This is a genomic window from Streptomyces sp. NPDC005784 (genome assembly GCF_042871525.1).
Taxonomy (GTDB): domain Bacteria; phylum Actinomycetota; class Actinomycetes; order Streptomycetales; family Streptomycetaceae; genus Streptomyces.
The window spans coordinates 304,246-360,677 of record NZ_JBIAIQ010000002.1; the positions used below are offsets into that span (position 1 = coordinate 304,246).

A 56,432-nucleotide genomic window follows, 5' to 3' on the forward strand; every position below is an offset into this window, starting at 1 on the left:
GCCGAGCGTCGGCGGCCGGGCCACCACGGTCGGCTTCGCCCCGGCCACCGCCAGGTCGCCGGTGTACTTCGCCCTGCCGGTGACGATGTCCCGCGCGTCGATGCGGGAGGTCGGCCGCCCGATCACCCGGTGCCGGGAGGCCGGCTTGGGGTCGGTGGACACGGCGGGCCGGTGGATCCGGGCGGCTGCCGCGGTCAGCGATCCGAACGTGGCGGTACGGCCGTCGGGCGCGACGACCATGGTGTCCCGCGTGCGCAGCGTCTTGGGGGGCAGGTGCCAGCGCCGGGAGGCGGCGGTCACCAGCTTGGCGCGCGCGGTGGCGGCCAGCGCGCGGGCGGGCCCGTACAGCGAACCGACCGAGTTCGAGCCGCCGGTGAACTGGTTGCCGCTCCTCCGGGCCTCGGCGAGCGGGATCTCGACGTCGGCGAGCCGGGCGTCCAGCTCCTCGGCGATCATCATGGCGACCGCGGTGGTGATGCCCTGGCCGACCTCAACCCTCGGCAGCCGGACGACGACCTTGTTGGCCGCGGTGACCTCCAGGACCAGCATCTCGTCGTCGGTGCCGGTCACCAGCACGTCGGAGGGTCCCGCGGCGGGCTCGGCACCCTCCGCGGGGGAGGCGTCGCAGCCGAGCGGCGCGGCGACGGTCAAGGTGGACGCCGCCAGCGTGGTGACGATGAATCTGCGGCGGGACAGCTGACGGGCCAACGAAGGCTCCTCTCCGAGCCACCCGGGGGCTTACGACTGATAGGAGGGGCGGACCGGCCGTGCGGTTCCCGCTGAACGGATGCGGCGTCTGCGGCGTCCCCGTACCGACCGGATGGCGGACGGGGAGCACCACATGAACAAGCGAAACAGGATCAGGGCAAGCGGCGGCGTCGTGGCGGCAACTGCCGTGGCACTCGTCACGGTTCAGGGGTCGAGCGCCGACGCGGGAAGCGATCGGACACCCGTCGCGGAGCACACGACCGGGTGCGTCGGCACCCGGCCGGCGCACAGCCTGCCCGGCAGGGAGTCCTTCCCGCTCCGGGTGACGATCTACGCCGACAAGAGGGGCACGACACGCTACAAGAGCGTCTTCACCGGCGTGTCGGTCGACGAGCGCGGGAACGCCGTGAACGTGTACCGCATCCCGTCCAAGGCGTCCAAGGCGTCCAAGGCATTCGACGCGGACATCTGCGGCCACGCGATCAAGGGGGTGAAGGTGCGGATCCACGACACGGACGTCACCCGGCGGCAGACCTACGCCCTGGTCGACCGGGTCGGCCACGACATGGACCGCTGGGACGGCCGGTTCAAGCTGTACACGGTGGGCCCCGACGTCAACGGCTGTGTGATCTTCGGCGTCGACCGCCCGGCGAAGGCCGAGCCCGTCATCAAGAAGGCCTTCGGGAAGTTCTGGGCGAGGCACATCAAGGTGGAGCACTCGGGAGTGCCGAGGCTCGACTGACGGCAGCGACGTGCCGGGCAGGGCCCTTCGCCCTGTCCGGAACGGCTGCCGCCCTGTCCGGAACGGCTGCCGCCCTGTTCAGAACAGCTCGCGCCCCTCCCGGGGTTCGGCTTGCAGCTGCGAGGACCGCCTGCCTATCGTCGCGCGTATGCAGTCCTACACGATCGGCCAGGCCGCCCGGCTCCTCGGGGTGAGCCCCGACACCGCCCGGCGCTGGGCGGACGCCGGGCGGGTGACCACGCATCGGGACGAGAGCGGACGGCGCCTCATCGAGGGGCGCGATCTCGCCGCGTTCTCGGTGGAGCTGGCCGGCACCGGTGGTGAGGAGGGCGTCACCTCCTACACGTCCGTCCGCAACGCCTTCCCCGGCATCGTCACCGCCGTCAAACTCGGCGATGTCGCGGCCCAGGTGGAGATCCAGGCGGGACCGCACCGGCTGGTCTCCCTGCTGACCCGGGAGGCCGTCGAGGAACTGGGCCTGGAGGTCGGCGTGGAGGCCACCGCCCGGGTCAAGTCGACCAACGTGCACATCGACCGCGCCTGAGCGGCCGCCGGTTCGGAAGACCGTCGTCGAGTACGGGCGACCACCGGTTCAGGACACCGTGGCCGATCACGACGGACCGCCGCCGTGTTCAGGACACCGTCGTCGAGTACGAGTGGGCTCCCGTCCCGGCCAGCGCGCCCCCGTCGACGATCAGGTACTCGTCGCGGATCGGGGTGCCGTCCAGGAAGCACTCCAGGATCTCCCGGGTGCCCGCCGCGTAGCGGGCCTGCGCGGAGAGCGAGGAACCCGAGATGTGCGGGGTCATCCCGTGGTGCGGCATGGTGCGCCAGGGGTGGTCGGCGGGCGCCGGCTGCGGATACCAGACATCGCCCGCGTACCCGGCCAACTGCCCGCTGACCAGCGCTCGTTCGATCGCGTCCCGGTCCACGATCCGAGCCCGTGCCGTGTTGATGAGATACGCCCCGCGCTTCATCGTGGCCAGCAGCCCGTCGCCGAACATTCCCTCGGTCTCCGGGTGCAGCGGCGCGTTGATGGTGACGACGTCGCAGTGCGGGGCCATGTCGGCCGTGGTCGGATGGAAGGTGAGCCCGAGCTCCCGCTCGACGGCCTCGGGCAGCCGGTGGCGGTCCGTGTAGTGGAGCTTCACGTCGAAGGGCGCGAGCCGCCGCAGCACCGCGAGCCCGATCCGTCCGGCGGCGACCGTACCGACGTGCATGCCCTCCAGGTCGTACGAACGGGCCACGCAGTCCGCGATGTCCCAGCCGCCGTCGAGCACCACCTGGTGCGCGGGCAGGTAGTTGCGGACGAGCGAGAGCGTCATCATCACCACGTGTTCGGCGACGCTGATGCTGTTGCAGTACGTCACCTCGGCGACCGTCACCCCGTGCGCGATGGCCGCGTCGAGGTCGACGTGGTCGGAGCCGATACCGGCCGTGACCGCCAGCTTCAGGTTCTTGGCGGCCGCGATGCGCTCAGGGGTGAGGTACGCGGGCCAGAACGGCTGCGAGATGACGACGTCCGCGTCGGTCAGCTCCCGGTCGAAGACCGATCCGGTGCCGTCCTTGTCGGAGGTGACGACCAGGGTGTGACCGCGCTCCTCCAGGAAGCGGCGCAGCCCGAGTTCCCCGGTCACGCTGCCGAGCAGCCGCCCGGGGGTGAAGTCCGTTCCCTTGGGGGTGGGCGCGGTCTGGCCGCCGGGGTAGTGGTCGATGACGGGGAGGTCGTCCCTGGCGTACGTCGTCGGGTATCCGTCGGCCGGATCGTCGTACAACACGCAGAGCACCTTGGCCATGTCGCGGCTCTCCTCAACTCCGTTGTCCGTAAGGTGCTTTCACCATCCTCGGAGCCAAATGCGCTGGTCAAAGCGAACGTTGCTATGCGCTGATAGCCGCGGGCTATGAACCCGCCTCAACCCGCCTCCCCCAGATGCGCCTTCAGCAGCGAGTCCAGCGCGTCGCGCACCCCCGCCTCCCGGGCCACCTTCAACAGCGCCTGCGCCAGCACCGATTCGGGCTCGTGCCGCGCGACCACGATGCCGACCCGCGGCCCGTGCGCGGGACCCTCCAGTGGCACCACCCGCATCCCCTGCGGCACCCCGAACATGTGCAGCCAGGCGTGCGAGATCACGCTCGACCAACGGCCTCCGGGGAGCTGCGCGTACAGCCCGGCGACGGTGTCCGACTCGATCGCCGGAGCCGCCCGCGCGCCGTCCGCGGCGAAGTACTCGTCGATGATCCGGCGGTTGCGCATCCGCGGGCTCAGCAGGCACAGGGGGAGACCGGCCGCCTGCGACCAGCGGGCGGTCGCCGCGGTGGCCAGCGGACCGTCCACCGGGGTGAGCAGCACATATCGCTCCTCGTACAGCGGGAAGCGGCGTACGTGACGCAGGTCGTCGTCGTCGAGATACGTCATCGCCGCGTCCAGCTCGAACTCGGCGAGCCCGTGCGTGATCTGCGCCGACGACAGCGACTCCAGGCTGACCCGGGCCCGCGTGTGGCGCTCGCAGAACGGGGTGGTGAGCAGGGACGCGGCGGGCAGCGCGGTGGGCACGATGCCGAGGCGCAGGGTGCCGGTCAGGCCGCCGCGCAGCGCCGACAGCTCCTGGCGCAGGGCGTCCCGCTCGGCGAGGATCCGGTGCGCCCAGGCCAGTACGACCTCGCCCTCCGGGGTCAGCCCCTCGTACCGTCGGCCGCGGCGCACGATCGGCACGTCCAGCTCGTGTTCGAGCCGGCGGATCGCGGCGGACAGCGACGGCTGCGACACGAAGCAGGCCGCCGCCGCCCGCGCGAAGTGCCGCTCCCGGGCGAGCGCGACCAGATACTCCAGCTGACGCAGCAGCACGCGCCACCTCCCGTAGGCGGGCCAGGCTCCCAGACACGGGACGACCTGTCACGCCCCAGGCGAACGGACTCCCGACCGCGCCTCACGACCACGACGGGCGACGCGCGACCCCGACCGGCGGCTCACTCCCCGCGCCGCCAGGCTCGCGCTCCCGACCACCCGGTCACGGGCCCCGATCCACCCCGCCCCGCCCCGCGCCGGGCGCCGGACCCCGGCGGCCGGACTCCCGCCCCCGACCGCGCCTCACGACCACGACGGGCGACGCACGACCCCGACCGGCGGCTCACTCCCCGCGCCGCCAGGCTCGCGCTCCCGACCACCCGGTCACGGGCCCCGATCCACCCCGCCCCGCACCGGGCGCACGACCCCGGCGAACGGACTCCCGCCCCCGGCCGCCGGACTCCCGGCCCAGACCGCCCGGCCACGGGCCCGGACCCCCCGCGTCGGGCGGGCGAACTCGGACGGGACCGGACCGGCACAGGCGGTCAGCCGAAGGTCTCGTCGGACCAGGGCGGGTAACGGCCGTCCACCCGGATGGCGTTGATGCCGCTGATGTGCCGGGCCCCGCACCGGTCCTGCGGCAGGACCAGCTGCGGGCCCGCCCGGTCCAGCGGGGTGCCGTCGATGCCGACCGCGAGCAGCACCGGAGCGTGCGCGAAGTCGGGGTCGATCTCGGCCCAGGTGAGCAGTGCGTGGTGGCCGTCCGCACCCGCCACCGCGATGAGGAAGCGCAGCCGGTCCTTGCGGCGGGCCGGATCGAAGCGGGGACCGGCGTCCCGCAGCACGTCGTGCAGCAGCGGACCCTCGAAACCGTGGTGCCGCACTCCGCTGGTGGAGCACTCGAAGCTGACCCGGACCCGGTGCTGGGGCCACGCGAACAGGTCGGGCACGGTCAGCCGGGCGGGCCGGGCGAGGTCGCCGGTCAGAGCGAGTTCCGCGAGCGAGGGAGCCGGCGGCGTCGGCTGGGTCAGGGACTGGCTCACAGGGCAGCACCTCCCGGAGGACCGTACCCAGCGCGCGGTCCCGTACAAACGCACATGCGTACATCCGAAGCCCGTACGCACAGCTCATGCGATGCGACAGGAGACTTACAGCTCGCATATGCGGAAGTATGATCAGCGCATAACAGAACGTGAGCCCATGACTGAAGATCACGACGGAGGCTTCAGCGAGCCTCAGAGTTTCCGAGGGAGTAGATCCGTGATGACCCGATCCGCGCGCCGGACCCGCCGCACCACCCGGACCCTGCAGGTGGCCGGCGTCGGTGCCGCCGCGCTGCTGGCCCTGAGCGCCTGCTCCTCCTCCGACAGCAAGTCCGACTCCTCGGGCACGCCGAATTCGTCGGCCTCGGCGTCCTCCGCGCCGAAGCTCTCCGGCACCGTGACCGTGTTCGCCGCCGCGTCCCTGAAGGAGAGCTTCACGGCCCTCGGCCAGCAGTTCGAGAAGGCCCACCCGGGCACCAAGGTCACCTTCAGCTTCGGCGGCAGCGACTCCCTCGCCGCGAGCATCACGGGCGGTGCCCCGGCGGACGTCTTCGCCGCTGCCAGCCCGAAGACGATGGCGATCGTGAGCGACAAGAACGACACGGCGACCGCCCCCGCCACCTTCGTGCGCAACCAGCTGGAGATCGCCACCCTGCCCGGCAACCCGGACAAGATCGCCTCCCTGAAGGACCTCACCAAGTCCGGCCTCAAGGTTGTCCTGTGCGACAAGACGGTGCCGTGCGGTGCCGCCGCGCAGAAGGCGCTGGACGCGAGCAAGCTGAAGCTCACCCCCGCCTCCTACGAGCAGGACGTCAAGAGTGCCCTGACCAAGGTGGAGCTGAAGGAGGCCGACGCGGCGGTCGTGTACAAGACCGACGTGAAGGCCGCGGGTGACAAGGTGGAGGGCGTGGAGTTCCCCGAGTCGGCCAACGCCATCAACGACTACCCGATCGCCCTGCTCAAGGACGCGCCCAACGCGACCGCCGCCAAGGCGTTCATCGAGCTGGTGAGGTCCGCGGAAGGCCAGAAGGTGCTGACGGCGGCCGGCTTCCTCCAGCCCACGTCCTGACATCCGCCCCTGTCGACCGCGTCCGGCACCCGCCGGCGGGCAGCCACGTCCGGGCAGACAGTCCGAGCACCCGCTTCCCGCCGGCCGTGTCCGGACAGCCGCCTTCCGGCGGCATCCTGGTGCGGCGTCCCGGCGCGGCGTCCCGGCGCGGCGTCCCGGCAGCGGTCTGCGAGCGTCCGCCTGGCGACGCGGGCAGGCGCCCGCTGACATCCGCCCTTGCCTCCGACACCCGAACCCCGTCTCCTGAAGCCATGAGTGATCCCGTGACCTCGCTCGACAAGTCCGACGCCCCGGCCGACACCCTCACGGGTGGGCCGCGGCGCGGACGCGGCCGGACGCGGGGCCGGACGGGTGGCCGGGTGCGGGGCGGGGCGCCGCTTCCCCTCCTGCTGCCGGCCCTCGTCGGGCTCGCCTTCCTGCTCCTCCCGCTTCTCGCGCTGCTCGTCCGGGCGCCCTGGCGCAGCCTGCCGGAACAGCTGACCAAGCCCGAGGTCTGGCAGGCCCTCCAGCTGTCCCTGTTCTCGGCCACGGCGGCCACCGCGGTGTGCCTGGTGCTCGGGGTGCCGCTCGCCTGGCTGCTGGCGCGTACGGAGTTCCCCGGGCGCGGCCTCGTCCGGGCACTGGTCACGCTGCCGCTCGTACTGCCCCCGGTGGTGGGCGGTGTCGCGCTGCTGCTGGCCCTCGGCCGCAACGGAGTCGTCGGGAAGCTGCTCGACTCGTGGTTCGGGATCACGCTGCCCTTCACGACGGCCGGGGTGGTCGTGGCCGAGGCCTTCGTGGCGATGCCCTTCCTGGTGATCAGCGTGGAAGGCACTCTGCGGGCGGCCGACCCGCGCTACGAGGAGGCCGCCATGACGCTCGGCGCCTCGCGCTTCACCGCGTTCCGCCGGGTCACCCTGCCCCTCATCGCGCCGGGCATCGCCGCCGGTTCCGTCCTGGCCTGGGCCCGCGCACTGGGCGAGTTCGGCGCGACGATCACCTTCGCGGGCAACTTCCCGGGCCGTACCCAGACCATGCCGCTGGCCGTCTATCTGGCCCTGCAGAGCGACCCCGACGCCGCGATCGCGCTGAGCCTCGTCCTGCTCGTGGTGTCGATCGCGGTTCTCGCCGGGCTGCGGGACCGCTGGATGACGGCGGCGCCATGACGGGCATCCCTACGAGGTTCAAGCAGGACGCCGGAAGTCCGAGGGCGAGCGTCACACCGGACGTCCCTACGAAGGCGAGCGTCACACCCAACGTCCCTACGAAGGCGAGCGTCACACCCAACGTCCCTACGAAGGCGAGCGTCACACCCAACGTCCCTACGAAGGCGAGCGTCACACCGGACGTCCGTCGCTACGAGGGTGAGGTGATCGGGTCATGACCGACGCGACCCCGGCGGCCACGGCCGCGCCGTCCGACCAGGGCCTCGACGCCCGTCTCGTCGTCCAGCGCGACTCGTTCCGCCTCGACATCGAACTCACCGTCGCTCCCGGCGACGTCGTCGCGCTGCTCGGGCCCAACGGCGCGGGCAAGACCACCGCGCTGCGCGCGCTGGCCGGGCTCACCCCGCTGTCCGAGGGCGGCCGACTGCGGCTGGACGGCGCCTCCCTGGACCGTACGCCGCCCGAGTCCCGCCCCATCGGTGTCGTCTTCCAGGACTATCTGCTCTTCCCGCACCTGTCCGCGCTCGACAACGTCGCGTTCGGGCCGCGCTGTCAGGGCGTGGCCAAGGCGGAGGCGCGGGCACAGGCCGCCGTGTGGCTGGAGCGCATGGGCCTCGCCGACCACGCCGGGGCCAAGCCGCGCCGGCTCTCCGGCGGGCAGGCGCAACGGGTCGCCGTCGCGCGCGCCCTGGCCACCCGTCCCCGGCTGCTGCTGCTCGACGAACCGCTCGCCGCGCTGGACGCCCGTACGCGCCTGGACGTACGGGCCCAACTCCGGCACCACCTGGCTGACTTCGAGGCCGTCGCCGTCCTCGTGACGCACGACCCGCTGGACGCGATGGTGCTGGCCGACCGGCTCGTGGTCGTCGAGGACGGCCGGGTCGTCCAGGAGGGCAGCCCGTCGGACATCGCCCGCAGGCCACGCACCGACTACATCGCCCAGCTGGTCGGCCTCAACCTCTACCGGGGCGAGGCCGAGGGCCACACGGTACGGCTGGAGGCGGGCCCGGCGATCACCACGACCGAGAAGCTCGACGGACCCGTCTTCGTGGCCTTCCCGCCGAGCGCCGTCACGCTCCACCGCGACCGCCCCACCGGCTCCAGCGCCCGCAACCTGTGGCAGTGCCGCGTGGGTGGTCTGGAGACGCACGGCGATCAGATCCGCGCGGACCTCACCGGTGAACTCCCGCTCGCCGCCGACCTGACGACGGTCGCCGCGGCGGAGCTCGACCTGCATCCGGGTGCCGCTGTCTGGGCCACGGTGAAAGCGGCCCAGACGCACGCCTATCCGGCCTAGGTTCTGTCCGGCCTGGGTCCTGTCCGGACAGGGGCCCGTCTGCCACCAGGAGCCGACCCCCATCCGGGGCGGCCGCGGGCAGTGCTCCACGTCCGCGCGGGCCCGGCACCGTCCGCCCGGACGAGGGAACGAGACAGCCGCCGGTGCTGCTCCGCGGCAGGCAGGGCCCCGGTCCGACATGCGTGCGTCCACCGGGAGTTGGTTGAACCCCTTTCCGCCGCGTGATAGAGGCAGGGGGTGACCTCTCCTGAGACCGGGATTCCGGAACTGGCCGCCGCCCTGAACATGCAACCGCACCCGGAGGGCGGCTGGTTCGTCGAGACCTGGACCGCGCCGCAGGCCTTCCGGCCCGACGGCTACCCCGGCCCCCGCGCCGCCGCCTCCGCCATCTACTTCCTCCTCGCGCCCGGCGACACCTCCGCCTGGCACACCGTCCGCTCCGACGAACTCTGGCTGTGGCATCGCGGCGGCCCCCTCGACGTGCTGCTCGGCGGCGACGGAACAACTCCCCAGTCCACCCCGCAGGTTGTCCGCCTCGGCCCCCGCGTCGAGGCCGGGGAGCGCCCCCAGGTCCTCGTCCCCGGCGGCGTCTGGCAGTCCGCCCGCCCGGCCGGCGACGAGGAGGTTCTGGTCAGCTGCGTGGTGGCGCCCGGCTTCGACTACGAGGACTTCCACCTGCTCGACTCGGGGCGCTGAACCGCGAGTTCGGGGCCTGTGGCGGCTTTGTGACGTAGGTCGTTGGTTGCCGATCGCCCGGGTGGGGCATCACCCGAAGGCAGGGCCGACCGCGCACCGTTTCGCGCGGGTCCCGGTCGACGGGGACGGAGCCGTCGGCCGGTGCTGGTTGTCCTGGGAGGGGAAAGTGAGGTGTCAGTCATGCGTGCGCACCAGCGCACCGTCCGGCCGACCGCCCGCGTGGAGTACACACTGCCGCGTACGGCCGTCTCGGCGGGCAGGGCCCGCAAGCTGACCACGGCGTTTCTGACCCGGCCACGGCCACGGCTCGCGTCGCCGACCGCGGACCAGGTGGACGACGCCACGCTGATCGCCTCCGAGCTCGTCGCCAACGCCGTACGGTACGGCCGCAGCGGCTGCAGGCTGCGGCTGCAACTGGGGCACGGGCGGGTGACGGTCGAGGTCCACGACGACAGCCCCGGACGGCCGCAGGTCGGCGTGCTGGACGCGGATTCCGAAAGCGGCCGGGGCCTGGCCATGGTCCAGCAGCTCGCCCACAGCCTGGAGGTCGTCAGTACGGGCTTGGGCGGCAAGACCGTCCGAGCGGTCCTGGCGGTGTAGCAACCGGGCTTACGCCATCGGTGCCATCGCCATCGGACCCGCCGTCGCCATCACCATCGGGCCCGCCATCGACGTCGAGGTCGCTGCCGGCGTCCGCACCAGGTCGCCGCTCGCATCCGCATCGAGAGCGGAGAGCATCGCCCGATTCGTTCGGCGCGTTCGAACCGATGAGCCGAGTTTGGCGCCGCCGAAAGTGGGCAGGAGGCGCCGAAAAATCATCTCAATTTCAATGACCGCAAAAGACGGATGGCCGGAGCCCACACCTTGCGGTGCGGACGCCGGCCATCCGGTGTCCCAGACTAGGCGGGGACGATGTTCTCCGCCTGCGGGCCCTTCTGGCCCTGCGTGACGTCGAAGGTCACCTTCTGGCCTTCCTGGAGCTCACGGAAGCCAGAGGTGGCGATGTTCGAGTAGTGAGCGAAGACGTCGGCGCCGCCGCCATCCTGCTCGATGAAGCCGAAGCCCTTTTCCGCGTTGAACCACTTCACGGTGCCAGTAGCCATGTTCAAATTCTCCTTCGGGGCAAAGCTCGAAGGTCCACACCGTGTGGACCTGCGTCGCCGCAATGATTGCCCCAACCGGAATGCACCGGAAAAACTTTGGGAACCACAACTGCAACTGATATCGACAGTAGCACGCTAGGAGCCTCGAAGGGGGCGCACTATCTCACCCCGGCGCGGGGAATATCAAAACCTCGTGGGCCCGTGCACCAAATTCTGTATCGGCCGAAGCAGATATCCCGCAACCGGCCGAGAAACGGCCTGAGAGGGCCTCTGACGTCCCGCTCACGCATCCTGCGGTGTCGAGCCGCGCAGCTCCGCGTTGATCCGCAGAGCCTCGTCGAGACAGTCCTCCAGCGTGACGATCCGGCAGGCCGCCTCGACGGGCGTGCCCTGGTCGACGAGATCCCGGGCACGGGCCGCGACCCGCAGCTGGTTGCGGGAGTAACGACGGTGGCCGCCCTCGGAGCGCAGCGGCGTGATCAGCCCAGCCTCTCCGACGGCCCGCAGGAACGCGGGGGTGGCGCCGATCAGCTCGGCGGCGCGGCCCATCGTGTAGGCGGGGTAGTCGTCGTCGTCGAACCGGTCGGTGGGGGTCATGGTGCTTCCCTGGGGCGCGTGCATCACCTTCCACTTTGGCAGATCCCGTCCGGTACCGGCCGGGGGCACCCGGCATCGGTCCGGTGACATGGGGCATCGGCCCGGTGACATCGGCGCGCCGCACTCACCCGGACGGCCCCGTGCGCTGGTGGGAGGCCCTGGCCGGTGATGGCGTGAGGGGACACAGCCCGTCCTCGGGACCGTCCTCGGGAGGCCTTCGTATGAACCGTCCGTCCTGTCTCCTCGCGTCCGCCCTGACCGCGGGGATGCTGCTCTCGACGGCCGCCTGCTCGAACGGAGGTGACGGCGGCGGCTCCGGCCGTACGGACTCGCCCGCGTCCCCCGCCGCCTCGTCCACCGTCCCGGCCTCGCCCGTCGCCGAGGAGCCGGGCGCCGCGTCACCCTCACCCTCCGCCTCCGTCCGTACGCTCACCAAGGCCGAGGCCCAGGCGGCGCTGATCACCAACTCCGACCTGGGGTCGCAGTGGGACGAGTCGAAGGGCGTGGCGGCCTGGCACGACGCGCTGCTCAAGAGCAAGGTCGACGAGGCGGACTTCGTCACCGACAAGGCGAACGCCAAGCAGTGCCAGAAACTGCTGGACGGTCTGTACTCCGAGAACCTGCTGGGCAAGCCGCAGGGGGCGAGTGCCGTCACCGGCTTCGACGACAGCGACAACGACGCCCAGATGCGCTACGAGGTCGCCTCGTACGGGAAGAGCTCGCTGGACACGCAGCTGAAGTGGCTGAACACGCTGCCGGACATCTGCGACCAGTTCACGGCCGTCAACGGCAAGGGCGACAAACAGACCGTCCAGGTCGTCTCGACGCATCTGCCCGACGTGGGGGACGCCCGCCAGGGCCTCCAGGTGACGATGAGCGGTGAGCTGGAGGGCGACCCCGAGACCCTGAAGCTCGACTTCGCCGCCGTGCGGGTCGGCGACAGCGCCCTCTCCCTCACCAGCGGCGGCCTCTCCGGCACCGAACACCAATCCACCGAACAGGCGGTCGAAGCGGGCACGAACCGCTTGGAGGACGTCCTGGCGGGAAAGTCGCCCGCCCCGACACAGGGCTGAACACAGGGCTTGGGCCCGCGGCGGAGAGCATGTGGCGTGCGTCACACATGACAACGGGAAGGCGCCGCTGCGGGCTGCCCGCGCGGCTGCGACTTCATCCGCAGCGTCGACGACTCCGTCGACCGTTTCCACAACCGGGTTGTGGCCATCTCGACCCACGCGCACCGCGGCCCCGGCAACCTGTGGTGGGGCTGCCGCGGGCTGAGGTGGCGGGCCGGGGTGTTACGTCAGTGCGTGCGAGTCAGAGCCGGTCCATCCGGGTGTAGGGGCTCAGGACGCGGACCTGGCGGGCGCCGAAGTCGACGAGCATCGCGATGCCCTCTTCGACGCCGACGATCGTGCCCAGGCCGTACTGGTCGTGGGAGACACGGTCTCCGAGGCTGAACTCCTTGGCCACGGGGACGACGGGTGCGGCGAAGGGGCTGGTGGGCAGGTGGCGCCGGGGCGCGGAGGATTTACTCATCGTGATTCCAGTATGGGCCCTATTCCGGCGGACGGTAGGGCTTGATGGTCTCGATCCCGCTCCGACTCGACGTCCCGGACCGCTCCGGAACGCGGTGGGCGGGGACCCCGGTGTGCGGTCCCTGCCCGGTCGGCCGCGCGTTCCCTGAGGTCAGCCGACGGGGCGGCGGTTCCACGATCTTTCCGGTGCGCGAAGCCGTCCACCGGGCGAGCCTGTTGTGCACCGGACAGGCCGCGACGGCGGGTCCTCGGCCTCCCGGACCCGCCGTCGCGGGGCGCCGATACGACGGCCTCCTCGGGGGGCGTACGCCGGCACGCTCCCGGTCGGCCCGCCCTGCGTGAAACGCAGGATGCCGCGACTCGGGCCGCTCTGCCGACACCTGGATGTCGGCCGTCGGACCGGCCGTCGGACCGCCCGTCGGATCCGTTCTGACGGATTCCGTCCGACGGATTCCGTCCGCCGGATTCGGTCCGCCGGGAGTTCGCGCTTCCGGTCGCGCAGTTCCCCGGCGGCGCGCAGACCGCCCGGCGCAGACCGTCCGGCGCACCCCGGAGCCTCTCATCGGCCCCCGGATGTCAGCCTGGGGCCCTGGACCGGCCACGGGGCTACGGGATCCATCCGGTTCATGACGCCCGCCACGACATTGGCGGCCACATTCGCCGCCGTGGCAGGGAGTTGGGCGATGAGGGCCGGGTGTCCGCCGCGGGCGGGGTGCTGGGCGAAGAGAGCGACCGTGGTGGACAGCTTCGCGTCGTACATGGTCTGCCACAGGGTGCGGGTTCCGGCACCGCCGGTGAACACGCCCCAGCGCCCGCCGGCGGAGTACAGGAGTTTGGCGACGAGCTGCGCGGAGGACGGGTCCATCGCGGTACGGGTGTGCGGGCGGGCTGTGTAGAGGGTGCGGCCGTCCCGGGTGATCCTCTGGACGGTGTACGGCTCGGCGTACGTGCCGCCGGCCGCCGCCGCGGCGTACGCGGCCGACAGCGAGAGCGGAGTGGGCGCGGCCCGCTTCGCGAGCGCGGTCAGCGGCGGGCGGAGCTTCACCCGGGTGAAGGGCTCCAGCGCCGTGCCCGCCTCCACCGCTCCGGCCAGTGCGTCGTTGAACGGCTGCCGGGCGTAGTTCGCGCCCCCGTACAGCACACGGACCGCGCCGTCGCCCGGCACCAGCGCGACGATCGCGGCGTGGAGGCTGATGCCCTTGGCGCCCGCCGGGTCGGCGACCGGTTCCGCCGCCGCGGCCTGGGCGGCGAGGTCGAAGGTGGTGCGGACGGTGTAGCCGCCGCGGGCCAGTTCGTCCTGGGTGATGCCGAGGCGGTCCGCGGCCTCCGCGGAGGCCGCGTCGATCAGGTACTGACGCTGGCCGTCCGTGGCCCCGGGCGGATAGAACCGGAACGCGGGGAGGCGGGCCGCGGCGCGCTGGGCGGGTGTGATCGCCCCGCTGTCGGCCATCGCGTCCAGAACCCACTCCCAGCGGCGCGTCAGTTTCGCCGTCACCTCGGCGTCCGAGCCCGCCTTCTCGTAGTACGAGGGGATGTTGATGACCGCGGCGAGGGCGGCACCCTGGCTGACCGACAGAGCGGCCGCGTCGACGCCGAAGTAGTTGCGCGCGGCGGCCTGGATGCCCGCGGCGCCGCGGCCGAAGTAGACCGTGTTGAGGTAGCCCTCCATGATCTCGTCCTTCGACCGGGTGCGGTCCAGCTTGATCGCGATCAGCGCCTCGCGCGCCTTGCGGGACAGCGACTGCTGGGGGCTGAGCAGGGCGTTCTTCACGTACTGCTGGGTGATCGTGGAGCCGCCCTGCCGGCCGCCGCCGCTCACCGTCGACCAGGCCGCCCGGAGAATCGCGGTCGGCGAGATCCCGGTGTCCGTACGGAAGGAACGATTCTCCGCGGCGATCACCGCCTCCTGGACATGCCGCGGCACCCGAGCGAGCGAGACCTCCTGCCGGTCCACCGGGCCACGCCGCCCCAGATAGTCGCCCCGGGTGTCGACGAAGACCGTGCTCTGTATCGCGGTCTCCGGGTGCGGCTCGGGAATCCCGGTGAGCCGGTACGCCACCACCGCCGCGCCGACGAGCGTGAGCACGAGGACGAGCAGGGCGATCAGCGCACGGCGCAGACGGCGGCCGCGGGTGCGGCGGGCCTTCACCCGCCGGTTGCGGAGGACGCGGCCGAGACCGGCCCGGACACGGGCCCCCGCGCCCGCGCTCTTCGCGGGGGCGGTGCTCCCGGCACGCGTCCCCCTCCAGGACGGCGCCCCCGGCACCGCTCGCGGGCCCGTCACGCCTTGTGAACCCCGCACACCTCGCAGGCCCGTCACACCTCGCAAGCCCCGCACGCCTCGTGGGCCCCGCACGCCTCGCGCGCCGCTCACGGCCGGTACCCCTGGCTCACCAGGACCGCGCCCGAGCTGTCGTACACCGTGACTCTCAGGGGATCCACGGACGGGGCGTTGTCCGGCGCCGGGGTGGGCGGCGCCGGGGTCACCGCGTACCAGGCGCCCCAGCCGGGCCTGCCCGCGAGGGTCAGGGCGGTGGCGTGGACGACTCCCGCGGCGGTCGTGACCTCGACGCGGGCCACTTCGCCCGAGCCGCGGAAGACCCCGGAGAGGAGCGTGCGGCCGTCGTTCCAGTAGGACGCCTGGAGCGAGACACGGGGGCCGCTCGGATCGGGGTTGGCGTTCATGATGCCGTGCGACTGGACGGGCATGCCCGGTTCCGTCCAGTGCGAGCCTTCCTTCGTCAGCCAGATCTCGGCGCCGGAGGCCACCCGCACCCGCTCGCCGGATGCCACGACCCGCACCCGCCCGGCGGTCTCCGCAGGGGAGGGGGTCGCGCTGTGGCCGTGGGCGGCGGGCGAGTTCGCCGACTCGCCGAACCCGAGGCCGGCGCCGTCGTGGACTCCCACCACGGCGAGCGGCACGAGCAGCGCACCGCAGGCGGCCCCCAGCACGGTGGTCCTGCGTCGGCGCCGGCGCCGACGGCCCTCGCGTTCGATCGCGACCAGTGGCACGGCGGAGGGTGTGACGTCGTACGCGGCGTCGGCGAGCAGCTCGCGCAGCTCCTCGGCCTCGGCCGACATGCGCTCGGAACGGGACGAGAGGCTCATGAGCGTGCTCCGGAGACGGGGTGGCGGCTGGCGAACACCGGGTGGTTACGCAGCGCCTGCAGGCCGCGCCGGGCATGGGTCTTGACGGTGCCTACGGAGCAACCGAGGAGCTGGGCCGTCTCGGCCTCGCCCAGGTCCTCCCAGTAACGCAGCACCAGGACGGCGCGCTGCCGTGCCGACAGCGCGGCCAACGCGGTGTCCAGCGCGGCCCGTTGGGTGACGGCCTCAGCGTGTCCGGGATCGCGCTGGTGCGCCCGCTCGGGCACGAAGGGCATCAGCAGCTGCGCGACGCGTCTCTTGCGCGTCCGGCTGAGGTTGTTGTTGACCAGCGAGCGGCGGACGTAGAAGTCGACGTCGTCGCTCGGGATGCGCCACCAGCGGGCGTACACCTTGGCCAGCGTCGTCTGGACGAGGTCCTCGGCGTCGTGGAAGTCGCCCGTGAGCAGGTGCGCGGTGCGCACCAGGCGGGGCCAGGCAGCGCCTGCGTACGCGGCGAAGTCGCCACTTTCGGCGTGGACTTGGGAGGTGGCGGTGAGGTTGTGCGGCACGACCTGCGGTCCCTCGGGTCGGGTGCGTGGGGGGTGGTTCGGGGCCAGGGAGCGATCAACTCCGCATCCCCGCCAAAAACGGACAACTCCTCGTGATGTAGCCGACGTTCGGACGGCGGGAGGATGCCCCTCCCCTCCTACAAACTCCCGGCGCCCGCCGGCCGGATGACACCGGCCGGAGATTTTCCGCACGGATGTGCGTCAGTCGAGCGCGCTCGCCGCCTGCCACTGGTCCCAGCTCAGGTTCCAGTCGCCGTAGCCGTTACCGACGGCGACCGTGTCCCGGGAGCCGACGACCTTGACGACGTCGCCGGGGATGACCTCGTCGTAGAACCGCTGCGCGGGGCCGCCGGTGGCGAGTCCGACACAGCCGTGCGTGACGTTCTGGCGCCCGCCGTAGGTGTTCGCCTTCGGGTTCTGGTGGAGGTAGGTGCCCGAGGTCGTGAGATGGACGGCGTAGTAGTAATAGCCCGCGTACGCGTCGCCGTACCCGACGCTCTGCGAGTTCATGAAGACCTTGGTGGCCTTGTCGGAGACGACCATCGTGCCGTTCCAGGTGTCCATGCCCGGTGCGCCCGCGGTGATCGGGACGCGGCGCGACGAACCCGCCTTCTCAACCGTCATGAAGTGTGTACGGACATCCACCGTGGCGACGAGGGAGCGGCCCACCGTGAAATGCCTGGTGATTCCGGCTCCGGCCCGGACGGTGACCGCCGTGCCGGGCTTCCAGTACGCGTGGGGCCGGAAGTCGACGCGCCCGCCGTCGGCGAGGTTGCGGTCCCTGACCCAGCCCCAGGACCCCTCGACATCGGAGGTCACCTTCAACTGCCGTTCCATATCGGCCCGTTCGGCGACCGGTATCGGGTGGTCGAAGGTCACCGAGATCGGCATGCCGACGCCCACGGTCTGGCCGTCGGTGACGTTGATGTGCGCGCCCGTCAGGGACTTGAGCGGTGTGCCGGAGGGCTTCGGCCGGGCCTTGCCCGTGGGGCCGGCGGTCCCGATGGCGGCCGCTTTCCCGCCCGGACCGACTCCCGTACCCCCGCTGCCGTCGGCCACCGCCTGCGCCGAACACCCGGTGAGCGCGAGCGCGCACACGGCCGCCGCGCTCCAGGCACGGGCGAACCGGCCCCGGCCGCCTCTCAGTTCCGTCGTCATGGTGATCCCCCTGTGGTGTGTTTCGATGTGCGACGTACGGGACCTGTACGCACGACAGGGACGGCCGGGTTGCACATGGCCGACGAAACTGCGGAATTTCCGGCGGGGGCCATGACCGAGGAAGAGTTCGACGCGTTCTACGCGACCGCGTTTCCCCGGCTGACCGGCCAGCTCTACGCGTTCACGGGGGACCACGGCGAGGCGCAGGACGTCGTCCAGGAGGCGTTCGTCCGCGCCTGGGACCGGCGGCGGGAGTTCCTCGCCGACGGGGCGCCCGAGGCATGGATACGGACCGTGGCGACGCGGCTCGCGGTGAGCCGCTGGCGCCGGGCGCGCCGCTGGCTGGAGCTGGTGCGGCGCACCCCGGTGTCCGACCACACTCCGGGCCCGGGCCCCGAGCGCACCACACTCATAGCCGCGCTGCGTACGCTGCCCGAGGCACAGCGGATGGCGATCGTTCTGCACCATCTGTGCGACTTGAGTGTCGAGCAGGTAGCCTCCGAAACCGGTGCCCCCGTCGGCACGGTCAAGGCCCGGCTCTCCCGGGGCCGGGCGGCGCTGGCACGGGTGCTCTCGGAGGATTCGGCGGACTCGGCCGGCTCCGCGCGTCCCATGGACTCCGCGGGCGCGCCCGGCAAGGGGGAGAGGGAGGACGACCGTGTCCGATGAACTCACCTCCGACCTGCTGGAGCTGGCGGCCGAGGGCGAACGGCCGCCGACGCTGACCGGTGCGCAGATCCGCGGCCGGGCGGTACGCCGCCGACACCGCCGCCGTACGGCACTGGCCGCGGCCGGCACCTCCGTCGCGGCAGCGCTAGCCCTGGTCGTGGCGGTGAACCTGGGCGACGACACGCACCGGAATCCGCCCCCGGCCGCGAGCCCCACCGCCACCCCGAGCCTGCCGCCCGCCGCGCCGGACGCCACGATCGACCTGGGCAGGCGCGTGGTCTCGGTCGCCGGCCGCGAACTGACGCTCACCTCCGACAGCCTGACGGGTTATGTGCCGACCCTCCGGTCGACGGTCACCGTGAAGGAGGCCTCCATGAGGGTCTCCGGCAAGACCGTCGGCCTCGGCGACGCGTACAGCTTCAAGGCCTCCTGGGCGATCGAACTCACCGCCCCCGACGGCACGACGGACTACGTCGGCGCCATGGCGGGCAACGAGAACGGCGTCCACACCTCGTCCCTCGGCTGGATCGGCCTGCGCCAGGCCGACGCCAAATGGCTGTACGAGCAGCTCGCACCGGGCTCGGTGGTCGAGATCAAGCCTTCCAGCGGCGGACCTTCCTCGCCGAACCCGACAGCGGGGGACGGGGGCGCGGTGACGGCGGGCGCGGGCCTGGTCACCGGCACGGGTGCCCCGGGTTCGGGAACCTCGGGCGGCTAACGCCGCTGGGCGGGGGCACTCCCGGCACCGGCGTGCGCGTCGGCGTGCTCGTCGATGTGCCCGTCGTTGTGCGCCTCGATGTGCGCGTCTAGCGCGGCGAACGTCGCCTCGGGCCGCTCGAATTGCGGCAGATGACCGGCCTCGGCGATCGACTCGAACCGCCCTCGCGCGAACGCCTGCGCGTAGGCCCGCCCGTACGCGGGCGTGACGATCCGGTCGCTCTCGCCCCACAGCACCAGGGCCGGGATCCGCACCCGGCCGAGCCGGTTCAGGAGCTTCGGGTCGTGCATGTACGGATTACCGGCCAGCACCCGCATAGTGGCCATGTTGGCCCGCTGGGCCGCGATCCGCTCCTCGGTGAGGGTGGCGGGGTCCACGGTGAACCGGGCCGGGTCGTGGAACGAGTAGGTGGCGATCTCGTCGGGCCGGAGCCCGAAGATGTCGCGGACCGGCTCTCCCGGGACGGCCACGCCCGCCGCGTTGACCAGCACCAGAGAACTGATCAACGCGCCGTCGTCGCGGAAGGCCATCTCGGCCCCGGTCCAGCCGCCGAGCGAGGAGCCGACGACGAGGACGTCACGGTGGCCCTCGTCCCTGAGCCAGTGCAGATAGGCGATCGCCAGGTCGTCGACGCCGGTGAACCAGTCGGGACGCTCGGTCCCGTTCCAGCCGGGGTGTGTGGGAACGACGGCGCGCATGCCGTGCCGGCCGGCCAGGTGCGCGGCGATGCCCTGGACGGTGACGGGTCCGCCGCCGCCGTGCAGGACGAGCGCGAGGCGGCCGTCGGCGGGGCCGGTCTCGGTGAGGGTGAGGGGGAGGTCGGGGCGTGAGTGGAAGGTACGGGTACGCATCTCGGTGTCGGTCATGCGCCCCACCGTATCTACGCATACGTATATACGCAACCTTAGATTCTGGATTAGGATGCGGACATGACCGAGAACCATGAGAACCCCGGGGCCCGCGCCGCAGCCGATCCGGCCCGGACCGGGACTGCTGCCGAGACCGGGACTGCTGCCGGGACAGGCACAGGGACTGCTGTCGGCAGCGGGACCGGCACCGGGACTACTGCCGATGGCGCCACCGGGCCCGCCGCCGCGAGCGGAACCGGCGCCGAGGCCGGGACTGCTGCCGGTGCCGACACCGGGGCTGGCGCCGGCCTCGCCGCTCCGGCCGCCGTGGGCCCGCATTCGCCCCCGGCTCCCCTGGCCCCCGTCGATCTCGAAGAGCTGGGGCGTGCCGTGAAGGAGGCGCAGTACCGGCATCACCGCACGCTCGACACCCGCCTCGCGGCGGTCGGCACGACGCTGGCGCAGTGGGACGCGCTGCGGGCGATCGCCCGTACGCCCGGAGCGTCCGCGCACGAGCTGGCGGTCGCGACCTTCCAGGGCGACCAGTCCTTCGGCACCCTTGCCTCGCGGCTGGCGGCCCAGCACCTCATCGAACGGCGGCCCGGTCGCGGCCGGCGTATCGAGCACCACCTGACGGAGGCCGGCGAGCGCGTCGTGACGACGGGGCGTGCCGTCACCCGCGAGGTCCTCACCGCGTCCTTCGGTCCGCTGGACGAGAGTGAACGGGCCACGCTGCTCGGCCTGTTGCGTCGCCTCGGTTCCCCGGGCGAGGCGCTCTAGGATCGGTGACCATGGAATTAACTGGTCTTATCGCCCTCGCCGGGCTCATCGTCGCCAGCTTCGCCGCTCTGGAAGGCAAGCTCGCCCGCACCGACCGCAGGCTCGCCCACGTCGAGCACCAGCTCGACCTGATACTCGACCGGCTCAGCATCCGCGAGGATCCCCCGCACCTGCCCGAGGTCATCGCTCTCGTGCGCGAGGGCAAGAAGATCCAGGCGATCAAGGCATACCGGGAGGCCACGGGGGCGGGTCTGAAGGAAGCGAAGGACGCGGTGGACGGCATGGCCTGACGCCCCCGCCGGTCCGGCGTGTCCGGTGCAGGGCGGCCGCCCAGGCCGTGCGACGCCAGAAGGGCCGCCCGCGTCCCACACCAAGGCGGCCCGCCGCCCAGCCGTCGGACGCGGAGGCAGTCCGCCGACGGCATCCGAGGTCAGAAGGGGTTGGCCACCCCGTCCGAGGTCAGAGCGGGGGTTGGGCCGGGGCCGGGCCGAGGGTCGTCGTGCCGGGGGCGGTGCGATGGCCGAGGCCGGTGCGGTAGGCATCCAGGGCCGCTTCCACGCGGCCGGTGCGGCGCAGCAGGTCGCCCAGCAGCCGGCACAGGTCCGCCAGGTCGCCCGCCGCCCCGGCCCGTTCCAGCAGGCTCATCGCCCGCACATAGTGCTCCTCGGCCGCCTCGGTGTCCCGGGCGTCCTCCGCGATGATGCCGAGCAGGCGGTGCGCGGCGGCCGAGTGGATGGCGCCCCGCTCGGAATGCAGATCGCCGAGCACCTGTTGCAGCAGCTCGCCGGCCTCGTCGGACTTGCCGCGCCGGTGCAGCACGTCGGCCAGTTCCACCGCGACCTGGCTGGTGTAGAGCGCGGCCCGCTTGGCGGAGAGCATGGCCTGAGCCTCCCGCAACTCGCTCTCGGCGCGCTCCAGTTCGCCGTTCTGTGCGTACAGGTATCCGCGCATCCAGTGGCAGTTGGCGAGCTCGGTGCGGATCTGGAGCTGCCGGTAGAGCTCGGCGGCCTTGGCGAGGGAGGCGTCGGCCTCGACGATCCGCCCCTCGGCGATCATCGTCCGCGCCACCGATCGGTGCATCCGCGCCACCAGGGCCGGGTCCCCGACTTGCGGCGCGAGGGCGAGCGCGAACTCGGCGGCCTGGGCGGCACGGGCGTGCGCGCCCATGTCCATGTAGGGCGCGATGACTCCCGTGTAGAGCAGGAGCAGCGCTTCGGGGTCGTGCAGGCCCGTCCGGTTGAGTTCGTCGAGAGTGGACTCGAACAGGTAGCAGGCGTAACGGAGTTCACCGGCGAGGTAGTGGGAGACCGCCCGGCCGCGCACGGCGGGCACCCGCTGCGGCAGCGGCGCGTCCCCCAGCCGCTGCTCGGACTCCTCGAAACGCCGCTGCGCCGTCTCCAAGTCCCCGATGTCCAGGGCGCATTCGCCGAGCCCGAGGAGCGCCGCGGCCTGCTCGGCGACCAGCCCGTGGGCATCCGCCTCCGCGAGCAGCGCGGCGTAGACCTCGGCGGCCGGCTCGGCCTCTCCGGTGGCGAGTGTGCGCTGCGCGTCGGTCAGCCTGAGCCTCAGGTCGGTGGCGAGATGGGCGGGCAGCCCGGTCGCCAGTTCCTCGTACGCGACCCCGAGCCGTCCGGCTATGTGCCGCAGCGCCGGTTCGGAGGCCCGCACCCGGCCGGCCTCCAAGGTGGAGATGTAGGCGGGCGTGTACGCGGGCTCCGCGAGCTGTTTCTGCGTCAAACCACGTTCCGTGCGCAGCTGTTGCACCCTGCGCCCGATGATCTCAGGGTCGTCCCGCTCCGCCATGGGTTAAGCATGCCATTAAGCCGAGTTAAGTCGGTCCAGCTTTTGACTACTGTCCAACCTCAAGTGCCCTCTTGCGATGTGAGCCCGGGAGCCTCTACGTTAAGCGGCGGATTAAGCATGCTTAATACGCCGCTGTTGTTGCGAGGTCCCCCATGCTCCGACGTATTTCCGCGCGCTACTCCAGAGGGCTCCTGGCCGCCCTCATCGCGGTCGCCGCGCTGGTCACGGCGGCGAACGTCGGCCCGGCGAGAGCGGCCGAACCGGTCCCCGCCGCGCACACCGCCTCACACGCCGCTCCGTAGACGGCGCCCGGCGCCCGCCGACGTTCACCTGACCTGCCCCGGGCCCCGCACCCGTCAGAGAGTGCCGTCCACGGCTGCCCCGACGAACGCGGCGAAGGCGTCGGCCCCGACAGTGAAAACCCCTTGGCCAGGGTTCTTCGAGTCGCGGAGGGCTACGCGAGTGGCCAGGGGGGCCACCTCGACGCACTCGCCGCCGCTGCTGCCGCTGTACGACGACTTACGCCACCGCGCACGCGTCAGATCCGGGCTGTTCCCCATGGCGTTCCTCCATCAGCCGAGCAGGGTGCCGTCCACCGCTGCCCCGACGAAGGCGGCGAAGACGTCGGCCCCGACAGTGAAGACCCCGAGGGCGGGGTCCTTCGAGTCGCGGAGGGCTACGCGAGTGGCCAGGAGGGCCACCTCGACGCACTGACCTCCGGTGTCGCCGCTGTACGACGACTTACGCCACCGCGCCGCCGTCAGATCCTGGCTGGTGCCCATAACGCTCCTCCATCACACGAGCGATCAGCTCGGCCGAGGCCTCAACGGACAGGGCAGCGGCCTTCAAATGATCGTATCGAAGGAAGCCCTCCTTGAGACTCGCCGGATTGGCCGTCATGTGCCCCTGCACGAAGTCCTCGGTGTAGACGATGTCCGGGTCGTCTTCGAAGCGCAGGAGGTTGAACGAACCCATCGATCCGAGGTGTTGACCGGCCTCGAACGGCAGCACCTGGACCTGCGTCCAGCCGTCACCCGGCAGATGCAACAGACGACCGAGTTGGTCTCGCATGACCTCTGCGCTCCCGACCCGCCGATGCAACACCGCCTCGTCCAACACGACCCACGCCACGGGCGGTTCGTCCCGGGCCAGGACCCGCTGCCGCTCCAGCCGGGCGGCCACCCTGGCGTCGAGGTCCTCTTCGCTCCGCGATCCCAACACCGCCCGCGCGTACCCCTGGGTCTGGAGAAGCCCGTCCACCAACTGCGCCTGGAACGAGTAGATATAGGCGGCCCTCGCCTCCATCTCCGCGTACGCCTGGAACCACATCGGCAACTGGCTTCGCAGGACCAGCCCCACGAGGCGGGAGAACGCCCCGCCCGTCAGCAGGGCCGCGTCGACGCGCTCGGCGAAATCCCGGGTCGGCACCTTGTGAGCGGTCTCGACCTGGCCGATCAGGGAGCCGGTGCAGAAGATGATGTCGCCCAGCTCGCCCTGTTTCAGCCCCGCGGCCTCTCTCAGCCGACGCAGCTCCGAGCCGAAGTAGTCCAACGGGGAAGCGCTGGGGTCCAGTTCGCGGATGTTGGGCATGGGACGGTCACCCCCGGGTCCGAACGCCGGGCGGCGTTCAATTCGACTTGTAGCCGAGCGTAATCGGACCACTCCACGCTGGAGTCGTGAATCATGCAACTGACCTGCCGAACGGGACGATCGACGCGAGGTACGGCATCCGCTTCACCGTGGGTGAGCACTCGGCGCGGCAACTGCGCCGGATCCTGAAGGCGTACCTGGTCGCCTGGGAGATGCCGGAGCTGACGGAGGCGGCGACGCTGGCACTGACCGAGCTGGTCACGAACGTCGTACGTCATGTGCCCGACCGGCGCGCCGCACTGCTGATGCTGTGGCGAACGGACGGCGTACGGGTGGAGGTGACCGACACCTGTCCGCGGCCGCCCCGGGCGCACCGGCCACCTCTGTCCACAGCTGTGGACGGCGAACCGGCGGAGGGCGGGCGCGGGCTGCTGATCGTGGACGCGGTGACCGACCGGTGGGGCTGGCATCCGCTGCCGGGACGCGGCAAGACCGTCTGGTTCGAGTGCCACACCGGGGTCCGCACCCCTGCGTGACCCACCCGCCGGGCGTGCCCGCGGCCGGGTCGGCAGTCGCCCCGCGGGTCGGGTCGCAGGACAGTGGCGAATCCCCCCTTACGAGGGTCACGCGGCGCCTACGCTGGCCCCGTGACCTCTACAGCCGCTCGCACTGCGCTGGACCTCACCGCCGACCTCCCGGTCCTCGCCCTGGAGGACCTCTACCGCGACCTGCACCGGCATCCCGAGCTGTCGCTGCGCGAACACCGCACGGCCGCCGCCCTCGCGGAGCGGCTGCGCAAGGCCGGGTACGACACGACCGAGGGCGTCGGCGGTACGGGCGTCGTCGGCGTCCTGCGGAACGGGGACGGGCCCACCGTCCTGCTGCGCGCCGACATGGACGCGCTGCCCGTCGCCGAGGAGACCGGGCTGCCGTACGCCTCGGGGACCGACGGAGTCATGCACGCCTGCGGTCACGATCTGCACGTCACCTGGCTGACCGGTGCGGCGGAGGCGCTCGCGGCCGGGCGCGACACCTGGTCCGGCACGCTGGTGCTGGTCGGGCAGCCCGCCGAGGAGACCGGCGAGGGCGCGGCCCGCATGGTCGCGGACGGGCTCCACGAACGCTTCCCGCGGCCCGACGTGCTGCTCGCCCAGCACGCGGTGCCCGGCCCCGCCGGGCTGTACGCGCACACCCCGGGCCTGATCATGTCCGCCTCGACCGACATCGACATCGTCGTGCACGGGCGGGGCGGGCACGGCTCACGGCCCGAGGCGACCGTCGACCCGGTGGTGACGGCGGCGTACATCGTGACGCGGCTCCAGACGGTCGTCAGCCGGGAGATCGCGGCCCAGGATTCCGCCGTGCTCACGGTGGGGCGGATCGAGGCCGGCACCCGGCACAACATCATCCCGTCCGAGGCCCGGATCGCCCTGAACCTGCGGACCCAGTCGCAGGACGTGCGGGAGCGGATGATCGCCGCCGTGCGGCGCGTCGCGGCGGGCGAGTGCGTGGCGGCCGGCTGCCCGAGCGAGCCTGGGATCACCGTCAGCAGCGACTTCCCGATGACCGTCAACGACGCCGACACCGACCGGCGGATCGCCGCCGTGCACGGCGAGGTCTTCGGCGCCGGGGCGATCCTCGACCCCGGTCCGGCCATGGCGAGCGAGGACTTCCCGCGGCTCGCGGCCGGTGGGATCCCCTACTCCTACTGGTTCGTGACCAGTACTCCGGCCGACGTCTGGAACGCGGCCCCGGGCGGCGACGACCTCATGACCCGGCTCGCGGCCGTGCCCAGCAACCACAGTCCGCACTTCGCCCCCGACCTCAGCACGGTCGCGCCGGGCGTACGGACCCTGGTGTCGGGGGCGCTGGCTTCGCTGTCGGCCGACGACTGAACTCCCCCGGACGCAGATCCAGGACGCGGGCCCGCGGTTCAGGCCCGCGCACTCAGGCCTGCGGACTCAAGGCCTGCGTCTGCAACTGGCTCAGCTGTTGACGCACGTGGTCGAGCGCGCCCTCCCGGCGGCCGGGCACGCGCAGCCTCAACCGGGCCAGCTCCGCGCCGAGTTCGCGGGCCCGCGCCGGATCGTCGACACGGCCCCACTGGTGGTGGGCACGGTCCACGGCCGACTCCACCTCCGGGGCGTCCGGCGCCTGGCCGGCGTCCAGCCGGGTCCCCGCGACAGCCAGCCAGATACGGCAGCTGCGCTCCGGGTCCCCCGCGAACATCGCCAGGTCCGCCCGTACCTCCATCCAGTGCAGCACCTGTTCGGAGCCGGCCCCGTGCGCGCGCAGCGCGTCCCGCTCCCGCCGCCCCGCCAGAGCGAGAGCCTCGTCGTGCCGACCGTCCCGGACGGCGACGGTGATCTCCTCGTGCGGATCGGACGGCGGTGAACTCACGTGCTGAGCCGTTTGGCCGGGGAGGATCACGGGCGGCGCGGGCGGCACGGTCGGTGGAATCGGCGGGGGCGGCGGGGTTAGCGGCGGAGACGTCACGGTCGTGAACCCCGGTGCCGGGGGCCATGGCTGTCCGGCCCACGACTGCCCGGGTGCGAACACCAGGTCCGCCGCCCCCGGCCGGGCGGTCTCCTCGCCCGACGTCCTCGCCAGGGCCTGCTGGTGGAGCTGGAGGAGAGGAGGGCGATGGCCGCTGCGGAGAAGGGTGGCGACGGCTCTCATGTACGTCGGCTGCGCCACCGTACGACGGGCCGGCGGCGGGGCGACGCGGCCGTACAGCGCGGTCGCCGGTCCCACCGTCAGAGGGCGCCCGGCGAGGAGCGTCCAGGTGTCCGCGTCCGCGTGCAGGTCGATGAAGACGGTCGTCGAACCCGGTGGGCGCAGCCGGAGTTCCTCGGTGACCCAGTGCCAGGGGAAGGCCGTGTAGCGGACCGTCGACGGGGTGGTGCGGGCCAGCGCGAGGTGCGGAAGCCTTTGGCGGCGGTCCAGTTGGAGCTGCCCCGTCAGGAACATCGTCAGCGGTCCCGGCGCCGTCGCCGCCGCGCGCAGCCGGGTCAGCACGGCCTGCGGCTCCAACGGGTCGGCCAGTTCGACGACGTTCGCGGTGTCGGTGCCCGACAGCACCGACGGGGCGACGGCCGCGAGCACGGGGAGCACGGAGGCCGCGTCCACCAGACACCCCTTGCCCACCGGCGAGGCAGCGAGGAGCAGCACGGTTCCGGGCATAGGTTCCCTCCCCCATCGATCAGGTACCTCAGCACCGTAACGGCTGCGCATGCAAACGGGGGACGCGAAGTGTGCGAACGTCCGGCCCGGCCCAGGTCCCGAAGTCCGCGTCCCTGGCTCCCGCTACGTCCGGCGCTCGCCGCGCGCCCGGCGCCGTACCGCGAAGATCGTCGTGTCGTCGGCGAGCCGGCCCCCGCAGTGGTCCAGGGTGCCGTCGCGCACGAACCGTACGAGGAGGTGCGGGTCCGCGGTGCGCGGGTCCCGTGCCAGCGCCTTCGCGAGGGCGCTGCGGAGCGGGAAGAAGTCGCCCGCCGCGTCGCGGGCCTCCGTCACCCCGTCCGTGACCAGGAGCAGTGTCTCGCCGGGAGCGAGCGGGACACGGAGCACCGGCGGCGGCGCGAGCGCCAACTCGCTGAGGCCGAGCGGGAGTCCGTCCCCGGGCGGCAGGCTCCGTAGGCCGCCGGGGGTGACCACGAGCGGAGGTTCGTGGCCGAAGTTGATGACCTCGACGGTGTCCGGTGTGTTCTCGGGGAAGGCGACCAGGACCCCGGTCGCGAAACGGTCGCCCTCGTCGCGGCCGAGCGCCGCGCAGTAGCGGACGTGCCGCAGCATCCTGATCTCCAGCCGGCCGGCGACCGTGTCGAGGACCCGCTCGTGGTACGCCGCCTCACGGAACGTGCCGAGCAGCGCGGCCGCCGCCTCCACCGCCCCGAGTCCCTTGCCCTGGACGTCACCGAGCAGCAGACGGGTGCCGTGCAGGCCGGGCTGGATGTCGTAGAAGTCGCCGCCGACCCGGGCCTCGCTGTCAGCGGTGAGGTAGACGGCCGCGTGGTCCAGGCCACCGAAGCCCGACGGCATCGGACGCAGCACGGTGCGCCGGGTCGTCTCGGCGACATCCCGCATGTGCAGCATGCGCCGCTCGCCGCGCACCCGCACCGAGCAGGCGAGGGTCGCGAGGACGCCGCCCGCCAGGACGAGAATGAGATCCGGCAGGCCCGTCTGGTACTGGTGCGGCCACGACGTGTCCACAGCGCCGTAGGTGAGCAGCGACAGCACGCCGAGAGCCACCGTGCCCAGCACCCCGCAGATCGTCGCCGCGATGGCCGGTACCAGCACCACCCAGGAGATGATCCGGAATCTGCCGGAGGTGTTCGCGTCGAGCAGGGCGATGCCGACGAGCAACAGCAGTGGCGGCGCCCAGGCGACGCTGCGCCCGTGCACCCACAGTGGTTTCTGCCGCCGGACGGCGTCCAGCGGCCCGGCGTGCGGGAGCGGGCCGAGTACGGATCTCCGGTCGGCCACCTCGCCGTACCGCCTCCTTGTTCGTGCTCTCAGTAAGCGACGGACATGCGGCCGTGCGGGTGAATGGGCATCTCCAGCTGGTCGACGAAGGCCATCGCGTAGTCCTCGGCGCTGATCCGGCTGTGGCCTTCCGCGTCGGTCAGCATGCGGTCGCCGCCGATCCTGAATTCGCCCGTGCGTTCGCCGGGGCCGATCTCGGCGGCGGGTGAGATGTAGGTCCAGTCGAGGTCGTCGACGTCGGTCCGCAGGTAGGCGAGGGCGTCGCGGTGCGCCAGCGCCTCGGGAAGGTAGGCCTCGGGGAAGTCGGGCTGGTCACAGGCGGCCTCACCGGGAGCGACCTCCAGGGTGCCCGCGCCGCCGACGATCACGAGCCGGTGCACCCCGGCCGTCCGGACACCCTCCACCAGGGAATGGTTGAGGGCGAGGAAGGGTTCGCGGGGATCCGAGCCGTCCCGGGGCGGGACGCAGGCCGACCCCACCGCGTCCGCGTCGGCCACCAGTTCGGCGACCTTCTCCGCGTCCGAGGCGTCCGCCGCCGTGGCGGCGACCCCGGGGACCGGGGACTGTCCGGACCGGCTGACCGCGACGACCTGGTGTCCGCGCGCCGACGCCTCCGTGGCGATACGGCTGCCGACCATGCCGGTGGCACCAAAAAGTACGAGCTTCATGCACCTCAGCGAAGCACGCGACCATGATCACCGCATCCCGGCGGAGCACCCGGCCTTGATCGCCGCGCCGGTGGCGCGGCCCGGTGAAAGGGGGCTCCGTGGGCGTCCCGTCCCGACTTGCCAGGGGCTCCGGCGAGGTGTGACCTGGAAGGCGGGGCGAGCAGAGAGGAGTCCTTCCATGGCTCAAGCCGCACCCGTGTCAGGGACACCACGTACATCAGGATCGACCGACGTCTTCGGGGAACAGACCCACACGATCGCGAAGTGGGCGGTACCCGTCACCGGCGGGCTCATCTACGGCTACTGGGCCGCCGCCATCAACCGGAACGCCGGTGGCATCACGGGCTGGAACGTGCTGTTCGGCTTCGTGTGCGCCATCGCGTTCGCGGCGGCCTACATCGGCGTCCGCATGGTGGCGCCCACGCTGCGCCGCGAACTGCACGCGCTGGTGTGGGCAGTGTTCGCGGGCTGCGCGTTCGGTTTCCTGTACAGCCAGACCGACGCGACCGTCCTGCGGTCCGTGTTCATGTCGCTGCCGGTGGCGGTGGGCGTGTTCGCGGTGGCGTTCTACCGCTACTACACGCACGAGGACGCGGCGGGAAAGGCGAGCTGACGTCGTCCTGTGCCGCTCCGACGTCGCAGGACGTCGGAGCGGCACAGGGCGCTACGGCGCACGACGGCATTCGGCGCCACGGCGCACGAGGCCCCGGCGGACTGCCGGGGCCTCATGCGTCTCCCTCACTCACCTACTCACCTGCCACCTGGGACCCAGTCCCAGGAGTTCGGGGAGGAACCGGACACGGTCCAGCTCCACGCGCTGGAGACGGTGAAGGTCCAGGAACCGGAGGCGGTCACACGCCAGCCGGGGTCGTCGGCCGGGTTCCGGTTGTTGTCCCGGTGCGCGTTGTGCCACGTCCCGTCCTTCTGGTCGGGACACGGGTCCGAGCAACTCGGCACCCACCGGCCACCGGTGTCGACGAAGGCCGCGCTGGCCCAGGCATGGGCGCCGACGAGCCAGTACCAGCTGTTGTTGCCGGACACGCTCTGCCCGCTCACCGCGCACTGGACGCGGTCCTGGCTGCCCGGTGAGAGCGAGCCGACGACAGGCGAGTTGGTGCTGGGCTGAAGCCGCAGGTTCAGTTCTCCACGGGAGACGACGGTGCCCCAGACGGGACTGCCGGAGCCGCCACCGTCGCCGGCGTGCGCCGACGGAGCCGCCGCCATGGAGGTGCCTGCGGCCGCGACGGTCAGTACACCGCCGCTGAGCAGGGCCGCGGCAAGAGTCCGCAGGGCCGGGGTGGTGCGCATATCGGCCTCCTTTTCCCCAGATCCAGGAAACACCCGTTCGGGTGAGGGCTCCACCTGAGCGGCCAAAGCCCTTGGGGCCACTGGGATGCACAGGGTGAGCACGCCGTCGGGGGCCTCCGGCGAGGTCCGGGACGGGGTCACGGGCGGCCTTTCGAGTGCGGCGGTTGCCCGTTCGGCTTGTCATATGCGCCCATTTGCAGTCAACCCGGTCGCGTACGGCGGCCGGGAGGCCTTGCCTGAAGACGTGTCCCCTCGTGTCCGGAGCGCTCTGTCGGCCGTGCTGATCGTGCTCGCCTGCCTCCTCGCGCCGCTCGGCGCGCTGTCGACGTGGGCGACGTACGGGCTCGGCGACTCCGAGCGGTACGAGGCCACCATGGCGCCGCTCGCCGCCGACGACGACGTCCGGGACGCCATCGCGGCCGGCGTCACCGACGACATCCTGCGCGAAGTCCACGTACGGCCAAGGCTCCAGGGGCCGGTGAACCACTTCGTACGGGACGCCGTGCGCTCGTTCACCGAGACCGAGGCCTACCGCACCGCGTGGGAGGCCGCCAACATGGCCGCGCACGACGCCGTGATGCGGGCGCTGCGCGAGGACCGCGAGGGTGCGGTGACCGTCGACCTCGCACCCGTCACCGAGCGGGTCAAGCGCCGACTCGCCGACGACCACATGCCGTTGGCCAACCGGATCCCCGTCGAGCACACCGAGATCACCGTGCTCGAGGCCGAGGACCTGGCCCGGCTCCGGAAGGGGTTCCACGTGCTCGAAGTCGCCGGTTTCTGGCTGCCGGTGGCGTCGGTCGTCTTCGCAGCGGTCGGGATCGTCATCGCCGTGCGCCGCCGCCGAGCGGTCCTCGCGACGGGCCTCGGCACCGCGCTGGGCGCCGCCCTGCTCGGTGTCGCGATCACCGTCGGCCGCAGGCTCACCCTCGACGACCTGCCGCCCGACGTGTCCCGCATGGCCGCGGGCGCGGTGTACGACGCCCTCACCGAGACCCTCCGGTTCGTCAGCTGGCTGCTGCTGGCCGTGGGTCTGACGGTGGCTCTGACCGCCGCGCTGGCCGACGCGTACGCGCGCTACCGGCGGGCGGCCGAGGCGCCCTTGCAGACTCAGGCCGAGCAGTCGACAAGCGTGGGTGCCTGACTCCGCCCGAGCACGCGGAAGGCGCCACCGACCGGACTTCGCATCGGGCAACCCTCGCAACCCTCCACCGCCGCACCCCCTCTTCAGGGGAGAATTCGGACACCCCACGCGGACGAGCGGAAGGCCGGGAGTTGGACACTGCGGCGGCTGAGTGGACGGGCGCGGAGCAACCGGCGTACCGGGAACGGCGGACCGGACGGACCTTTGCGATCTGGGTGGCCGGGCTGCTGCTGGCCGGGGTGAGCGTCGTCGTGGGCTGCCGGGCGGCCGACACCGACGGGATCACGCCCGTACCGCAACTGCTGGCGTTCCTGCCGTGGCTGCTCGCGCCGACCGGCCTCGCCCTGCTGCTCGCCCTGCTCACGCGCTGGTGGACCGGACTGGTGTGGGGAGTCGCCGTCCTGGGGTTCCTCGCCTGGTTCATCGAGCCCTACGGCAAGGCCGCCGAACCCCACGGGAAGCCGCTCGCCGAGCTGCGGGTCATGACCTCCAACGTGGAGTTCGGCCGGGGTACCGGTTCGCTCATCGCCGCCGTACGGCAGCGCGGGCCCGACATCCTGTTCGTCGAGGAGTGCGAGTACGGGTGTTCACGGGCGCTGGAGGACGCCTTCGGGGGCAGCGGGGGCGTCTATCCGTACCGTGAGGCGGTCGAGGGGGCCGGGTCCGACGGGTCGGTCGTCATGAGCCGGTTCCCGCTGACGGGCGCCGACGGAGTGCGCGGAACCATGGGCATGCCGGGCGCCGTCGCCGACGTGCAAGGCCACGCCGTACGGCTGCAGCTCGCGCATCCGATGCCCCCGCTCCCGGGCCAACTCGACGTATGGCGGCACGAATTGGGCGAACTGCGCGACTATGCCACGAAGTCCGGCGAACCCACCGTTCTCGCCGGGGACTTCAACGCCTCCCAGGACCACGCCGCCTTCCGCCGCATCCTCGACACCGGGCTGCGCGACAGCGCCCGGCTCGCCGGCTCACCGCGCGCCCCGAGCTGGCCGTCCAGGACCACACCGACGTTCGGCGCGCAGATCGACCACGTCCTCGTGTCGGCCGGCTTCTCCGCCGAACGGGCCTTCTTCCTGCGGATCAGCGGCAGCGACCACCGCGCCCTCGTCGTCGACCTCACCCTCCACCAGCGGGACTGAGCCGGGTCCGCCCCCGGGAAAACCGCCATACTCGGTACATGTCCCGCGAGTTCCCCATCGGCCTCACCCCTCCCGACTGGCTGGTCAGGAACCTCAAACCACAGCGGGTGCCCGTCAACCGGGCCGCCGCCGCCCGCGCCGCCGTCGCCCTGTCGCTCCCCCTCGCCATCGGCCTCGCCTACGGCCGGCCCGCGTACGGCGCCCTGGCCTCCATGGGCGCGCTGTCCGGAGTCATCAGCGACACCGCGGACGCGTACCGCATGCGGATCTTCAACATCGCCGTCCCGCAGTTCTTCGGCGCGATCGGCGTCACGATCGGCGCCGCGGTCTTCGGGCACGGCTGGGTCGCCGTCGCCGCCGTGACCGGGGTCGCCCTGATCTCCGGGATGATCTCGTCGATCGGCGCCGTCGCCTCCGTCACCGGACTGCTGCTGCTCCTCAACTGCGTGATCGGCGCCGGACTTCCGCTGCCCGGCGCCTGGTGGCTCGCCCCGCTGCTGATGTCCGGCGGCGGGCTCCTCGTCCTCGCGCTGACCCTGCTCGCCTGGCCGCTGCGCTCGGGGGTGCCGGAGCGGTCCGCCGTCGCGAGCACGTACCGGACGGTCGGGGACCTGCTCGCCGCGAGCGGCACCGACGACTACGAACGCCTCCGCGTCACCGTCACCCAGTCCCTGAACGAGTCGTACGACATCGTCCTCGCCCGGCGCGCCTTCCACCACGGCCGCAGCCCCGACCTCGTCCGGCTGCTCGCCCAGCTGAACGCCGTCACCCCCGTCGTCGAGGCCGCCCCCGCCGCCCACCAGCGGGGCGAACCGCTGCCCGCCGAGATCGCCGCCGCCGTACGCCGACTGGCCGAGACCGTCGAGACCGGCGGCACCGGCCCCCTGGAACTGCGGCTGCCCGCCCCGGCCGACGAGACCGGGCGCGCCGTCGACCACGCCCTGCGGCACGCCGCCGACGTCGTGACGGAACGGTCCCCCGACCCGCACGCCCTCGACGACCGCCTCGGCCGGCCCGCCGTGCTCCGCGTCCGCGCCGCCCGCGCCACCCGCAACGTCCTGCTGTCGGCGGCCTCCTGGCGCTACGGCATCCGCCTCGCCCTGTGCATCGGCCTCGGCCAGGTGCTGGTCTCGACCGTCGCGGTGCCGCGCTCGTACTGGGTCGCGCTCACCATCACGTTCGTCATGAAGCCCGACTACGGCTCCGTCTTCTCCCGGGCGCTGCTGCGCGCGCTCGGCACGGTCGCGGGCCTCGTGGTCGCGGCGGCCGTGCTGACCGTGGTGCCGCGCGGCTGGTGGGACGTGCCCGTGCTGATGCTGCTCGCCGCGCTCATCCCGGCCCTGACCCCCCGTGGCTACGGCTATCAGACCGCCGCCATCACCCCGGTGATCCTGTTGCTGTCCGACATCCTCAACCACCAGGGCACCGGGCTGATCGTCCCCCGCCTCGTCGACTCCCTCATCGGCTGCGCCATCGCCCTGGTCGCCGGATACCTCCTCTGGCCGGAGAGCTGGCACGCCCGGGTCGGCGACCGGCTCGCGGACGCGGTCGCCGACACCGCGGGCTACGTCGAGCTGGCCTTCGGGGACTCCGCCGAGCCCGCGGCCCGCGCCCGCAGCAGGCGCCGCCTGTACCGCGACCTGTCCTCCATCCGTACGGAGTTCCAGCGCGCGCTGACCGAACCGCCGCCCAGCGGGCGCCGCGCCGCCGCCTGGATGCCGCTCGTCGTCGCCGTCGAACGGATCGTGGACGCGACGACCGCCGCCCGGGTCCGCGTCAAACAGGGCGCGGCCGAGCCGTCCGCCGTCGAGATCTCCACCATCGCGCGCCAACTGCGGGAGCTGTCCGAGGGCCTGCGCGAGACGGACGTGCTCGTCGCCGTCCGCACCGATCTCATGGGGCCCTCGGACAGCGTGCTCGAACCGGTGCGGCAGGAGGTCGCGGCGGCCAGGGCGATCGCCTCACCGCACTGACCGAAGCCGTGCCGGGGCCCGGACGCCGCTTTACTCTCCCCTTGCCATCCCTTGACACAAGCGTGATATCGGGGGAAGGCGCGCGATGGAACCCCGAATTCCGACATATCCCCGTGGTAGGAAAGTGAACCAGTGGGCGCTGTAAGGGGGTTGACGTGACGGTCGTCCGGTGTGCCGCCCCTGCCGAAGATCACCATCTATGGCCGCTAACCTTACGTGTCCGTCCTGGCCAGGGATTGACGGGATCAACTCACGCGAAGGGTTGCGCACATGGGCATTCTCACTCTCCTGCGGAATGCGATCGGCCGCTCACGCAAGGGTCGTGACGCCGACGCGGAGACCTCGCGAGAGGCCACGTCGACCGCGACGGTCCCGGCTCCCGCCGCGGAGCCGACGCTTTCTCCGGAGGCCGAGCCGGCCTCCACCCCCGTACCGGAGGCCGAGGCCACCATCCCGGCTCCCGCGTCCGAGCCCACGCCCTCCGTGGTCGACGAGCTGGTTTCGGCCGCCTTCGACAATGTGACGGTGCCGAAGCAGACCCCGTCCCCTTCCGTGGAAGAGACGCCTGCGACAGAGCACGCGACCGAGGAAACCCCGGAACCATCCACAACGGCAGCAGCAGAAACCGAGCCCACCCTCGCCCCCGCCGCGGAGGCGACGCCCACCGCCGAGACGGAGACCGTCGAGGCCGAGCCCGTCGCCGAGCCCGTTGCTGAGGCCCAGGTCGAGGCCGAGCCCGCCGCCGAGACGGAGGCAGCCGCTGAGGCCGAGGTCGAGGTCGAGGTCCAGCCGACCGCCGAGGTCGAGGTCGTCGCCGAGACGGAGGCGAACGCCGAGGTCGAACCCGTCACCGAGCCCGTCACCGAGCCCGTCGCAGAGCTCGACCCCGAGACGGAGCCCGTTGCTGAGGCCGAGCCCGTCATCGAGTCCGAGGCTGTGCCGACCGTAGAGGCCGAACCTGCCGCCGAGGCTGAGCCCGTGGCCGCGACTGAGGTCGAGGCAGAGGTCGAGGCTGCCGCCGAGCCCGAGGCGGGACCGGTCGCTGAGGCCGAACCCAGAGCCGAGGCCGAGCCCGAGGCCGAAGCCGCTGCCGAGCCCGAGGCCGAGCCGACCGTCGAGGCGGAGCCCGTCGCCGAGACGGGAGCAGTCGTAGAGGCCGAGCCCGTTGCCGAGGCCGCGGCTCCGGTCGAGACGGAAGCAGCCGCGGAGGCGGAGCCGGTCGTCGAGACCGTGCCCGTGGCCGAGACTGCCGCCGTCGCCGAGCCCGAGGCGGAGCCGGTCGCCGAGACGGTCGTCGAGGCCGAGCCGGTCGTCGCCGAGGAGGTCACCCCGGTGGCCGCGCAGGTGGACGAGCCCGCGGTCGCCGACGGCGGCGAGGCCCCGCAGGTGGCACCCGCAGCCGACGTCGAAAGCCGCACGGGTGGTGCGGGTGGGAACGAAGACGCCGAAGGCGAAGCCGAGGCGGAAGCCGACGTGACCGAGGGCGACGCCGAGGCGACGCCGGGTACCAGCGCCGTCACGGCGGCCCACGTCAAGGCAGAAGCCCCGGCCCTGGTCACGGCGTACCAGGAAGCGGGTACCGCGCTCCAGAAGCGGGACCTCACCGGCACGCGCGCCAAGGTCTACCTCGTCCTCGACCGCTCGTCGTCCATGCGCGCCTACTACAAGGACGGCTCCGCCCAGGCCCTCGGCGAACAGGCCCTCGCCCTCGCCGCCCACCTGGACCAGAACGCGACCGTCCACGTCGTCTTCTTCTCCACCGAGCTGGACGGCACCGGCGCCCTCACGCTCGCCGAGCACGAGAACAAGGTCGACGACCTGCACGCCGGCCTCGGCCGCATGGGCCGTACGAGCTACCACGCCGCCGTGGAGGAAGTCCTCACCCACTACCAGGGGTCGGGCACCACCGACCCGGCCCTGGTGATCTTCCAGACGGACGGCGCCCCGGACGCCAAGACCCCCGCCACCCAGTCCCTCACGGACGCGGCGAAGGACCACCCGGGCGTCTTCTTCTCCTTCGTCGCCTTCGGCGAGCACGACAACAAGGCCTTCGACTACCTCCGGAAGCTGAAGACCGGCAACACGGCCCTCTTCCACGCGGGCCCGACCCCGCGCGAGCTGACGGACGTCGAGGTCTACGACGGCGTGCTGGAGAACTGGCGCCCGTAACCTCCCCTGCCCGACCACCACCCCGGCCGCCCCCTTCCCACGCCTTAAAACGGGAAGCGGGCGGCCCACCCATGTCGGATACGATTTCAAGGTTCACCGGCGACGAGCCGCCCACCGGAAATCCGACGCGATCGTCGCCCCACGCAGCGACCTGGGAGCAGCCCGCGATGGCTCGACACCTCATCACCAGCGCCCTTCCGTACATCAACGGGATCAAGCACCTGGGCAACATGGTGGGGTCCATGCTCCCGGCGGACGTGTACTCCCGGTACCTCCGCCAGCGCGGCCACGACGTCCTGTACATCTGCGCGACGGACGAGCACGGCACCCCCGCCGAGCTCGCGGCCAAGGAGCGCGGCCTGCCGGTCGACGAGTTCTGCGCGCAGGCGCACGACGCGCAGAAGGCCGTGTACGACGGCTTCGAGCTGGCCTTCGACTACTTCGGCCGCAGCTCCAGCCCGGAGAACCGCGACATCACGCAGCACTTCGCGCGCCGCCTGAACGAGAACGGCTTCATCGAGGAGCGCGCGATCCGCCAGGTGTACTCGCCCGCCGACGGCCGTTTCCTGCCGGACCGCTACGTGGAGGGCACCTGCCCGCACTGCGGTTACGACAAGGCCCGCGGCGACCAGTGCGAGAACTGCACGCGCGTCCTGGACCCCACGGACCTGATCAACCCGCGTTCGGCGATCTCCGGCTCGACGGACCTGGAGGTCCGCGAGACGAAGCACCTCTTCCTCCTCCAGTCGAAGCTCCAGCACGAGGTCGAGGAGTGGGTGGCCCGTCACGAGTCCGAGTGGCCGCAGCTCGCCTCCTCCATCGCCCGCAAGTGGCTGACCGAGGGCCTGCACGACCGCGCGATCACCCGTGACCTGGACTGGGGCGTCCCGGTCCCGGCCGACACCTGGCCGGAGCTGGCGGCCGAGGGCAAGGTCTTCTACGTCTGGTTCGACGCCCCGATCGAGTACATCGGCGCGACGAAGGAGTGGTCCGACCAGGACACGGAGAACCGCGACTGGAAGTCCTGGTGGTACGACGCGGACTCCGGCGAGAACCCGGTCCGCTACACGCAGTTCATGGCGAAGGACAACGTGCCCTTCCACACCGTCATGTTCCCGGCCACCGAGCTGGGCGTGCGCGAGCCGTGGAAGAAGGTCGACTACGTCAAGGCCTTCAACTGGCTGACGTACTACGGCGGGAAGTTCTCCACGTCCCAGAAGCGCGGCGTCTTCACGGACCACGCCCTGGACATCCTGCCCGCCGACTACTGGCGCTACTTCCTCATCGCCAACGCCCCCGAGTCGGACGACTCGTCCTTCACCTGGGAGCACTTCACGGCCACGGTCAACAAGGACCTGGCCGACACCCTCGGCAACTTCGTCAACCGCGTCCTGTCCTTCTCCAAGAAGCGCTTCGGCGAGGAGGTCCCGGCGGGTTCGGAGACCGGCGAGGCCGAGGCGAAGCTGGGCGTGGAGATCGCGGGCCTGCTCGCGGAGTACGAGACCCAGATGGAAGCCCTCCAGTACCGCAAGGCGGCCGCCGCGCTGCGCGCCCTGTGGTCGGCCGGCAACTCCTACCTGGAGGAGAAGGCCCCATGGCTGGAGATCAAGACCAGCCCTGAAGGCGCCGCGCTGACGCTCCGTACGGCGATGAACCTGATCCACCTCTACTCGGTGGTCTCGGAACCCTTCATCCCGGCGTCCGCCCGCGCGATGCGCTCGGCCTTCGCCCTCGCGGACGACACGGCGACCTGGGTGACAGCGGACGAGGCCCGCGCCCTGGCCTTCCTCCCCGCAGGCACCCCCTTCACCGTTCCCCCGGTCCTCTTCGCCAAGATCACGGACGAGGACCTGGAGTCGTACAAGGAGCGCTTCGGCGGCACCTCGGAGTAACGGCAACCGCTCGACAGGGCCCGGGAACGAACGGTTCCCGGGCCCTTCGCGTGTCCCGAGCCGCCCGAGCGGCCCGGAAACAGGCCGGTCCACCAGCGGCTTTACCGGACCCTGACCATCGGACTGGTCGTCATCTCCTGTTAGCATCCGCGCACTTGTGCGAGGGCGGGGGCCCTCGCGGGGAGGGACACTTCACGTGGGCAGAAACGCCCCGAGACGGCGCGGCCTTGCCGCGGCCGTCTCCGCCTTCGCGGTCGCCGTGGCGGCCGCCACCATCGCCGTTCTGCCGCAGAACGACGCCTCGGCGGACCCGGCCGCACCGGCCGGGTCCACCACCGAGATCACTCTGACCGACCCCGCCGACACGCAACCGCGTGCCGACCGCCCGCTGGTGGCCGGTACGAGCGGCTTCCTGCACCGGCAGACCGGGATCACCGGGCTGCTGTGGACGGGCTACGCCGACGGCACCAGCACGGTCGTCAGGACCACCGACGGCGTGTACGCGCCCGCGGGTGTGTGCGCGAGCCTCGGCTCTTCGACCTGCCCCACCGCCTGGTACGGCAGCGACGCCGACCTGGTCGCGCTGCCGTCGTCCGGCTCCGTCGCCCTGTGGGACCCGGCGACCCGGACGACGTCGTCGTTCACCTCCGACGAGGGGTACCGGGGGCTGGCCGGACGGACCGTCGTCACCGAGGAGTCACTGCACGACCTCGTCGACGGCACCTGGCGCTCCCGCGCCATCACACCCGACCGGATGCGGATCACCTCGGGCGCCATCACCGCCGCCGACCGTCACGGGGTGCTGTTCAAGGTCGACAGCTACCTGTATTACCTCGACCTGGCGACGGCCACGGCCACCCAGGTCTTCTCCGGCATGGACGCGCGGCCGTACACCGTCCTCAGTGACGATCGGATCGGCTGGTACGACCCGGCCGGCGGCAACCTGCACGTCAAGCCCCGCACGGACCCCGAAGCCGCCGAACAGGTGATCGACCTGCCTACGCCCGGTGCCCAGCTCGACGGCACCCCCGTGCTGTCCGGCGACTGGCTGCTGCTCCCGCTGCACACCGGCACCGGGACCAGCGCGCTGCGGGCCGACTCTCTCCTGGACGGCTCCTCCCGCACCCTGGCGGCCAAGGCGGGGGCGTACATCGTCCGCGCGTCCGGCGGCACCGCCCTCGTCACCGGCGGCACCGGCGCGAGCGACTGGTGGGTACGGCGGTTCGCCCAGGCCGGGGACGGCACGCCCGGCCTGCAGCAGCTCGCCCAGATCCCGGCGGCGGAGAACGCGAAGACCGGCCTGGCGCTCAGCCGGGGCAGTCTGCGCGTCGCCGAGGCCGACCCGAGCGGCACCATGGACACCACCTCGCTGCGCACGCTCGCCGTGGTCGGCGGGCAGCTCACCGCCTCCGCTCCCGAGACCGGGGACAAGGTGCTCACGCGCTGCCCGTACACGGGCGTGGCCTGTTCGGTGCTCTGGGGCAACCTCGGCAACAACCCCCGGGACGCCTTCCTCGGCACCACCGACACCGGTCTGACCGGCAAGGACCGGCTGGTCGCCATGCTGGACGGCTCCTCGGACTGGACCCTTGAGTTCGGCACCACGGGCGGTCACATCGTCGACGTCTCGGACAACTACGCGGTCTACGACTCCGGGGGCGCCTCCCCGGAGCAGTACATCGGCGAGTTCGGCCAGGGCCAGAAGCTGAAGCGGTCGGTGCGCGCCGCCGCGCTGAACGGCTCGACCCTCTGGAGCGCCTCGACGACCGGCAAGCTCACCTCGTACAGCCTGCCCGAGGACAAGACCCTCGCGACGGTGACCGTTCCCGGCATGACCGTCGTGCCGGGCGAACTCCAGGCGGCGGGCCGCTGGGTGTACTGGGCGTGCGGCGACGGCTCGGCCGGCGTGTACGACACCAAGGCCTCCACCTCCCGGGCGGTGAGCGGCGGCGACGAGCTGCTCGGCGACGGCTTCACCGTCCGCCACGACCGTGCCGCAGGCACCCTGGTACTGACCGACGCGGCCACCGGCACCAGCCGTGTGCTCGCGACCGATGTCGCCGACACCGGCCTCGCCATGGACCGCCGCTTCAAGTGGACCGTGGACGAATACACGGGCCTGGTGGCCTGGACCGACCTGTACGAGCGGACGCACATCGCCAGGACCGGTGTCACGCCGTCGGCCGTGACGGCCTTCAGGCCCGAGGCAACGGACTTCGTCGGCTCCAACACACCCTTCCACGGCTCCTGGCTGCTGTCCCGCCCGGTCACCTCCTGGTCGGTGACCTTCGCGTCCGTCCAGAGCGGTGCGCGGGGCAAGGCCACCCGCACGGTCGGCGGGGGCGCGTCCACCGCCTGGGTGGCCACGGACTGGTCCGGCACGACGGTCGACAACGCCCGGTTCCCCAACGGGCACTTCACCTGGACCCTCAAGGCCACCGGCATCGGAACCGCCTCGGCGGTCACCGTCGCGACCGGCAAGGGCTTCCTGCAGGGAGGCGCGCCGGTGCGGCACGACTTCGCCGGCGCAGAAGGACCGGACGGCCGCGGCGACCTCCTCACCTTGAACTCGTCCGGCGGTCTGACCTTCCAGTCGGGCACCGGCACCGGAAAGTTCGGCGACAAGATCAGCGGTTCCGGCTGGGCCACCAGCATCAGGGCCGTGCCGTTCGGCGACCTCAACGGCGACCGCTGCAACGACGTCCTCGTCCGGCTGAGCAGCGGCGCCGTGCGGGCGTACAAGCCGCACTGCGGCGCCGCGGTCACCCCGAAGACGTCGTACACCACGCTCGCGAGCAGCGGCTGGACCCAGTACGACGTCCTGACCTCGCCCGGCGACGTGAGCGGCGACGGCCGACCCGACCTGATCGCGCGCGTCGCGTCCACCGGGACCGTCTACGTCTACAAGGGGACGAGCACGGGAACGCTCTCCGCGCGCGTGAAGCTCTACGACAACTGGAAGAGCTACAAGAAGATCGTCGGGGCCGGTGACCTCAACGGCGACGGCATCGGCGACCTGCTCGCCCAGGACACGTCCAACACCCTCTACCGCTACAACGGCAAGGGGAACGGAACCTTCGCCGCCCGCGTGAAGGTGTTCGCCGACTGGGGCGGCTCCTACAACGCCGTCATCGTCGTCGGTGACATCACCGACGACGGCAGGGCCGACCTGGTCTCCCGGGACACCAGCGGCAATCTGTACCGCAACAGCGGGGACGGCAAGGGATCGTTCGGCTCGCGCACGAAGATCGCCACCGGCTGGAGCGGATACCGGTCGATCTCCTGAGGCTCCTCGCCTGGGGAAGGGGGGCACGGACGACACGTCCTGTGCCCCCTTTCGCCGTCCCCGGACCCACCTGCCGAGGCCGCCGCCCCGGCGCCCGGGGGACCGGCCTGACAGCACGGAAGACCAGGTGAGAGCCCGGTGAAGACCCGGCAAAGAGCCGGGAAAGCCACCCTCTGTCCGATGCCGCCGATCCGTAACGGACCCCGGCGCCACAAGGACCTCGACCACCCGTATGGTTTCCGCCATGGCAGTCCCCGAGGTCATTCCGATCGCCTACGAACCGAAGCACCGCACCGAGACGATCGGCCGGTACGCGGACGGTCAGTTCTTGGCGTCGATCACGTACGCCTTCCCCGAAGGATTCCGTCCCGATGACGGCTGGGAAGAGCACAAACGTCTGTACGTGGTGCTCCACACCTTCGACACCGAGGGCCGCTACCGCGACTCGGAGGTCTGGTGCGCAGGCACGTGGGCCGAACAGCAACGGGCCGTCCAGGGCGAATACTCGGTGCTGTCGCGCGCCCGCGTCCACCTGGCGAAACTGCTGCGCAGCCTGCCCCGGCGCTCGTACACGGACATCGCGATACGACCGTTCCAGCTCACCGTCGACGGCGTGCTGTTCGGCCTGCTGACCGGCATGGACGAGGGCGAGGCCTGGGCCGAGCTGTACCCCGACCGCCTCGGCTTCGCCGAACCGTGGGACGGCACGTACGACGTCTGAGCCGACTCCTTTCCCGACGTGACCCTGACAAATGCCCCCGGCCGTTAGCATCGGGCCCCTTGAATCACGAGGGGCTGGGGGCGCGAGTGCGGATACAGGTGCGGGTGCGGGGAAACAGGTGGCTGCTGGTGGGCGCGGCACTGACCGTGTGGGGGATCACCGCCTGCGCCGGACCGGGCGGGGGTACGCCCGGCTCCCCGGCGGCAAGCAGTTCACCCGGCGGCGCCTCGACCGCGTCCACAGCGCCGGGACCGCCGCTCTCCGCCGAGGCCCTGAAGTCCATCGCCCTCACCGATGAAGACGTGCCGGACAGCTTGGCCGTCTCGGCGGACGAGCGATCACCCGCCGACTCCGACAGCACCTCCCCGCCGGTCTCGGACCCCTCCTGCGAGACGCTCCTCGACGCCACCCACGCCGTCGGCGCATCGGCCGTCGTGGACCAGAGCATCACCTGGAAGGGCAGCATCCTGCCCGGCGGCAACACCCTCGCCTCCTACGAAGGCACGGGAGCCGAGAAGGCGATCGACCGTGTCCGTACGTCACTGACAACCTGCCACGACTTCACCGGCGACAGCCGCGGGGGGAAGTACACCGCGCACGTCGCGCTGGAGAAAGCCCCCCGGCTCGGCGACGAGTCGATCGCCTTCCGGGTCGCCACCCCGGTGAAGCTGGAGGCGTCAGACCTGCCCAGCGGTCTACCTGTCCCCGTGCAGAACGAGCACCACATCCTCGTGAGAGTCGGCGGCGTCACCGCGTCCTTCTCGATGCTGGACCTGGACAACAGCAACCACTTCCCCCTGGCCCTCATCCGAAAAGAAGTCGCCCGTATGACAAAGGCCCAGCACGCCTGACGCGAGACACCCCGCAAGGCACGATGGTCACCCGTCGCGGCCCACTTGTTCGGCGAAGCCCCGCGCGCACCGGAGAGCAGTTCGGAGCAGAGCTGATCAAGCCCCGCACGGGGAGGGCCCGGAACCAGCGTGCTCCGGGGCCCTGCCTGTCAGGGAGTCAAGGGGCCCGGAACCCGTGGTGTTCCGGGCCCCTGTGTGTCGGGAGGGGTCAGGACGCCGAGGCCGACGCGCTCGGCTGGGTGTCCGTGCTGTCGTGGGTCTCGTCCGGGGCGACGCCCATCGTCAGGTCGGCGTGGACGCCCTTGGCAATGTTCTTCTTGTCGTACTTGAGGTACAGCAAGCCACCCTCATGGCCGTTCTGGGGGTAGATCGTGTCCTCGGTGAGGGTGGTGCGGGTGGCGGTGTTCGTGGAGTACGGGGACACCTCGGCCGACGCCAGGACCGACTTCTCGTCGAAGAAGAACTGGCCGGTGTGGCAGGTGTGGCCGCCCTCGTAGCCCGCGTCGGTCCAGGTGCCGTCGACGTGGACCTTCGTGTGGATGTGGACGGCGCGGCCCTGGTACCAGCCCGGGAAGACCGTCTTGAAGGTGACGTAGCCGTGCTTGTCGGTCTTCCAGGTGCCCCGGAGGTAGCGCTCGTCGTCGGTCGGCTCCGAGTGGCCGCCGCCGGTGCCGCCGGAGGGAGCACCCGACGGGGGCTCACCTGTGGGCGTGCCCGAGGGGGCGTCGGAGGGCGCGTCGGAGGGGGATCCGGAGGGCGGGGTGCCACCGCCACCACCACCGCCACCGCCACCGCCGCTGCCCATCGCCTCGTAACCGGAGTAGATGCCCAGCGCGGTGCAGTGCCAGATGTCGACCGCCGCGTTCTTCACCGGCTTGCAGGTGTCCGCGTCGATCACCTTGAACCTGAGGGTCAGGGGGATGCCCTCTTCGTCCTCGGTGATGTCCTGGCGGATCTTGTCCGCGTCGATGTAGTAAGGGCCCTCGGTGGTCTCGGAAGTGAGCTTGTAGCAGAGCTCGGAGGCGGTGGCGCTCGCCGAGGCGGTCGCACCCTTCCCCTTCGTCTCCCCGGCGAAGGCGCCGGCGGCGACCGTCCCGCCCACACCGACAGCGGCGACCGCACCGGCACCGGCGACGACGACCTTACGACGCGTCAAATCGCGTTTGTGCTTGGGTCCTTGCTGGTTCTCATGGCTGTTCTCGGCGTTTCCCGTCATGGGCAGGGACGCTAGGAGGCGGGCCTGTCAGGGACGTGAGAAAGGCCTATGGAATCCCATGCGCACGCAAAAGAGCGTCGCGGGAAAGCCCTGTTTCCAGGCCTTTCCAGTAAACATAAAGCAAGGCTTGCCTTACTTTATATGGATCAGCGCGGAGGATGAGCAAAACCTGTCCGCGAGCGAGCTCGATGCACGAGTTGCCGTCAGCGCCGCCGGAGACGACCCAGAGCCTGCGGGCGGACCTGTGGGGCGGCCCCTCTGGATTCCTATGGGGCTCCGGTGAGGTTTCCAGGAGGGTCCGGTCCCCGGCCGTGAAGGGCGGGGACCGGAGACCGCCGGTCCGTCAGTCCGTCAGCTCGCCGAAGCCGATGGTGACGCCGACGCACTCGCCTGGGGCGGCGCGCCCTGGCCGTCCTCCGTCGCGCCCGGGTCGACGCCGACCGTGAGCGACGCATGGACGCCCTTGGTGATGTCCCGCTTGTCGTAGTGCAGCCTGAGCAGGCCGCCCTGAGTACCGCTCTGATCGTAGATCGTGTCCTCGGTGAGCGTGGTGCGCTCGGCGGTGTTGGCGGAGTACGGCTCCACCACCGCCGAGGCCAGGACGGACTCCTCGTCGAAGAAGAACTGGCCGGTGTGGCACGTGTGCCCGCCCTCGTAACCGGCGTCGGTCCACTCGCCGTCCACGTGCACCTTGGTGTGGATATGAACGCAGCGGCCCCGGTACCAGCCCGGGAAGACCGTCTTGAAGGAGACATGGCCGTGCCGGTCCGTACGCCAGGTGCCGCGCAGGTAGCGTGTGTCGTCCGTCGGCTCCTGGTGGCCGCCGCCCGGCATACCGGTCGGGGGCGCACCCGTGGGCGCACCGGTCGGCGGCTCGCCGGTGGGAGCGGGGCCGCCACCGCCGCCGTTGCCCTGGTTCTCGTAGCCGGAGTAGACGCCTGCGGCGTCGCAGTGCCAGATGTCGACGGCCGCGTTCCGGATCGGCCTGCAGGTCTCGGAGTCGATCACCTTGAGGCTGAGGAGCAGGGGGATGCCTTCGCGGTCCTCTCTGACGTCCCGGCGGATCTTGTCGGCGTCGATGTAGTACGGGCCCTCGACCGCCTCCGACGTCAGTCGGTAGCAGGCCTCGGCGCTCTCCCCGGCCGCCGGTCCTCTGTCCTGCGCGACCGCGTTCGCCGCGAAGGCGCTGCCGCCGAGGCCGACCACCGCGAGCGCACCCGCGCCGACGACCACGACCTTGCGGCGCGTCAGTTCACCGCTTTCCTGGGGTACTTGGGGGGCCTGGGATTCCTGGTGCTGTCCATTCACTGTCATGCGCCCGGAAGTTAGGCAAGAAGGCTGTCAGCAGGCTGAGAAAACAGCGGTCTTTGCTGCGGGCACGCGAAAGGGACCTGAAATCGACGTCGACTTCAAGCCCCTTTGCGATCAGACCAGTTGAAAGGCTTGCCTTACCTCGACCGCGGCCACTTCGGCCGCGACCACCTCGGTAGCGGCTACTTCGGCTGCGGCTTGCGCACCGAGATGTGCAGCTCGCGCAGTCGGGTCTCGTCCAGCTCCGTGGGCGCGCCCATCATCAGGTCCTGCGCGTTGCCGTTGAGCGGGAACGCGATCGTCTCGCGGATGTTCGGCTCGTCCGCGAGCAGCATGACGATGCGGTCGACGCCCGGGGCGATACCGCCGTGCGGCGGGGCGCCGAAGCGGAAGGCGCGCAGCATGCCGGCGAACTGCTCCTCGACCGTCTCCCGGTCGTAGCCCGCGATCTCGAAGGCCTTGAGCATGATCTCGGGCTCGTGGTTCCGGATCGCGCCGGAGGACAGCTCGACGCCGTTGCAGACGATGTCGTACTGCCAGCCGAGGATGTCCAGCGGGTCCTGGGTCTCCAGGGCCTCCAGACCTCCCTGCGGCATCGAGAACGGGTTGTGCGAGAAGTCGATCTTGCCGGTGTCCTCGTCCTTCTCGTACATCGGGAAGTCGACGATCCAGCAGAAACGGAAGACGTTCTCCTCGAAGTTGCCCGAGCGCTTCGCGGCCTCGACGCGCACCGCGCCCATGATCTTCGAGACCTCGTCGAACTCGCCCGCGCCGAAGAACACCGCGTGGCCGGGGGCCAGCGAGAGACGCTTGGTCAGCTCGGCGACGTTCTCCTCGGTGAGGAACTTGGCGATCGGGCCCGTCAGTGAGCCGTCCTCGCCCACGCGCACCCAGGCCAGGCCCTTCGCGCCCTGCTCGACCGCGTAGTCACCGAGACCGTCGAAGAACTTCCGCGACTGACCGGCGACGTCCGGCACCGCGAGGGCGCGCACGTGCTTGCCTGCGAAGGCCTTGAACTCGGAGCCCTCGAAGATGTCGGTGATGTCGGTGAGCTCCAGCTGGGCACGCAGGTCCGGCTTGTCGGAGCCGTACTTCAGCATCGACTCGCGGAACGGGATGCGCGGGAAGGGGGAGGTGACGTGACGGTCACCGCCGAACTCCTCGAACAGCTCCGTCATGAGCTTCTCGATGGGCTGGAACACGTCCTCCTGCTCGACGAAGGACATCTCCACGTCGAGCTGGTAGAACTCGCCCGGCGAACGGTCCGCGCGGGCGTCCTCGTCGCGGAAGCAGGGCGCGATCTGGAAGTAGCGGTCGAAGCCGGAGATCATCAGCAGCTGCTTGAACTGCTGCGGCGCCTGCGGGAGCGCGTAGAACTTGCCGGGGTTCAACCGGGAGGGGACCACGAAGTCGCGCGCGCCCTCGGGGGAGGTGGCGCTGAGGATCGGGGTCGCCATCTCGTTGAAGCCCAGCGCCGTCATCTTGTGACGGATCGCGGAGATCACGGCCGTACGCAGCAGGATGTTGCGGTGCATGCGCTCGCGGCGCAGGTCGAGGAAGCGGTACTCCAGGCGCCGCTCCTCGTTGACCCCGTCCTCGGCGTTGATCGTGAACGGCAGCGGCGCGGCGGCGCCGAGCAGCTCGACCTCGCTCACCTCGACCTCGACCTCGCCGGTCGGCAGGTCGGGGTTCACGTTCTCCGTACCGCGCGAGACGACCTTGCCGTCGATGCGGACGGTCGACTCCTTGGAGACCTTGTCGAGGGCCTCGTAGGCGGGCGTGCCGGGGCGGGCGACGAGCTGCGTGATGCCGTAGTGGTCGCGCAGATCGATGAAGAGGATGCCACCCAGGTCTCGGCGATTGTGCAGCCAGCCGCTCAGCCGGACGTCGCTGCCGACGTCAGAGGCGCGGAGCTCGCCGCAGGTGTGGGACCTGTACCGATGCATCGTCGTTCATCCAGTCTTCGCGGATTGAGGGCCTGTTTCACGTGAAACACCCCCAGGGTACCGGGCAGCCCAGGATCGCCTCCCCATCATTGACCGCTCGGGCACGGCTCGGCGCCCCGGACGGCATCGGTGGCAGGCACCGATCACCTGTTCATACAGTGGGCGCATGCGCACTGGTGAGCCCCTGCCCGCCGTGGGGGACGTCCTGGCCGATCTGGCGACCGGCGTGTGGCGCTGGGACAGCGCCGCGGGTCTCGTCACCTTCGACGCGGAGGCCGCACGGCTCATCGGTATGCCCGCGGAGCAGACGACGCTCTCCGAGGCGGGCGCGCGCTCCCGTATCCATCCCGTCGACTGGAACGAGATGGACGGAGTGGTGCAGCTCGCGGTGGCCGAGGGCACGCTCGCCGAGGCCCGGATGCGGATCATGGACGGGCACGGCCGGGTGCTCCGCACGATCCGCAGCCGATCCAAGCCGCTCATCGACCCGGAGACCGGGCAGTACGAGCTGATCGGCACCCTTCAGGAGGTCAGCGAGCAGCCTCCGGGAGCCGCCGCGCGCACCCCGGTCACCGGGGACTGGCGCCGCTCGCGGGAGGCGTTCCTGCTGGACGCGGGGCGGGCGCTGGCCGAGGCGCGGTCCACGGCGGAGGTACTGAGGGTGGCGGCGGGGCTGTCGATGCCCGGCTTCTCACCGGACGGTCTCGCCGTGTTCGGCGCGGAGGGCGACCGGCTGACGATCATCGGCCATCACGGGCACCAGCCGGGCGACGAGGGGCCCTTCTCGCACATGTCGCTGGCCACGGACTATCCGGCCGCCGAGGTAGTCCGTACGGGCCGTGCGGTCTATCTCTCCTCCCCCGACGACTACAAGGAGCGCTACCCGGCGTCCTGGCCGCTCGCCCGGCGCTTCGGGCGGCAGTCGTGGGCGTTCCTGCCGCTCACCGTCGCCGGCAGCACCATGGGCGCGTGGATGGCGGCCTTCACGTATCCCGTCAGCTTCACGCCCGACGAGCGCTCGGTCCTCACGACCGTCGCCCGCATGCTCGCGCAGGCCCTCTCGCGCGCCGGAGCCGCCGAGACCGCGCGGGAGCTGACCGACGGCCTCCAGCGCTCGATGATGCCGACGCTCGGCCCGCAGATGCCCGGCATGAGCGTCGCCGCACGCTACGTCCCGACCGGCGGCGGCCTCCAGGTCGGCGGCGACTGGTACGACATGATCCCGCTGCCCGCCGGCCGCTATGCCCTGGCCATCGGCGATGTGCAGGGCCACGACGTCCGCGCGGCGGGGCTGATGGGCCAGCTCCGGATAGCCCTGCGCGCCTACGCCGCCGAGGGCCACCGCCCCGACGCGGTGCTGTCCCGGGTCTCGCGCTTTCTCTACGGGGTCACCGACTCGGTGACGTACGGGTCGAGCGGCGGTACCGACGGCGGCGAGGACCCCGCGGACCCCGCCGATGTGCGCTTCGCGACCTGTCTGTACGTCGAGGTCGACCCGGCGACCGGGACGCTCGACATCGCCCGCGCCGGTCATCCGGACCCCGCGATACGCATGGCGGACGGGACCGTGCTGATGCGGCCCACGGCGGGCGGGCTGCCGCTCGGCATCGACCCGGACGCCGACTATCCGACCACGCGGCTCGTCCTGGAGCCGGGCGAGACCATGCTGATCTGCACCGACGGACTCATCGAGACCGGCGGCCACGACCTCGACACCGGCTGGCGCCGTATCCGCCGGACGCTCGAATCCCACGACGGCGACCTGGAGGCCCTCGCCGACGCGCTCGTCCAGGCCGTGCACGGGCCCTCCTCCCACCACACCACCGGTCCGCTGGCCGACCGGCGCGAGGACGACATAGCGGTGCTGCTGCTGTCCCGGCTGGGCATGGTGGGTGTCTACGACGACACGGCCCCGACCGCACGGCCGATGGTGCGCCGCACGATGCTGACCGTCGCGCAGGCCGAGCCCGAGCGGATCGCGGACGCCCGTCAGCAACTGCGGGAGCTCCTGCACGACTGGGCCTCCGCCGACCAGCTCGACTCCGCGGTCCTGCTCGTCTCCGAGATGGTGACCAACGTCCTCGTGCACACCGACGCCGACGCGCTGCTCGTCGCCGAGGTGACGGGCGAGCCGGCCAAGCGGCGGATACGGGTCGAGGTCACCGACGGCAGCGACGACCTGCCGCACCGGCGCCATCCCGGAGAGCTGGCGTCGTCAGGACGCGGACTGGTGCTCGTCGAAATGCTCGCGGACGCGTGGGGGGTGGACCCGCGGGGCGAGGGCAAGAGCATCTGGTTCGAGTTCTCCGAGGCCCCGGACACGGCTTCCGCTGAGCCCGGGCCCTCGGACGACTCCGTGCTGCTGGACGCGTGGGAGGCGTTCGGCGAGGCCACGGACTTCGTCGACCCGACGGGCACGGACCCTGCGCACGGCTCCCCCTCCGGAACCGGCCCCCCTTCCCCGCAGGGCCCCGGCCCCACGGACAGCACCGGCACCGCGGACGGCTCCGGCACCCCGGACGGCCCTCGCGCCACGGACGCGACCGGCCCCGCGCAGGGCTCCGGCACCACGGGCAGCTCCCGCACCGTGAACGGCTCGGGCACCCCGGACGGCTGTCGGCCCTCCGACGGCTACGAGTCCTCCGACGGTCCCGGGGCCCCCGGCACTCCGGGGAATCCCGGTCCTCCCGGTCCTCCCGGTCCGTCCGGCACGTCCGGTCCCTCGGGCGCGTAACGCACGCGGAGTTCGTGCACCACGCCGAAGGCCGCCGCCGTCAGCGGTACGGCGAGGAGCATGCCGAGGACACCCGCGACGGAAGCGCCCGCCGTGATCGCGAGCAGCACCACCGCGGGATGCATCTGCACCTGCCGACTCTGGATCATCGGCTGGAGCCCGTACCCCTCCAGGACCTGTACGGCGAGCACGACCCCGAGCACCCACAGGGCGATGACGAGTCCCCGGTCCGCGAGCGCGACCAGCACGGCCACCGCGCCGGAGAGGAACGCGCCGAGATACGGGATGTACGCCCCGACGAAGACCAGTGCGCCGAGTCCCACCGCACCGGGGACGCGAAAGATCAGCAGCCCGACGGTGATGCAGAGTGCGTCGATGAGCGCGATGATCGTCGTCCCGCGCATGAACCCCTCGACGGCTCCGTAGGCGCGCCGGGCCATGGCCTCGACGACGTCGGCGGTGCCCCGGGGCGCGAGCGACCGCAGTGATCCGGCCACCCGGTGCGAGTCGCGCAGGAAGAAGAACACGAGCAGCAGGGCGAGGAAGGCCATGGCGATGGTCTCGGCCACGATGCTGACGCCACTGACGACGTTGGACGCGGCCGTTCCGCCGAACTTGGTCAGCAGTTCCTTGGAGTTGGCGGCGATGTCGTCGAGCGAGGTGCCCGCCGCGCCGAAGTGCTGGGCGACGGACCGCGAGGCCTCCCGGAGCGAGGACACGATCTGGCCGCCGGTGTGGACGAGCGCGGCGACGACGATGTAGACGGCGCCGCCGACCACGACGGCCACCGCGACGCAGGTGAGGGCGGCGGCCAGCGAGCGGTTGACGCGGGCTCTGACCAACCGCCGGTACAGCGGCCCGAGCAGGGCGGTCCCGAGCAGCGCGAGCAGCACCGGCACCACCGCCGTACGGAACTCCCCGCACAGCAGGATCCCCACCCATCCCACACCGGCGGCCAGCAGGATCACGACACACCAGGCCGCCAACCGCCGGGCACCTTCGGGGAGTAGCTGCACCCTGCCAGCTGACCATGCGTCAGCCGAACCGGCGCCCCGGGAAGACCGAACGGGGGAGTCCCGGTACGGCGCGCGAAAAAGCCCCGTCCGGTACGGCGGACGGGGCTTCTCGGTGCTCAGTCGCTCACGAGGCCTCGGAAGGACGGAGGACTCGGAAGGAACTCGGGACGGTCCTACAGCCCGCCCTCGGACATCCCGTGCACCGCCGGGATCGTCCCCAGGCGGCCCTTCTGGAAGTCCTCGAAGGCCTGCTGGAGCTCGTGGCGGGTGTTCATCACGAACGGGCCGTAGTGGGCCATCGGCTCACGGATCGGCTGACCGCCGAGCAGGACGACCTCCAGGTCCGGCGTGTTGGAGTCCTGCTTCCCGTCCGCGCGGACGGTCAGCGAGGAACCCGCGCCGAAGACGGCGGTCTGGCCGCTGTGGACCGGGCGGCGGTCGGGGCCCACGCTGCCGCGTCCGGCGAGGACGTACGCGAGGCCGTTGAAGTCCTCGCGCCACGGCAGAGTGATCTCGGCGCCGGGCCGCAGCGTGGCGTGGACCATGGTGATCGGGGTGTGCGTGATGCCCGGTCCCTGGTGGCCGTCAAGCTCACCGGCGATGACACGCAGGAGCGCGCCGCCGTCCGGGGTGCTGAGCAGCTGCACCGTGCCGCCCCGGATGTCCTGGTACCTCGGGGCCATCATCTTGTCCTTGGCCGGCAGGTTCACCCACAGCTGGAGGCCGTGGAAGAGTCCGCCCGACATCACGAGGTGCTCCGGCGGCGCCTCGATGTGGAGCAGGCCGGAACCCGCCGTCATCCACTGCGTGTCGCCGTTGGTGATCGTGCCGCCGCCACCGTTGGAGTCCTGGTGGTCGAAGATGCCGTCGATGATGTAGGTCACGGTCTCGAAGCCGCGGTGCGGGTGCCAGGGGGTGCCCTTCGGCTCGCCCGGCGCGTACTCCACCTCACCCATCTGGTCCATCATGATGAACGGGTCGAGGTGCTTGTAATTGATCCCGGCGAACGCGCGGCGGACCGGGAAACCCTCGCCCTCGAAGCCACTGGGCGCGGTCGTCACGGTCAGCACGGGACGCTCCACGGCGTCGGCCGGCGCGGCCACACGGGGGAGGGCCAGCGGGTTCTCGACAGTCACTGCGGGCATGTCGGTACCTCCTTGTGCTTCGAGTTTAGTTGAGGATTGAACTTTCTGCTACCCGTAACGACGTAAGCCCGGAGGGCATTCCCTCCGGGCGTCACGTGTTCGTGAGACATTCCGACCGCGCGGACGTGGGACCGTCGGCCCCGCCCGCGGCGGCCCGTCAGCCGTACATACGGCGCATCGCGAAGTCCACCATCTGCTCCACGGCCTTCGCGTCGAAGACCATCCGGTGCTCGCCCTCCATGTCGATCACGAAGCCGTAGCCCGTGGGCAGGAGGTCGATCACCTCGGCTCCGGTGATCACGAAGTACTTGGACTCCTTGCCCGCGTACCGGCGCAGTTCCTTGAGCGAGGTGAACATCGGGATGACAGGCTGCTGAGTGTTGTGCAGCGCCAGGAATCCGGGGTTGTCCCCGCGCGGGCAGTACACCTTCGACGTGGCGAAGACCTGCTGGAAGTCCTCGGCGGCCATGGACCCCGTGGTGAACGCGCGAACCGCGTCCGGGAGGGACGGCGGGGACGGCTCGGGATACAGGGGCGGCTGCTGGCCGTACCCGCCGGGCATCTGTCCGCCAGGCATCTGGCCGGGCATCTGCTGCTGCGGCGGGACGTACCCCTGCTGGGCGCCTGCGTTCTGCTCGTAGCCGTACATGCGTCAAAGAGTAGTGGGCCACATATGGCCCACCCGGGGTTGCTTCTTATTACTGACGGGTAGCATCATCGAAGCTACTTGTTGGTACGTGAACCAGATGCGAGGAGTCAGTGCCTCGCCGATCCCTTAACGGAGCCGTCGCCATGGGGCATTACAAGTCGAATCTCCGCGACATCGAGTTCAACCTCTTCGAGGTGCTCGGGCGCGACAAGCTGTACGGCACCGGCCCGTTCGCGGAGATGGACACGGACACCGCCAAGAGCATCCTCGAGGAACTGACCCGCCTCTCGGAGAACGAGCTGGCCGAGTCCTTCGTCGACGCCGACCGCAACCCGCCGGTCTTCGACCCCGAGACCAACACGGCGCCGGTCCCGGCTTCCTTCAAGAAGTCGTACAAGGCGTTCATGGACTCCGAGTACTGGCGTCTCGGCGTGCCCGAGGAGATCGGCGGCTCCACCGCGCCCCGCTCACTGATCTGGGCGTACGCGGAACTGATCCTCGGCGCGAACCCGGCGGTCTGGATGTACTCCAGCGGCCCCGCGTTCGCCGGCATCCTCTTCGAGGAGGGCAACGAGGTCCAGAAGCACATCGCGACGATGGCCGTCGACAAGCGGTGGGGCTCCACCATGGTCCTCACCGAGCCGGACGCCGGCTCCGACGTGGGCGCGGGCCGTACCAAGGCGGTCAAGCAGGAGGACGGCTCCTGGCACATCGAGGGCGTGAAGCGCTTCATCACCTCGGGTGAGCACGACATGGAGGAGAACATCCTCCACTACGTCCTCGCGCGCCCCGAGGGCGCCGGCCCCGGCACCAAGGGACTGTCCCTCTTCCTCGTCCCGAAGTTCGAGTTCGACTTCGAGACCGGCGAGCTGGGCGAGCGCAACGGCGTGTACGCGACGAACGTCGAGCACAAGATGGGCCTCAAGGCCTCCAACACCTGCGAGATGACCTTCGGCGACCGCCACCCCGCCAAGGGCTGGCTGATCGGCGACAAGCACGACGGCATCCGCCAGATGTTCCGCATCATCGAGTTCGCCCGCATGATGGTCGGCACGAAGGCGATCTCCACGCTGTCGACCGGCTACCTGAACGCGCTGGAGTACGCCAAGGAGCGCGTCCAGGGTCCCGACCTCGCGGAGTTCATGGACAAGGCCGCGCCCAAGGTCACCATCACGCACCACCCGGACGTGCGCCGCTCGCTGATGACGCAGAAGGCGTACGCCGAGGGCATGCGCGCCCTGGTGCTGCACACCGCCGCGATCCAGGACGAGATCCAGGTCAAGGAGGCCGCCGGCGAGGACGGCGCCGCCCTCGAGGCCCTGAACGACCTCCTCCTGCCGATCGTGAAGGGCTACGGCTCCGAGAAGGGCTACGAGCTGCTCGCCCAGTCGCTCCAGATCTTCGGCGGCTCCGGCTTCCTGCAGGAGTACCCGATCGAGCAGTACATCCGCGACGCCAAGATCGACACGCTGTACGAGGGCACCACCGCGATCCAGGGCCAGGACTTCTTCTTCCGGAAGATCGTCCGCAACCAGGGCGCGGCCCTGAACACCCTCGCCGAGGAGATCAAGAAGTTCCTGGCGCTCGGCACGGGCGGCGAGGAACTGTCCGCGGCCCGCGAGCAGCTCGCGAAGGCGGCCGTCGAGCTGGAGGCCATCGTCGGCCTGATGCTGACCGACCTCGCGGCCACCGAGCAGGACGTCAAGAACATCTACAAGGTGGGCCTCAACACCACCCGCCTCCTGATGGCCTCCGGCGACGTGGTCGTCGGCTACCTGCTGCTGCGGGGTGCCGCCGTCGCCGCCGAGAAGCTGGAGACCGCCTCCGCCAGGGACAAGGCGTTCTACACCGGCAAGATCGCGGCCGCGAAGTTCTTCGCCGCCAACGTGCTGCCGGGCGTCACCGGTGCCCGCAAGCTCGCCGAGGTCGTCGACCTGGACCTCATGGAGCTGGACGAGGCCGCCTTCTAAGGGCCCGCCGCCCCGCGAAGCCGGGCGGACACCGACGCCGGCTCCCTCCATCGGGTCAGGTGTCCCAAGGTGTCCGCCCTTCACATCCCCCTTACGAGGGCCCGCTCCCAACCCCGGGAGCGGGCCCTCGTGCGTCGTTAAGGTGAACCCATGAGTGCACCCACCCGCTTCGACCGCGGCCACACCGACGACCTCATGTCCTTCCTCGCGGCGAGTCCGACGCCGTACCACGCCGTGGCGACCGCCGCCGAGCGGCTGGAGAAGGCCGGATTCCGTCAGGTCGCCGAGACCGACGCGTGGGAAGGGACCAGCGGCGGGAAGTACGTGCTGCGCGGAGGGGCGATCATCGCCTGGTACGTGCCGGAGGGCGCCGAGCCGCACACACCGTTCCGGATCATCGGCGCGCACACCGACTCCCCGAACCTGCGGGTCAAGCCGCTGCCGGACACCGGCGCGCACGGCTGGCGGCAGGTGGCCGTGGAGATCTACGGCGGGCCGTTGCTGAACTCCTGGCTCGACCGGGACCTCGGCCTGGCCGGGCGCCTGTCCCTGCGGGACGGCTCGACCCGCCTCGCCAACATCGACCGCGCCCTGCTGCGCGTGCCCCAGCTCGCCATCCACCTGGACCGTTCCGTCAGCAACGACGGACTCAAGCTCGACAAGCAGCGCCACCTCCAGCCCGTCTGGGGACTCGGGGACACCCGCGAGGGCGATCTGATGAGCTTCCTGGAGGAGGAGTCGGGGCTGCCCGCCGGCGAGGTCACCGGCTGGGACCTGATGACCCACTCCATCGAGCCCCCCTCCTACCTGGGCCGCGACAAGGAGCTGCTCGCCGGGCCGCGCATGGACAACCTGCTGTCCGTG

Annotated in this window: 52 protein-coding genes and 1 pseudogene (2 of these 53 only partly in view); 27 read left to right on the forward strand and 26 right to left on the reverse strand. The window is 71.4% G+C overall.

Features of this window, described 5'->3' with window-relative positions; all coding sequences use genetic code 11:
• Positions 1-678, reverse strand: partial view of a molybdopterin cofactor-binding domain-containing protein gene (locus tag ACFYR3_RS04220; RefSeq protein WP_389281608.1) — the 5' portion only. It extends 1,407 nt beyond the left edge of the window; only the first 678 of its 2,085 coding nucleotides appear in the window; its start codon is at positions 676-678; the stop codon falls past the left edge of the window.
• 163 nt (positions 679-841) lie between these two features.
• Between ACFYR3_RS04220 and ACFYR3_RS04225 the strand changes: the two genes are divergently transcribed.
• Together ACFYR3_RS04225 and ACFYR3_RS04230 are read left to right on the forward strand one after the other, a co-directional pair.
• Entirely contained in the window at positions 842-1,450 is a 609-nt protein-coding gene (locus ACFYR3_RS04225) for a hypothetical protein (RefSeq protein ID WP_389281401.1), read from the forward strand.
• Between the two features lie 148 nt (positions 1,451-1,598).
• On the forward strand, positions 1,599-1,994 hold the full coding sequence (locus ACFYR3_RS04230; RefSeq protein WP_355846588.1) for a helix-turn-helix transcriptional regulator: 396 nt from the start codon (positions 1,599-1,601) through the stop codon (positions 1,992-1,994).
• Positions 1,995-2,082: 88 nt separating this feature from the next.
• On the opposite strand, the gene ACFYR3_RS04235 is transcribed toward ACFYR3_RS04230, so the two are convergent.
• The 3 genes from ACFYR3_RS04235 to ACFYR3_RS04245 all read right to left on the reverse strand — a co-directional run bounded on the left by ACFYR3_RS04235 (position 2,083) and on the right by ACFYR3_RS04245 (position 5,278).
• Entirely contained in the window at positions 2,083-3,246 is a 1,164-nt protein-coding gene (locus ACFYR3_RS04235) for an NAD-dependent formate dehydrogenase (protein WP_355846591.1), read from the reverse strand.
• Positions 3,247-3,362: 116 nt separating this feature from the next.
• A complete protein-coding gene (locus tag ACFYR3_RS04240) occupies positions 3,363-4,295 on the reverse strand; it encodes a LysR family transcriptional regulator (RefSeq protein ID WP_356783783.1) in 933 nt (310 codons plus the stop codon).
• A 485-nt stretch (positions 4,296-4,780) separates the two neighbouring features.
• Positions 4,781-5,278 carry a molybdopterin-dependent oxidoreductase gene (locus tag ACFYR3_RS04245; protein WP_356783782.1) on the reverse strand — a complete coding sequence of 166 codons (498 nt, stop codon included), beginning with the start codon at positions 5,276-5,278 and terminating at the stop codon, positions 4,781-4,783.
• Between the two features lie 220 nt (positions 5,279-5,498).
• Here ACFYR3_RS04245 and modA point away from each other — a divergent pair, with 220 nt between their 5' ends.
• The 5 genes from modA to ACFYR3_RS04270 all read left to right on the forward strand — a co-directional run bounded on the left by modA (position 5,499) and on the right by ACFYR3_RS04270 (position 10,085).
• Positions 5,499-6,347: a molybdate ABC transporter substrate-binding protein gene (gene modA / locus ACFYR3_RS04250; RefSeq protein WP_389281404.1), complete on the forward strand. Its 849-nt coding sequence runs from the start codon at positions 5,499-5,501 to the stop codon at positions 6,345-6,347.
• A gap of 251 nt (positions 6,348-6,598) precedes the next feature.
• Entirely contained in the window at positions 6,599-7,492 is an 894-nt protein-coding gene (locus tag ACFYR3_RS04255) for an ABC transporter permease (protein WP_356783780.1), read from the forward strand.
• Between the two features lie 214 nt (positions 7,493-7,706).
• Entirely contained in the window at positions 7,707-8,789 is a 1,083-nt protein-coding gene (locus tag ACFYR3_RS04260) for an ABC transporter ATP-binding protein (RefSeq protein ID WP_389281407.1), read from the forward strand.
• Positions 8,790-9,026: 237 nt separating this feature from the next.
• On the forward strand, positions 9,027-9,485 hold the full coding sequence (locus ACFYR3_RS04265) for a cupin domain-containing protein (RefSeq protein WP_355846609.1): 459 nt from the start codon (positions 9,027-9,029) through the stop codon (positions 9,483-9,485).
• Positions 9,486-9,665: 180 nt separating this feature from the next.
• Positions 9,666-10,085, forward strand: a complete 420-nt coding sequence (locus ACFYR3_RS04270) for an ATP-binding protein (RefSeq protein ID WP_355846612.1) — start codon at positions 9,666-9,668, stop codon at positions 10,083-10,085.
• Positions 10,086-10,384: 299 nt separating this feature from the next.
• Here the strand turns inward: ACFYR3_RS04270 and ACFYR3_RS04275 are convergent, their stop codons facing one another.
• Positions 10,385-10,588, reverse strand: coding sequence for a cold-shock protein (locus ACFYR3_RS04275; protein ID WP_020871138.1), 204 nt, complete (start codon positions 10,586-10,588; stop codon positions 10,385-10,387).
• A 282-nt stretch (positions 10,589-10,870) separates the two neighbouring features.
• Positions 10,871-11,185: a MerR family transcriptional regulator gene (locus ACFYR3_RS04280; RefSeq protein WP_355846618.1), complete on the reverse strand. Its 315-nt coding sequence runs from the start codon at positions 11,183-11,185 to the stop codon at positions 10,871-10,873.
• 221 nt (positions 11,186-11,406) lie between these two features.
• Between ACFYR3_RS04280 and ACFYR3_RS04285 the strand changes: the two genes are divergently transcribed.
• The gene (locus ACFYR3_RS04285) at positions 11,407-12,258 is read left to right on the forward strand and encodes a hypothetical protein (protein WP_355846621.1); all 852 of its coding nucleotides are present in this window, start codon (positions 11,407-11,409) and stop codon (positions 12,256-12,258) included.
• Between the two features lie 241 nt (positions 12,259-12,499).
• Here the strand turns inward: ACFYR3_RS04285 and ACFYR3_RS04290 are convergent, their stop codons facing one another.
• The 5 genes from ACFYR3_RS04290 to ACFYR3_RS04310 form a co-directional block, all read right to left on the reverse strand.
• A complete protein-coding gene (locus ACFYR3_RS04290) occupies positions 12,500-12,721 on the reverse strand; it encodes a hypothetical protein (RefSeq protein ID WP_037614735.1) in 222 nt (73 codons plus the stop codon).
• Between the two features lie 558 nt (positions 12,722-13,279).
• Positions 13,280-15,004 carry a transglycosylase domain-containing protein gene (locus ACFYR3_RS04295; RefSeq protein ID WP_355846624.1) on the reverse strand — a complete coding sequence of 575 codons (1,725 nt, stop codon included), beginning with the start codon at positions 15,002-15,004 and terminating at the stop codon, positions 13,280-13,282.
• Between the two features lie 86 nt (positions 15,005-15,090).
• Entirely contained in the window at positions 15,091-15,828 is a 738-nt protein-coding gene (locus ACFYR3_RS04300) for a hypothetical protein (protein WP_389281410.1), read from the reverse strand.
• Entirely contained in the window at positions 15,825-16,376 is a 552-nt protein-coding gene (locus ACFYR3_RS04305; RefSeq protein WP_389281412.1) for a SigE family RNA polymerase sigma factor, read from the reverse strand. The genes ACFYR3_RS04300 and ACFYR3_RS04305 overlap by 4 nt, the downstream gene beginning before the upstream one ends.
• Positions 16,377-16,577: 201 nt before the next feature.
• Positions 16,578-17,534, reverse strand: a complete 957-nt coding sequence (locus ACFYR3_RS04310; protein ID WP_389281414.1) for a L,D-transpeptidase — start codon at positions 17,532-17,534, stop codon at positions 16,578-16,580.
• Positions 17,535-17,645: 111 nt separating this feature from the next.
• Here ACFYR3_RS04310 and ACFYR3_RS04315 point away from each other — a divergent pair, with 111 nt between their 5' ends.
• A complete protein-coding gene (locus ACFYR3_RS04315) occupies positions 17,646-18,203 on the forward strand; it encodes a SigE family RNA polymerase sigma factor (protein WP_355846636.1) in 558 nt (185 codons plus the stop codon).
• Positions 18,193-18,921, forward strand: coding sequence for a murein L,D-transpeptidase (locus tag ACFYR3_RS04320; protein WP_355846639.1), 729 nt, complete (start codon positions 18,193-18,195; stop codon positions 18,919-18,921). Before ACFYR3_RS04315 ends, ACFYR3_RS04320 begins: the two co-directional genes overlap by 11 nt.
• Here ACFYR3_RS04320 and ACFYR3_RS04325 read toward each other — a convergent pair.
• A complete protein-coding gene (locus tag ACFYR3_RS04325; protein ID WP_389281417.1) occupies positions 18,918-19,787 on the reverse strand; it encodes an alpha/beta fold hydrolase in 870 nt (289 codons plus the stop codon). The genes ACFYR3_RS04320 and ACFYR3_RS04325 overlap by 4 nt on opposite strands.
• A 336-nt stretch (positions 19,788-20,123) precedes the next feature.
• Here ACFYR3_RS04325 and ACFYR3_RS04330 point away from each other — a divergent pair, with 336 nt between their 5' ends.
• A complete protein-coding gene (locus tag ACFYR3_RS04330) occupies positions 20,124-20,549 on the forward strand; it encodes a MarR family winged helix-turn-helix transcriptional regulator (protein WP_389281610.1) in 426 nt (141 codons plus the stop codon).
• Between the two features lie 11 nt (positions 20,550-20,560).
• Positions 20,561-20,839, forward strand: coding sequence for a ribosomal protein L7/L12 (locus tag ACFYR3_RS04335; protein WP_355846645.1), 279 nt, complete (start codon positions 20,561-20,563; stop codon positions 20,837-20,839).
• A 169-nt stretch (positions 20,840-21,008) separates the two neighbouring features.
• Here ACFYR3_RS04335 and ACFYR3_RS04340 read toward each other — a convergent pair whose 3' ends face one another.
• Positions 21,009-22,352: a tetratricopeptide repeat protein gene (locus ACFYR3_RS04340; RefSeq protein WP_389281419.1), complete on the reverse strand. Its 1,344-nt coding sequence runs from the start codon at positions 22,350-22,352 to the stop codon at positions 21,009-21,011.
• A 152-nt stretch (positions 22,353-22,504) separates the two neighbouring features.
• Here ACFYR3_RS04340 and ACFYR3_RS04345 point away from each other — a divergent pair, with 152 nt between their 5' ends.
• Positions 22,505-22,654 carry a hypothetical protein gene (locus ACFYR3_RS04345; RefSeq protein ID WP_356783762.1) on the forward strand — a complete coding sequence of 50 codons (150 nt, stop codon included), beginning with the start codon at positions 22,505-22,507 and terminating at the stop codon, positions 22,652-22,654.
• Positions 22,655-22,708: 54 nt separating this feature from the next.
• Here ACFYR3_RS04345 and ACFYR3_RS04350 read toward each other — a convergent pair whose 3' ends face one another.
• The 3 genes from ACFYR3_RS04350 to ACFYR3_RS04360 are packed head-to-tail and all read right to left on the reverse strand — an operon-like array spanning position 22,709 to position 23,942.
• Positions 22,709-22,912 carry a DUF397 domain-containing protein gene (locus tag ACFYR3_RS04350; RefSeq protein WP_355846654.1) on the reverse strand — a complete coding sequence of 68 codons (204 nt, stop codon included), beginning with the start codon at positions 22,910-22,912 and terminating at the stop codon, positions 22,709-22,711.
• Positions 22,913-22,924: 12 nt separating this feature from the next.
• Positions 22,925-23,134 (reverse strand): DUF397 domain-containing protein, encoded by a 210-nt coding sequence (locus ACFYR3_RS04355; RefSeq protein ID WP_355846657.1) that lies wholly within the window; start codon positions 23,132-23,134, stop codon positions 22,925-22,927.
• Positions 23,094-23,942, reverse strand: coding sequence for a Scr1 family TA system antitoxin-like transcriptional regulator (locus ACFYR3_RS04360; protein ID WP_389281422.1), 849 nt, complete (start codon positions 23,940-23,942; stop codon positions 23,094-23,096). Before ACFYR3_RS04360 ends, ACFYR3_RS04355 begins: the two co-directional genes overlap by 41 nt.
• An 86-nt stretch (positions 23,943-24,028) precedes the next feature.
• Between ACFYR3_RS04360 and ACFYR3_RS04365 the strand changes: the two genes are divergently transcribed.
• Both ACFYR3_RS04365 and ACFYR3_RS04370 read left to right on the forward strand, forming a co-directional pair.
• A complete protein-coding gene (locus tag ACFYR3_RS04365; RefSeq protein ID WP_355846663.1) occupies positions 24,029-24,478 on the forward strand; it encodes an ATP-binding protein in 450 nt (149 codons plus the stop codon).
• Between the two features lie 111 nt (positions 24,479-24,589).
• Entirely contained in the window at positions 24,590-25,837 is a 1,248-nt protein-coding gene (locus ACFYR3_RS04370) for an amidohydrolase (protein ID WP_355846666.1), read from the forward strand.
• Between the two features lie 52 nt (positions 25,838-25,889).
• Here ACFYR3_RS04370 and ACFYR3_RS04375 read toward each other — a convergent pair whose 3' ends face one another.
• The 3 genes from ACFYR3_RS04375 to ACFYR3_RS04385 all read right to left on the reverse strand — a co-directional run bounded on the left by ACFYR3_RS04375 (position 25,890) and on the right by ACFYR3_RS04385 (position 29,095).
• Positions 25,890-27,125 carry a hypothetical protein gene (locus tag ACFYR3_RS04375; protein ID WP_355846669.1) on the reverse strand — a complete coding sequence of 412 codons (1,236 nt, stop codon included), beginning with the start codon at positions 27,123-27,125 and terminating at the stop codon, positions 25,890-25,892.
• Between the two features lie 123 nt (positions 27,126-27,248).
• A complete protein-coding gene (locus ACFYR3_RS04380) occupies positions 27,249-28,427 on the reverse strand; it encodes a PP2C family protein-serine/threonine phosphatase (protein WP_355846672.1) in 1,179 nt (392 codons plus the stop codon).
• A 29-nt stretch (positions 28,428-28,456) separates the two neighbouring features.
• The gene (locus tag ACFYR3_RS04385) at positions 28,457-29,095 is read right to left on the reverse strand and encodes an NAD(P)H-binding protein (RefSeq protein ID WP_355846675.1); all 639 of its coding nucleotides are present in this window, start codon (positions 29,093-29,095) and stop codon (positions 28,457-28,459) included.
• A 178-nt stretch (positions 29,096-29,273) separates the two neighbouring features.
• On the opposite strand from ACFYR3_RS04385, the gene ACFYR3_RS04390 reads away from it, so the two are divergent.
• A complete protein-coding gene (locus tag ACFYR3_RS04390; protein ID WP_355846678.1) occupies positions 29,274-29,708 on the forward strand; it encodes a hypothetical protein in 435 nt (144 codons plus the stop codon).
• Positions 29,709-29,845: 137 nt separating this feature from the next.
• Here ACFYR3_RS04390 and ACFYR3_RS04395 read toward each other — a convergent pair whose 3' ends face one another.
• Positions 29,846-30,403, reverse strand: a complete 558-nt coding sequence (locus ACFYR3_RS04395; protein WP_355846681.1) for an SH3 domain-containing protein — start codon at positions 30,401-30,403, stop codon at positions 29,846-29,848.
• Positions 30,404-30,647: 244 nt separating this feature from the next.
• Between ACFYR3_RS04395 and ACFYR3_RS04400 the strand changes: the two genes are divergently transcribed.
• From ACFYR3_RS04400 to ACFYR3_RS04435, 8 genes are all read left to right on the forward strand, one after another.
• Complete coding sequence (locus tag ACFYR3_RS04400; protein ID WP_355846684.1) at positions 30,648-31,547, forward strand: hypothetical protein; 900 nt, start codon at positions 30,648-30,650, stop codon at positions 31,545-31,547.
• Between the two features lie 131 nt (positions 31,548-31,678).
• Entirely contained in the window at positions 31,679-32,689 is a 1,011-nt protein-coding gene (locus ACFYR3_RS04405; protein ID WP_355846687.1) for an endonuclease/exonuclease/phosphatase family protein, read from the forward strand.
• 38 nt (positions 32,690-32,727) lie between these two features.
• Positions 32,728-34,662: an FUSC family protein gene (locus tag ACFYR3_RS04410; protein WP_389281427.1), complete on the forward strand. Its 1,935-nt coding sequence runs from the start codon at positions 32,728-32,730 to the stop codon at positions 34,660-34,662.
• A gap of 270 nt (positions 34,663-34,932) precedes the next feature.
• Positions 34,933-36,831, forward strand: a complete 1,899-nt coding sequence (locus ACFYR3_RS04415; protein WP_389281429.1) for a VWA domain-containing protein — start codon at positions 34,933-34,935, stop codon at positions 36,829-36,831.
• 167 nt (positions 36,832-36,998) lie between these two features.
• On the forward strand, positions 36,999-38,723 hold the full coding sequence (gene metG, locus ACFYR3_RS04420; protein ID WP_355846696.1) for a methionine--tRNA ligase: 1,725 nt from the start codon (positions 36,999-37,001) through the stop codon (positions 38,721-38,723).
• A gap of 196 nt (positions 38,724-38,919) precedes the next feature.
• Positions 38,920-42,009: an FG-GAP-like repeat-containing protein gene (locus tag ACFYR3_RS04425; protein ID WP_389281431.1), complete on the forward strand. Its 3,090-nt coding sequence runs from the start codon at positions 38,920-38,922 to the stop codon at positions 42,007-42,009.
• Positions 42,010-42,253: 244 nt separating this feature from the next.
• A complete protein-coding gene (locus tag ACFYR3_RS04430; RefSeq protein WP_355846702.1) occupies positions 42,254-42,730 on the forward strand; it encodes a hypothetical protein in 477 nt (158 codons plus the stop codon).
• A 104-nt stretch (positions 42,731-42,834) separates the two neighbouring features.
• A complete protein-coding gene (locus tag ACFYR3_RS04435) occupies positions 42,835-43,581 on the forward strand; it encodes a hypothetical protein (RefSeq protein ID WP_355846704.1) in 747 nt (248 codons plus the stop codon).
• Positions 43,582-43,789: 208 nt separating this feature from the next.
• Here the strand turns inward: ACFYR3_RS04435 and ACFYR3_RS04440 are convergent, their stop codons facing one another.
• From ACFYR3_RS04440 to aspS, 3 genes are all read right to left on the reverse strand, one after another.
• Complete coding sequence (locus ACFYR3_RS04440; protein ID WP_389281434.1) at positions 43,790-44,797, reverse strand: intradiol ring-cleavage dioxygenase; 1,008 nt, start codon at positions 44,795-44,797, stop codon at positions 43,790-43,792.
• Between the two features lie 351 nt (positions 44,798-45,148).
• A complete protein-coding gene (locus ACFYR3_RS04445) occupies positions 45,149-46,111 on the reverse strand; it encodes an intradiol ring-cleavage dioxygenase (RefSeq protein WP_389281436.1) in 963 nt (320 codons plus the stop codon).
• A 179-nt stretch (positions 46,112-46,290) separates the two neighbouring features.
• Positions 46,291-48,054, reverse strand: coding sequence for an aspartate--tRNA ligase (aspS, locus tag ACFYR3_RS04450; protein WP_355846712.1), 1,764 nt, complete (start codon positions 48,052-48,054; stop codon positions 46,291-46,293).
• Between the two features lie 166 nt (positions 48,055-48,220).
• On the opposite strand from aspS, the pseudogene ACFYR3_RS04455 reads away from it, so the two are divergent.
• Positions 48,221-50,386 (forward strand): annotated as a pseudogene (locus ACFYR3_RS04455) (SpoIIE family protein phosphatase); the annotation flags it as partial.
• Between the two features lie 299 nt (positions 50,387-50,685).
• On the opposite strand, the gene ACFYR3_RS04460 reads toward ACFYR3_RS04455, so the two are convergent.
• The 3 genes from ACFYR3_RS04460 to ACFYR3_RS04470 form a co-directional block, all read right to left on the reverse strand.
• Complete coding sequence (locus ACFYR3_RS04460) at positions 50,686-51,804, reverse strand: AI-2E family transporter (protein ID WP_389281438.1); 1,119 nt, start codon at positions 51,802-51,804, stop codon at positions 50,686-50,688.
• A 173-nt stretch (positions 51,805-51,977) separates the two neighbouring features.
• Entirely contained in the window at positions 51,978-52,949 is a 972-nt protein-coding gene (locus ACFYR3_RS04465; RefSeq protein ID WP_355846721.1) for a pirin family protein, read from the reverse strand.
• A gap of 157 nt (positions 52,950-53,106) precedes the next feature.
• Positions 53,107-53,598, reverse strand: a complete 492-nt coding sequence (locus ACFYR3_RS04470) for an SseB family protein (protein WP_266760725.1) — start codon at positions 53,596-53,598, stop codon at positions 53,107-53,109.
• A 143-nt stretch (positions 53,599-53,741) separates the two neighbouring features.
• Between ACFYR3_RS04470 and ACFYR3_RS04475 the strand changes: the two genes are divergently transcribed.
• Both ACFYR3_RS04475 and ACFYR3_RS04480 read left to right on the forward strand, forming a co-directional pair.
• Positions 53,742-55,568: an acyl-CoA dehydrogenase gene (locus ACFYR3_RS04475; protein WP_355846723.1), complete on the forward strand. Its 1,827-nt coding sequence runs from the start codon at positions 53,742-53,744 to the stop codon at positions 55,566-55,568.
• Between the two features lie 150 nt (positions 55,569-55,718).
• Positions 55,719-56,432, forward strand: the 5' portion of a protein-coding gene (locus ACFYR3_RS04480; RefSeq protein ID WP_355846725.1) for a M18 family aminopeptidase. The gene runs 582 nt beyond the window's last position; the window shows 714 of its 1,296 coding nt (coding positions 1-714); it begins with the start codon at positions 55,719-55,721; its stop codon lies beyond the right edge, outside the window.

Bases quoted from the DNA above. Each gene is read 5' to 3' on its own strand.
- ACFYR3_RS04225 (WP_389281401.1), top strand. From the start codon at position 842: ATGAACAAGCGAAACAGGATCAGGGCAAGCGGCGGCGTCGTGGCGGCA.
- ACFYR3_RS04230 (WP_355846588.1), top strand. From the start codon at position 1,599: ATGCAGTCCTACACGATCGGCCAGGCCGCCCGGCTCCTCGGGGTGAGC.
- ACFYR3_RS04235 (WP_355846591.1), bottom strand. From the start codon at position 3,246: ATGGCCAAGGTGCTCTGCGTGTTGTACGACGATCCGGCCGACGGATAC.
- modA (WP_389281404.1), top strand. From the start codon at position 5,499: ATGACCCGATCCGCGCGCCGGACCCGCCGCACCACCCGGACCCTGCAG.
- ACFYR3_RS04255 (WP_356783780.1), top strand. From the start codon at position 6,599: ATGAGTGATCCCGTGACCTCGCTCGACAAGTCCGACGCCCCGGCCGAC.
- ACFYR3_RS04260 (WP_389281407.1), top strand. From the start codon at position 7,707: ATGACCGACGCGACCCCGGCGGCCACGGCCGCGCCGTCCGACCAGGGC.
- ACFYR3_RS04270 (WP_355846612.1), top strand. From the start codon at position 9,666: ATGCGTGCGCACCAGCGCACCGTCCGGCCGACCGCCCGCGTGGAGTAC.
- ACFYR3_RS04275 (WP_020871138.1), bottom strand. From the start codon at position 10,588: ATGGCTACTGGCACCGTGAAGTGGTTCAACGCGGAAAAGGGCTTCGGC.
- ACFYR3_RS04280 (WP_355846618.1), bottom strand. From the start codon at position 11,185: ATGACCCCCACCGACCGGTTCGACGACGACGACTACCCCGCCTACACG.
- ACFYR3_RS04285 (WP_355846621.1), top strand. From the start codon at position 11,407: ATGAACCGTCCGTCCTGTCTCCTCGCGTCCGCCCTGACCGCGGGGATG.
- ACFYR3_RS04290 (WP_037614735.1), bottom strand. From the start codon at position 12,721: ATGAGTAAATCCTCCGCGCCCCGGCGCCACCTGCCCACCAGCCCCTTC.
- ACFYR3_RS04300 (WP_389281410.1), bottom strand. From the start codon at position 15,828: ATGAGCCTCTCGTCCCGTTCCGAGCGCATGTCGGCCGAGGCCGAGGAG.
- ACFYR3_RS04310 (WP_389281414.1), bottom strand. From the start codon at position 17,534: ATGACGACGGAACTGAGAGGCGGCCGGGGCCGGTTCGCCCGTGCCTGG.
- ACFYR3_RS04315 (WP_355846636.1), top strand. From the start codon at position 17,646: ATGACCGAGGAAGAGTTCGACGCGTTCTACGCGACCGCGTTTCCCCGG.
- ACFYR3_RS04325 (WP_389281417.1), bottom strand. From the start codon at position 19,787: ATGACCGACACCGAGATGCGTACCCGTACCTTCCACTCACGCCCCGAC.
- ACFYR3_RS04335 (WP_355846645.1), top strand. From the start codon at position 20,561: ATGGAATTAACTGGTCTTATCGCCCTCGCCGGGCTCATCGTCGCCAGC.
- ACFYR3_RS04340 (WP_389281419.1), bottom strand. From the start codon at position 22,352: ATGGCGGAGCGGGACGACCCTGAGATCATCGGGCGCAGGGTGCAACAG.
- ACFYR3_RS04345 (WP_356783762.1), top strand. From the start codon at position 22,505: ATGCTCCGACGTATTTCCGCGCGCTACTCCAGAGGGCTCCTGGCCGCC.
- ACFYR3_RS04350 (WP_355846654.1), bottom strand. From the start codon at position 22,912: ATGGGGAACAGCCCGGATCTGACGCGTGCGCGGTGGCGTAAGTCGTCG.
- ACFYR3_RS04355 (WP_355846657.1), bottom strand. From the start codon at position 23,134: ATGGGCACCAGCCAGGATCTGACGGCGGCGCGGTGGCGTAAGTCGTCG.
- ACFYR3_RS04360 (WP_389281422.1), bottom strand. From the start codon at position 23,942: ATGCCCAACATCCGCGAACTGGACCCCAGCGCTTCCCCGTTGGACTAC.
- ACFYR3_RS04375 (WP_355846669.1), bottom strand. From the start codon at position 27,125: ATGCCCGGAACCGTGCTGCTCCTCGCTGCCTCGCCGGTGGGCAAGGGG.
- ACFYR3_RS04385 (WP_355846675.1), bottom strand. From the start codon at position 29,095: ATGAAGCTCGTACTTTTTGGTGCCACCGGCATGGTCGGCAGCCGTATC.
- ACFYR3_RS04390 (WP_355846678.1), top strand. From the start codon at position 29,274: ATGGCTCAAGCCGCACCCGTGTCAGGGACACCACGTACATCAGGATCG.
- ACFYR3_RS04395 (WP_355846681.1), bottom strand. From the start codon at position 30,403: ATGCGCACCACCCCGGCCCTGCGGACTCTTGCCGCGGCCCTGCTCAGC.
- ACFYR3_RS04410 (WP_389281427.1), top strand. From the start codon at position 32,728: ATGTCCCGCGAGTTCCCCATCGGCCTCACCCCTCCCGACTGGCTGGTC.
- ACFYR3_RS04415 (WP_389281429.1), top strand. From the start codon at position 34,933: ATGGGCATTCTCACTCTCCTGCGGAATGCGATCGGCCGCTCACGCAAG.
- metG (WP_355846696.1), top strand. From the start codon at position 36,999: ATGGCTCGACACCTCATCACCAGCGCCCTTCCGTACATCAACGGGATC.
- ACFYR3_RS04430 (WP_355846702.1), top strand. From the start codon at position 42,254: ATGGCAGTCCCCGAGGTCATTCCGATCGCCTACGAACCGAAGCACCGC.
- ACFYR3_RS04440 (WP_389281434.1), bottom strand. From the start codon at position 44,797: ATGACGGGAAACGCCGAGAACAGCCATGAGAACCAGCAAGGACCCAAG.
- ACFYR3_RS04445 (WP_389281436.1), bottom strand. From the start codon at position 46,111: ATGACAGTGAATGGACAGCACCAGGAATCCCAGGCCCCCCAAGTACCC.
- aspS (WP_355846712.1), bottom strand. From the start codon at position 48,054: ATGCATCGGTACAGGTCCCACACCTGCGGCGAGCTCCGCGCCTCTGAC.
- ACFYR3_RS04465 (WP_355846721.1), bottom strand. From the start codon at position 52,949: ATGCCCGCAGTGACTGTCGAGAACCCGCTGGCCCTCCCCCGTGTGGCC.
- ACFYR3_RS04470 (WP_266760725.1), bottom strand. From the start codon at position 53,598: ATGTACGGCTACGAGCAGAACGCAGGCGCCCAGCAGGGGTACGTCCCG.
- ACFYR3_RS04475 (WP_355846723.1), top strand. From the start codon at position 53,742: ATGGGGCATTACAAGTCGAATCTCCGCGACATCGAGTTCAACCTCTTC.